Origin of the sequence: Leptothermofonsia sp. ETS-13 (assembly GCF_049200465.1) — a bacterium.
Classification (GTDB): domain Bacteria; phylum Cyanobacteriota; class Cyanobacteriia; order Leptolyngbyales; family Leptolyngbyaceae; genus Leptothermofonsia.
The window spans coordinates 344,548-402,218 of sequence record NZ_CP120836.1 but is presented as its reverse complement, the minus strand read 5'-3'; the positions used below and the strand labels follow the sequence as shown (position 1 = coordinate 402,218).

The following is a 57,671-nucleotide window of genomic DNA, read 5'->3' as shown; positions in this document are numbered from 1 at the left end:
ATCACCAGTCGAGAGCAACTGTATGAATCCAGTGTTGGGCTGGAGCGCTATGTTCTGGGAGGGCTGGATGAACAGGCATGGAGGGAGTTTTTCAGAAATCGGGGTCTAAATGCAGAGTCGCCCGCGATCGCAGAGATGTGTCTGGCCTATGGCGGCAATGCCAAAGCGATGAAAATCTTGAGCGGCGTCATTCTCAACGACTTTGATGGAGATATTGACGCCTACTGGCAGGAAAACCGGAACGATCTGCTGTTTGAACGCGAATTGAGAGATCTGGTCGCCAGTCAGTTCAATCGGCTTCAACAAATTGACCCAGAGGCTTATAAGCTTTTGTGTCGTTTGGGCTGCTACCGCTACCAGGACATCTCTCATATTTCAATTGAAGGGATTTCTTGCCTGCTCTGGGACTTGCCAGAAACTCAGCGAAAGTCTATTATTCGGGCCTTGCAGGATCGATCGTTGCTGGAAGCCCGTAAGGCAAAAGGAAAGTACTGGCTGCACCCGGTGATTCGGGCGGAAGCAAAAGCCCGCCTGCGAGCAGGATCTGAATGGGAGATCATCAACCGCAAAGCTGCGGAGTTTTGGATCAACAGCGTTCGGGTTGTCGAAAATATTGATGAGGCTCTGCGGGCACTGGAAGCCTATCACCATTATCTGGAAATTGGTGACTATGAGCGAGCCTGTGATGTCATTGTTGAAATTAAAGAAAACAAGTGGAGAGAGCCGCTGCCCCTGGGTTGGGTATTTTACCGATTGCGGTTGTTTCAGCAGATGATTTCGGCGATCGCTGAGATTGCCAACAGCCTCAAACCAGACTCTCGCCTCGGTAAGCTTTATAACCTGCTGGGCTACATTTACCGCTTGCAGGGACGAATCCAGGAGGCACTCGTCTGCCACCGGGAAGCCGAAACGATTGCAGACACTTTAGGCGCTACCCGGCTCAAGATCTCCGCCGTGTTTGATATGGGACTTTGTGAACGGGAACTGGGAGAATACGAATTAGCAATTCCTCGCTTCCATCAGGTTTTTGCTTTGTGTGAAGAAACCGGCGACTGTAACGAGTACAAAATCTATTCCCAGGGATGTTTAGCCTACCTGTATTCGTGCCTGGACGTGGAAGCTGAAGCGCTTCAACTTGCAGCACAGGTGTGTGAACAGATGTCGTTCTTCAATCTCACGGCCTGGGGAAAAGCCTATATCCTACTGTTTCTTGGGTCTACCTATCGAAACCTGGGAAGGCTGGAAAGGGCTTTTGAGCTTTATCAACAAACGCTTCAGGTTTCTGAGGAAAATGACTTCACTCAAATTCGGGCCAAGGCCATCAACGGGATTGCCCAGCTTCATCGGGAACAGCGAGAGTTTCAGCAAGCCCTAGACAAACATGCAATGGCGATCGAGTTACTGGATAAGATTATTGCTAAATGTGACTTAGCCGATGCCTACTACCAGTTGGGGCTAACTTATCAGAAAATGGGCGACAGTGAGCAAAGCCAGAAATCCTTTCAGGCAGCCATCCAACTTTTCAATGAGATGCAAGCACCCAAACAGGTTGAACGGGTTCAACAGGCAATGCGGGCATCACCATAGGATGGGAGCGGACAGCACGGAGTTGTACCTATGGCGTTAGTGCATGCAATTTTGGCCGTCCTGGTGGAAGAACCTTGCAGCGGATACGACCTGAGGAAGCGATTTGAAGGCTCAGTAGGTTTTTTCTGGAAGGCGAGCTTTCAGCAAATCTATCGAGAGTTGACCAAATTAGAAGAGCAGGGGTTGCTCAGTTCTCAGTCTATTCAACAGGAGAGCCGCCCGGATAAGAAAATCTATTCAGTGACGGAGGCAGGCAGGCAGTACTTAAGCGAGTGGATTGCCCAACCCTCAGAAGTCAACCCACCGAAGGACGACCTGTTAGTGAAGTTGTTTGCGGGTTATCTGGTGCCTCAAGAGACGATGTTGCAGGAGCTAGAGCACCACCGGCAGCAACACTTGAAACAGCTATCGATTTATCAAACCATTGAGAAAAGCTATTTCCAAAATTTGGAATCGCTTCCTTCGGAACGCAAATTTCAATACCTGACACTACGGCGCGGTATTCAGTATGAAACGGGATGGTTGGAGTGGTGTGAAGAGGCAATGTCTCTACTTCGCAATTAGTACGATCACACAGCGGCCATGGGCCTGATAGGATTCCTGCTGAACCGGGGGAGCGGTTTTGATGGTACAGAAATCCTCAGGACTGGGCAGGGCAGTGTCCACAATTCGATACCAGGTTTCGCCATGATCCAGTGGCGGTAGCTCAAAGGTCAGCGGTTCCCAGTAGGCATTGAGGATGATGTGTAACCGTTCATCAAACTTGGGATGCCTCAAGGTAAAAGCGATGCTGTGGGAGTTTTTGCCCCAGTCTGGTTCTCCCAGGGTGGTTCCGTGCCAGACAATGTGGGGCGCCTGATTGGCATAGGAGACGGCCAGAATGTGTTCCTGCTGAAAAATTTCCAGGGATTGTGTGAAGTCAATCAACCTTCTGGTAAAGCGGAGGAGATCGGCGTGTTTGTTAATGCAGTCCCAATCAAACCAGCTCAGTTCGCTGTCCTGGCAGTAAGCATTGTTGTTACCCTGTTGCGATCGCCGCACCTCATCGCCCATGAGCAGCATAGGTGTGCCCTGAGACATAAACAGAATCGTGAGAAAGTTTTTAATCTGCCGCTGCCGCAAGGCTTCCACTTCTGGATCGGAAGTTAATCCTTCAAAACCACAGTTCCAACTGTAGTTCTCATTCATACCATCCCGGTTATCTTCACCGTTTGCCTCGTTATGCTTTTCGTTGTAAGAAACCAGGTCATTCAGGGTAAAGCCATCATGACAGGTGATGAAATTTATGGTGTGGTCGGCTCTGCGTCCGGGTTTGGAGTAAATGTCAGGGCTTGCCATAATGCGGGCAGCCACGTTCTTGACTGTTCCGGTATCACTTTTGACGAAACGACGTACATCATCCCTGAAGGGACCGTTCCACTCAGCAAAGCGATCGCCCACAAAGGATCCAACCTGATACAATCCCCCCGCATCCCAGGCTTCCGCAATTATCTTGGTCCCTGCCAGAATCGGTTCTGTATCGATATCCCACAGCAACGGTGGATTTTTCAGGGGTATGCCATCGGAGTCACGAGACAGGGCAGAGGCCAGGTCAAACCGGAAGCCATCAACGTGCATCTCTGCAACCCAATAGTGCAGGCAATCCAAAATCAGACGGGAAGCGATCGAGTTGGTCTCGAAGGTGTTGCCACAACCACTGTAGTTGCGATACTTTGACGGATCATCTTCCAGCATGTAGTAATCCTGATTGCTCAACCCCCGGAAGGAGAGGGTGGGTCCATCTTCGTTGCCTTCCGCCGTATGGTTAAACACCACATCCAGAATCACTTCGATCCCTGCTTTGTGCAGGGCTTTGACCATGTCACGAAACTCATCAACCGGACCCAGTGGATCGCGGCGGGAACTGTAACCCACGTAGGGAGCAAAGAACGCGATCGTGCTGTAGCCCCAATAGTTCTTCAATCCAGGACGGGCATCGAATTCATCAAAATGGTGAATGGGCATCAGTTCAACAGCGGTAATGCCCAGTTCTTTGAGGTAGGGAATTTTCTCAATCAGCCCGGCAAAGGTACCCCGCTTTTCCGGGCTTACACCAGAGTTGGGATGGCGAGTAAAGCCAGCAACGTGCATCTCATAGATAACGGTGCGAGAGTAGGGAATTTTGAGGTGAACATCTTCTTCCCAATCATAGGTGCTGGTGTCTATAACGACTCCCCGCAACGCTTTGGGACAATTATCTCCGGGAAGCCTGGCGGCGTCGCGGCTGTAGTTTTCCCAATTGGCCACGGCTCGCGCATAGGGGTCAATCAAGACCTTTTCACCATCGCAACGCAATCCTTTTTCGGGAGCAAAGGGGCCGTACGCGCGGTAGGCGTAAACCTGCCCGGCGCCAATCCCTGGGACAAACACATGCCAGTACTGAGCCGTTTTATTTTGCTTCGGATCAAGGGGAATCACCTGGCTGGGTTTAGGCGCATCAGGCGCATCAAACAGTAGCAGCTCAATTTCTGTACATTCCCTTGAAAACAAACAAAAGTTTACGCCTTTGTCGCGCACGGTTGCGCCTAATGGGAAACTCTCACCCGGCGAGATGCTAGATTTCATGACAGCAGACTGGTTCTCAAATTGGTAGACCTAACAAGGTAATGATGAACGGCGCTAGCCACCATCATTAAAAATTCAAAAATCATTACGATTTGAGCACTCTCCTTAAATTTTACAGTTGTCGCCAGTTTGCTTAGGACATTGCTTTAAGGGGGTGTGGGGCTTCTCCCCCAGCCAGGGGTTCCACCCCTGCACCCCGTCCTAAGCCTGGTGGCTAAGCTATACAAGCGTACCGATAATGCTTGATTCAAAACGCCGACGACTCCTGGCTCCCCATTTTCCAATTAAACCCCGTCGATCTAGAAACCTGTAGTTTTTCCTAGGAAAATCTCCAGTTTTCAACCTGGATAAGGTTTAGAATCTCTGTGGCAGAACTACAGTCACCGTTGTTCCAACACCCACGTCACTCTCAAACAAGATCTCACCCTGATGAAGATCGACACAGGTCTTAACAAGAGCCAACCCTAAGCCGGTGCCTGAAATTCCTCTGGTGTTTTTTCCGCGGCTGAAGGGATCACAAAGTTTGGATTGATCCTCCCTGGAAATGCCAATTCCTTCATCTTTGACTTGAAACTTCACTAAATCAGATTCACAGATGAGAGAAAAGTAAATTGGTTTCTCAGGAGAAGAAATATTTAATTGCGTTGGATAGCAGGTTGCTGAGAATAGAGTAGAGCAATTTCTCATCACCCCGGGCATGGGTATGACTGCCCTGTTTGATAAATTGGCGTTGCTGAAACTGTAATGATTTAAGCTGGCAAAGGAACTGTCCAATCCTTCAAGGAGTGAAGCAGCAAACGAAGGGAACATTTCAGCATTGCGACAGACTTAGAGTAGCACAAGGTCTTGCGGTGCAACCGTGCCAAGTAGTGCCGCAGACGAGTGTTCTCCCCCTCCACGCGAGTCATGTAGGTTTTGCTCACAATCTGGTCGCCCTCTTCGATGAACATCGGGTAGACTTTCCATCCATCGGTGATATAGAAGAAGCATTGCCAGCATTTGACCATTGACCACAGCCACTTGAATGTTTCCGCACTGCGGTCACCAATCACCCATGCCAAGATTCCGGCTCTCTTATGATTAACCGCTGTCCAAATCCATAGCTTGTTGCGCGTATTGCCTATAAAGGTTTGCAGTTCGTCCAAATCAGTGTTCTCTGGAATCTCCTCTACTTCTGGCGCATCCCGCAATTGGTGTCCTGCCGCCCGAATCCAACGCAGAATCGTCGTGTGATGGATTTCGGTGACCCGTTCGATGCCTCGCAGTCCCATGCCGTTGAGGTACATCTTGATGCACAATTGCTTCACCTCATTCGAATAGCGCCAAGGATAGTAAGTTGCAAGAAATTGCCGACTACACTGCTTGCACTTGTAGCATTGTCTGCCTCGACGATGCCCGTTCTTTGCCGTTTCAGTTGAATTACATTGAGGACATTTCATCCTTCTATAATGCCGAACTGTGCATTACCCTTGCAGCAACGCCCTCGTTACTAGTGCAGATGATAGCATTGCAGGACTTTGGTTAGTCAAAGAGAAGTTGCCCGATCTAATTATTTCTGACCTTCATATGCCCTGTATGAGTGGATTTGAAGTTTTAAGGAAGTTGAAACAAAATCCCAGTTTGACTGATATACCCTTTATTTTTTGTACAAGCCCAACCAATCAGGATATCACTTGTTAGCGGAGAAACTGGGTGCTGATGCCTTTATCACAAAACCCTACGATCCGGCAATTATGATAAAAGCTGTACATATCTCCCTTGCTAAGCGAGATAATCAGAAAGTTCGAAAAACAACTTTTGAGGTCCTCAGACAAAGTTCTGGCTCTTTCGTCTGAGAAGATAACTACTTCCTCATTAGCAGATGTAAAGACGAGGGACAATTGGGTGGATGAGTAAATGGGTGATAGGGCGATAGCTTTTGACACAATACAGATGGAAAGAAAAGATGGAAAAGAAACAAAATTAATTCTTGAGGTAGTATTAGAGGCATGAGCACACTGCGTTTTAGCAACAGCAGCTTCCAATGCTTCTACTCTCTCTCCTCCTGTTCTGCTTTGCCTATGCTCTGGTTGGTTGGGTTTTAGCCGCCCACCACATTATCTGGTACATTGGAATCTTTGCTGCTGCTCTAGGAATTTTTACCGCCTGGGGCAGCAGTCGGTTTTTAGGAAGATGGTTTGGGTACACTCCCCAAGCCTTAATTATCACGATGATGGTCAGCATTCTGATCACTCTCATGCTGATGTCATCAACTTTTGTTGCAATTTTTACTATCCCTATTTTGACTGCAATTCTGGTCTGGGTAGAAATGCAATTTTTGGATCTCAAAGCAAATCAGGCTTTAGGAGTTTTGATTGTCCTGGCCGGATTAGGTTTAGCTCTGGGTGAATTTATTGACCTTGTTGTCTTACCAAGTGCTAGATATTAAAAGTTATTTAAGCCGTTTTGCACCGTAGATAAACTGGTATTGTCACAACCTGTGACGACAGATTCAATCAGAGTGGATGTTGCCTGCCTATTACTATGAGCTTAAACCCAAGTAAGCATTGCCCACATGACTGAGGAACTGCTTGAAAGTTTCTCGGGTTATGACTCAAAGAAATGTGGGGGCTAACTTATAAAGGGTTTCAGCCTTGTTAATCTTTTGTCTGAAAAGGTACGTCTAAATAAAGTTCAGCAACTGTTGCAGGTTTTCCCACATTTATTTAACGCACAACCGTTTCTCACTTGGTGCTGGGTAGATATTATTTTGGGGGCTGTAAGCTGCATTGTGCCGTTGCTTTTGAGATTTCTCCTCGATTTTCCCCCGATTTCCCCCCAACTTTTTGATTTATTAGGCTTACAGTTTGTCTAAGCGGTAGTTTTCAAGCTGAAGTGATAGCTCTACGCAAACGCGTTAGGGCATTAGGTTTAAGGAAGTAAAGGGAAGGGGCATCACCTCTTTACCCCCTTCCAACCACAGTAACTACCGCTATAGTACAAGGGGCTTTCTTTGTAGGGTTTTGTGGTTGAGTTAATTACCCTTCTAAGGGGTTAGGGACTGAGGGGATAGGAGCTATTGTCTGATGTAGAGTAGTCTGCGAAAAAGTTTTGAAGATGTAAACACGATTGGGAGATGAGATATGTTCAATATCGGAGACTATGCTCGACACCAATCAATGGGGTACCTGGGTACAGTATTTGGATATGGACGTTGGATAGATAATGGCACCTATCTATCGACACTTCGAGTGAGAATTCTTTCTAAGAACTCAGAGAAGAACTAGGTAGTTATTTTTGAAGATGTGACTACCGCCTGGGTGAAAGTGGAAGAACCTTCTTCTGTTTCTTAGCTGCAGTGCGTTAGCCATTGTTAGAGGAGGTAAGAGAAGGGTGTTTGATTGTATAGGGCAATCTTATGTTTCTCCTATCTTTTTTTAGTTTTTCCTTGATTTTTATTCCTCAGTACTTTTGTCAATGGGAGAAGCAGCATTTAGTAGCTAGTTACAAATGTCGTAAGCAGACGGGGAATTAGACCCGTATAGATTAAATTAAGGATAATTTTGAGCATGGAGGGGATGAACTCTCCTGTTTGGGGGGGCTCCCACTCCTCCTTGACAAATTAAGGATGTCTACCTACTTAGTAGGCACGGTATCACAAAGACTACGACAGATTGAGTTTTATGAAATTGCTGCTGTTCATTGCTTAAGCTTGGATTGGGGCGATCGCAGGACAGTTTTTGTTCGCCCTGAAAATCGCAGGACAGTTTTTGTTCGCCCTGAAAAAAGGTTTGGAACTGCTTCAAGACCCCCCTGGAACAGAATGGCAATGCAGTTTAACTTCGCAGTTTAACTTAATTTCACCAGTGGTTGCGCCTGTGGTTCCGTTGATCGTCATCCCAATACATACTGTAAATTAAACAAAAATTAATTCGCTGGTGTTTGAAGCAACAGATAATCTGGTTCTACCTAAGCGAGAAAATGAGTCGAACAGGGCATTCCAACCGTCTTGAAAGGCAGGTACAGTGGGTAATGCCTGGGAGGAGGATGCCAGTGTGGTTGCAATGACTGAACATAGAATTGTTCCAACTATTCATATAATTGTTCCAACTATTCATTGTTCCAACTATTCATAGCCATGCGTTTCTACTGTCTCTATCGTTAACCTGCTTTGAAATAACCACGCCTTTCTCAGGTAGGATGCTGGCGGACAATGAATCCCGATTTCATTGAGGAGGGAACCGTGCTATCAGCCTTGCGTAAGCGATTCAGCAACTTTCGCCAAATTGGAGCCGACTCCCTACGCCGGCAACAACTCCAGCAAGAACTGCTGGCCGAATCGACGCTTGACCCATCCTATCTGGTTTTAATTGTGGGTTCCTGTGCGATCGCAACCTTTGGCCTGCTAGCCAACAGTGCAGCAGTTATTATTGGCGCCATGATTATTGCCCCCCTGATGCTGCCCATTCGGGGACTAGCCTTTGGGGCATTAGAAGGGGATGTTGTTCTGGTTCGCCGGGGGGGGATTGCGATTGGGGTTGGAACCTTACTAGCAATCGTCATTGCCTGGGGGATCGGGAGACTGGTTGGGATCCCCGGCTTCGATACTGAAGTGCTGGCGCGGTCAGAACCAACACTACTGGACCTCGGCATTGCTGTTGCAGCGGGTGGAATTAGTGGCTACGCCAAGGTTCAACCGAAGGTTTCCGGTAGTTTGGCAGGAACTGCGATCGCCGTTGCGCTAATGCCTCCGATCTGTGTCATTGGGTTAGGGCTTTCCCAGGCGAATTGGTCCTTGAGTTTAGGAGCTACCTTGCTTTATTTAACTAACCTGCTGGGGATCACTCTGTCTTGTATGCTGACCTTCTTGTTGGCAGGTTATACATCATTTCGTCGAGCTCGCAAAGCCCTCACCTGGGCACTGGCATTCACATCGATTTTACTGATTCCCCTGGGGCTGAGTTTTGCCCGTTTGGTCAGGCAAGCCCAATTAGAAACAAGTCTGCAACAGGCGCTCCTCAATCGCACCATCACCTTCCAACGATTGGAGTTGCTAAGCAGTCAAACAAACTGGCTGACAGATCCACCCGAAGTTCGCCTCAACGTTCGAGCAAAGGAAGCAATTACACCCCGGCAGGTAGAACTGCTAGAGCAATTTATTCAACGGGAGATTGGACAACCCTTCACCCTGATTTTCCTGGTGGGCCAGGTACAGGAAATTCGACGAGATAGCCCTATGTCAGAAAATGAATGAGCTTTTTCAAACTTTTACTGAACAACAGTCGTTCCAATAGCGGCGGATGCTCTTTGAAATCCACCCCGCGGCTGAAGCGCCCAGCCGAGGAAAGAGAGAACAAGAATAAAGCCAATAATTGCAACGGCTGATTGAACGAAGAGAGAAAATTCAGAATGCCGGTCCACAACATGACCTCCTTGGTTGAGTAGCAACCCATTGGCTATGACGTTGAGTGAATGCCCTTGGGTTCCTATAGTTTTCATCATCTAAGGTTTCCCTCATTCCGGAGGTGATAAGTAAGTAAAAATCCGGTGAGTTCTGCCCTGGTTTTTCGTGAGTTGGATCCTTTTTGGATTTGATCTGCAAGTTTTTGGATTTGATCTGCAAGGGTAATAATCATGATTCCAATCACAGCCCAACCAAACCCAGGGCATTATTCATGGAAACCGACCTGGGCAACACTGTGAAATTGCGGAATTTATCGAGTGACAGCGTCCTGAAGTTCACCCGGTCTTACGGTCAAATCCTGAGTCTGGTTCCCTCGCTGCACAGTAATGTTCAAAGACTGACCGATTTTGCTCTTTTCAACCACATCCTGTAACTGCTCCGCTGTTTTAACGGTTCGTCCTCCAATGCGGGTAATCACGTCCCCCTGGCGTAAACCAGCAGCAGCAGCAGGACTGTTGGGGATCACCTGTACAATCAGCACACCCTCCGTGTCAGGAAGATTGGCTGGAGCGTTGGGATCGGCTTTCAGTTGTTCTGCCAGGTCAGGGGTGAGGGTCAGCATACGGATACCAAGGTAGGGATGCTGAACTTTTTCGCCCCTAACTAGAGTGTCTTTGATGGCTTTGGCTGTGTCAATTGGGATAGCAAAACCAATTCCCTGAGCATCGGGACGAATGGCGGTGTTAATCCCAATCACCTCACCGCGATCGCTCACCAGCGGCCCCCCAGAATTGCCCGGATTAATTGCCGCGTCGGTTTGAATAAAGTCCAGTCGCTTGTCGGGAATGCCCACCTGAGCACTGGAGCGGTTGAGCGTGCTAACAATGCCGAGCGTCACAGTATTGTCTAAACCCAGAGGGTTGCCAACGGCGATCGCCCAATCACCCACCTGCACATCACTAGAATTGCCCAATGGTGCTACCGGCAAATTCTTGCCGTCAATCTTGACAATGGCCAGGTCCGACGGTTCATCCATACCCCGCACCTTACCCTTGAACTTACGTCCATCCTTCAGGGTGACAGTCACCGTATCGGCTCCACTTACCACATGGGCATTGGTCACAATCACCCCATTAGGGTCAATGATGAACCCAGAGCCTTCACCCCGCTGACGAAACTCCCTCGGTTGACTGGGAAAGGGATCATAGCCAAAGAAGTCGCGGAAGAAGGGATCACTAAAGAAGGGAACCGGATTGGCTGAAATAGTTCGCTCCGTATCAATTCGTACAACGGCTGGACCCACCCGCCGAATTGCCGCTGCCACAAAACTGCTGGGAGAAGCCTGAACGGCTGTTTGAGCTGCTATCTCCTGTACCTGGTTAGATGCAGGCGGCAGGGCAGGCAACAATCCCGGAAAAATTCGTAGTGTCAGTAAAGTCAGGGCAATGCTGGAAAGGATTACAGCCAGGTAAGTACCCAATTGGCGCAGAGGCGAAACTCGTGGTTCAGAGTCAGAAAAAGACATGGCGATGTCTCCAGGTAGTCATTCAATCTTGGGTGCCATTAATCACTCATCTGCATATATCAAGCACCCAGCTCGTTTTTCATTCTAGAAATACTGTTGCAAAAGTGCTTTGCTTGCCAGTATTCGGAAAACCGTAACAAATCCCGTTACTAGAGTGATGACTTGACTGACAAAACTCTGAATCGGATATGCCTCACTCATGCTGCTCTCTCAGCACTGTGATTCTTGTTATTCCCACCGCTGAGGGAGTCTTTTTTATTTTTATCGACTTCTCAAACACCCTCTAATACTTCAGACTAAGGATAAAGACCGAATTGGCAGGATACGCTGCTAGCTATGTAGTAATCCTATCTGGCTGTAAAGGGCCTTATCATTAAGATCACTAATATTAGTATGATCACTAAGCTTAGGATAGGTGCAGGAGTGGAATTCCCGACCAGGAACGAGGCCTCTAAGCTTTCTTTAAACCCAATGTCCTAGACAACCTGACGATAGTTACATCCAGCATGAAAACCTTTCCCAACTCTCATTTCACAAAGGATTCAGGACTGCTATAGATGATTTATAGATGGTTTGTAGCCAGTTTGAGCAGAGGAGGTTACCAATGACTCTTTGGAAACAATGGTTAATTTTGTTTTTGTCGCTAGTAGGAATTTGGGTTCTCGCCAGTTGGTTGGTTTAATATCTTTTGCCTGCCACTATTGCCCATTCCCTATGCCTGCAAAAGAGAATCCTCGACGGGTTGGGCGCGTTTCGGCAGTTTGCACTTGAAACTGAACCTGATCGGTCTTGTTGCCGCTCTTGACCTGGAGGGTCCAACTGCCTGCCTGAGGAGCCCAAAAGACTGAACTGGACGTCTGGTTAGCAATTTTTTTTCCGTTTAAGCGCCATTCCACCGGATCAGTTCCTGGATTGACCAGCTTGAACTCCAACCGTTGGGAAGCCGTTTTTGATTGGACAGACTCTTTGTCTAGTAAGAAAAAATCTCCGTTGCGGGGCGACACAATCCTGAAGTCAAATCCTGAGTCGGTTGGCGGTTGCATCGCCATCCACTCATTATATTCTGCTGGCAACTTCAGTTGGTACTGGCGTTTTCCATTGGAACTGGTGGTGACGGAATAGAACGGGTCGGGTTGGCGATTATACTCATCCAAATCAGCCTGTGCAAAATACTCCTGAACCACGGAAGGACAACCAGGAGTCGGGCGGGCACCGGAGATGGCGCAAATGGGTCGCTTGACCATCCCGGACGGAGGTGAAAATGGTTGCGGTTCCTGGGTTTCATGTAAGTGCAGCATGATTCGATGCCACAGGGGAGCAGCACCGGTTACCCCAGACACTTGTTGCATTGGCGAACCATCAAAATTTCCAACCCACGTTGCCACGGTGTAATCCGTTGTAAAGCCGACAGTCCATGTGTCACGAAAGTCTGAAGATGTTCCAGTTTTCACTGCAGCAGGAAAGGGAAGACTCAGCAGAGATTCAACACCAAAGGCCCTGGCACGGGCATGGCGATCGCTCAGCATATCCGTAACCAGTGCCCAGGTCGAAGGCGAACGGATAGATGCAACATGGCTGAATCTGACCTCCGGGCTCCTGACCCCCTTCAACGTTATCCCCTGCCCCTGCTTTGCCATCATCAGGTATGCCCTTGCCAATTCCCACAGACTGACCTCACCACTGCCCAGAGCCAGGCCCAAACCATAATGATCAGGAGAATGGGTGAGATGCTCAAAGCCAAGTTGGTGCAAGCGCTCCAGAAAAACTTTGACGCCTACTCTTTCCAAAATCCTGACGGCTGGAACATTGAGAGAATTTGCCAGTGCAAGGCGCACACGCACCGGTCCCTGGAATGTTTCGCTGTAATCGGAGGGAGTATACAACTGTGCACCAGGGATAGCGTAACGAGTTGGGACATCGGCCAGGATGCTATTCGGACGAATCACCTGCTTTTCTAAAGCCAGTTGATAAAGGAACGGCTTGAGCGTTGAACCCGGTTGCCGCAATGCCTGAACCCCATCATTCCGTCCCATCTGGGCATCGGCAAAGTAGTCAGGAGATCCGACGTAGGCCAGTATCTCGCCTGTATGGTTGTCTAGCACTAAGGCCGCCGCATGCTGCACATTATTGGCCGCCAGAGTGCGAATCACCTGTTGCACCTGGGTTTCCACAAATTGCTGGAGGGGACGGTCAAGTGTGGTTTGTACCTGAGCGGGATGGTCTGCAAGCTGACCGGCTAGCCAAAATAGAAAGTGGGGAGCCGCCACAATCCCCTGTTGACGGGGCTGGAGAGAAACAGCTTCATTCGCCGCCCAATTTGCTTCGGACTGGGTGATATAGCCGTCTTTAATCATCCGGTTCAAAACATACGCCTGACGCTTCTTCAGGGCTTGCCAATGATTGTAAGGAGCGAGTTGGTTGGGGTCATTGGGAATGGCGGCCAGCAGACTGGCTTGAGACAGATTCAAATCTTTGGCGGGAACCCCAAAGTAGATGCGGGCAGCGGCTTCCACTCCGTAAATGTTGCCCCCCATGGGTAATCGGTTAATATACGCCTGAAGAATTTCATCTTTAGACATTCCAGCCGTCAGTCGCCAGGAAGTCCAAATTTCCTTGAATTTGCCGGGAAGGTCGCGGGGAGATGGATCAATCATGCGGGCCAGTTGCATAGTAATGGTGGAGGCACCACTCACCACTTGACGGGCTTGCATGGCTTCCAGCAAAGCGCGGGCGATCGCTTTTCCATCCAGTGCCCCATGCTGATAAAACCGCTGATCCTCAGCGGCAATGATGGCATGAATAAAGTGAGGAGAAATTTGCTCCAGGGACACCGACATCGTATGTTCCTGGTCGCGGGTTAGCACTGTACCCAACAACAACCCATTGCGATCAGTAAATTCGATCGCCATCTGTTCCTGCACCAGATCATTAGCTCGAATTGGAGCCAAATTGGGCAGCGATCGCCCCAGTAACAACACCAGAAAGACCAGCAGCAGTCCCTTTAGCCACCACCTACTGTTGCGCCAGCGAACTTGCAGCCTACGACAGAGTAAAGTCGATCGTTGTTTGAATAGCCCCCATTGCGATTGCCACCGATACTGCCCCATTTTGAACTTCTCAAAGTAGGTAGCCATCATTAATTGTAAATGGGGGAGTGGGGGCTGTGCCCCCACTCCCTCTCTAATTCCAATGTCTTAACGCACCCGCGTAGAGCTATAGATGAGTGGATGGGAGGATGGGGGGATTGCTTTTTACATCCAGGGCTCCATTACACCCCCACTCGCCTACTCCTGCCCCTCTCCCCTCCTGGCTCCTGACTCCTGGCTTCTCTTTCTTCTTTCTTCTTTCTTCTTTCTTCCTTCTTTCTGACCTTGCTGAATTTGGGTATGAAATAGGTACTGTATGCTCGAAACTTCGTTTCGATTCATACTGCTTTTCAGCAACGCATTTTGGATACTGTTGATAAGTAGCTTACGTATCAGCCAACAGTTAAAACGAAAAACCGTAAATCCATACGTCCCAATTCACTTGCTCCTTGAGAACTGCATACTGGCGATTTGTGTGTCTACTCCAAGGTATAGGAGGAGCCTGAAGCAGTTGTGTACATCAACGCAGTTGGAATCAAGGAGCGAAATCAAGTCCGCACTGGCACAGGGCATAAATTTTACCTGGCCCTCGCCCCTCTTCTCGTCGGGTTATCAACCTGATAAATTTGGGCAACCTAGAAAAAATTGTTCGCCGAAAAACGCTCACCTTTCACAATCCGGGGTTGCTACTTTGTTCTGTCACCTTGTGCCAAACGAATCTAATCTGCAATTTACACCTCCCACCCTGAGTGAAGGAAGCAATCACGCATTGCATTTGGAGTCTACGCTTCAAGATTTGCCCCTGTACCATTTTCAAATTGAGCTGAGCTGTCTGGGGTGCGAACTTGCCCAGGTGTTTGAGCAAAATCCTTTACTACCGGCTGCTGTTCTGGTGAATCGGGGAAAGTTTGTGGGAATGCTTTCTCGGCGGCGGTTGCTGGAGGCACTGATTCGTCCCCATGGGATTAAGTTCTTCTTGAAAGAGTCTTTGCAGGTTCTATATAGCTATGTGCGGAGTGAAATTTTGCAGTTACCGGGAACCACTCCAATCCTGGCGGCTGCTCATCAGGCATTACGGCGATCGCCCGAACTCCTGAGCGAACCTATCCTGGTAAAAATAAAGCCTCACTCTTACTACCTGCTGGATACTCATGCCCTCAATATCGCCTACTGGCAAATTCGCGGTATTGAAACCCAGGTCAGGTATGAACGAACTCAGGCACAGATGATCCAGAGCGACAAAATGGCAAACCTGGGGCGTCTGGTCGATGGGGTGGCTCACGAAATTTTGGACCCTGTTAGCTTCATTTGGGGCAATTTAAGCCATGTAATGGAATACAGCAAGAACTTACTGCAATTGCTGGATGCTTATGAGAAGCACTTGCCCAATCCACCCGTTGAACTCCGACATCTCAGAGAGGAGTTAGAAGTCGATTACCTGCGCCAGGATCTGCCGCAAACCATTGAAAGCATTCGTTCTGGGGCTGATCGCCTGTCAAAATTAGCAACCAGTCTGCAAAACTTTTGCCACATTGATGAGGTCTACCCCAAACCTGCAAATCTGCACGAATTGATTGACAGCATTGTTCTGTTGCTCAAAAGCCGCCTCACCAGTGAGATTCAAATTGTCAGAAACTATGGACATTTACCTCCAGTGCCCTGTTATGCGGGGCAGCTTAACCAGGTGTTTATGAACATTTTGAGCAATGCAATCAACGCTTTGCTGAATGAAGCGGTCAGCCAGCAGATTGATCTCGATTTCAAAACTATGCAAAATGGTGGCTCCCATGCTCCATCGTTCAAGCCCACAATCGCGATCACAACCCAGGTTCGTTTCTTAGAAGGTTCTGGCAGCGGAACTTCTCGCTGGGTCTCCATTTGTATCGCAGATAATGGACCTGGATTGTCACCCAAAGCCCAAAAGCAAATTCTAGACTCATTCTCTGTCAAGAAACGGGCAGAGAAGGAAACCAGCCTGGCAGTGAGTTACCAGATCGTGACAGCAAAACACGGAGGTAAGCTGGAGGTGCGATCGCGCCATGCCACCACATCAGGCACAGGCACAGAATTTGAGATTCTACTACCACTTCACTAGTACAGCACTTCACTAATACAGCACGGCGGGAATACGGATACCATTCTGGCTCCCTCCGACTCCCCACTCCCCAACCTAAGGGTTGCTGGACTGATGTCATCGTCCACCAGTTATAGCTGTCGCCAGGTTGCTTAGGACATTGGTTTTAAGGGGATACGGAGACTTCGCCCCCAACCAGGGGTTCCAGAGCCTGGTGGCGATCGCTATAATGGTGGCGAAGCTCGGCGGGGAATAAATTAACGAATTTGACCAACCAAATTAGGTTGCGTACCCCGATCGCAGTCGCAGCAAGCCCGACGATCAATACCAGCACCAGGGTCAGGCGATCAGTTTGCATGGATCAGGCAACCACAAAATTGACCAGCTTGCCGGGAACGACAATCACCTTTTTAATTACTTTCCCCTCAATGTACTTTTGAGCAATCTCCGACTCGCGGGCAAACTGCTCCAGCTCTTCCTGACTCAATTGGGCGGAGGCTTGCAGGGCTCCCCGGGTCTTGCCATTGATTTGAATGACGAGCGTAATTTCATCGGCAACCAGAGCTGCCGGGTCTACCTTTAACCAGGATTGGCTATGCACAGAGCCAACCTGACCCAAATTATGCCATAGTTCTTCGGCAATGTGGGGCGCAAACGGAGCCAGCAAGATCAACAGCACCTTAATGCCTTCCGCATAGACTGGCGAATCCTTACAGGGAGCATCGGTCAACGCATTACTCAGCTTCATCAGCTCCGATACGGCGGTGTTGAACTGGTAGTCACCATCCAGATCTTCAGTAACCGCTTTGATAGCCGTATGAATCGCCCGCCGCAAGTCTTTTTCTGGTTTACTCAGTTCTACTTTCTGACTCCCGCCTCCTGACTTCTGACTTCTGACTCCCGCCTCCTGACTCCTGGCTCCTGACTCCTGTCCTCCAAATTCGTTCACCAATCGCCAGACCCGGTTCAAGAACCGAAACTGCCCTTCCACATCGGCTTCATCCCATTCCAGATCCTTTTCAGGGGGAGCTTTGAACAAAATGAACATACGGGCCGTGTCAGCTCCATACTTGCTCACCACGTCCCCCGGAGCAACCCCGTTATATTTGGATTTAGACATTTTTTCGTAGACCACTTCCAGGCGTTCGCCTGTTTCGGGATCAACAGGATTGCTCAAATCAGCAATATTCATTGGCAACACATACTTTCCGGTGCGTGGATTCTTGTAAGTTTTGCCCTGCACCATTCCCTGAGTCAGCAACCGCTCAAAAGGTTCATCAAAGTTGAGCAAGCCGCGATCGCGCAGCACTTTGGTGAAAAAGCGTGAGTATAGCAGGTGCAAAATGGCATGTTCAATACCACCCACATACTGATCTACGGGCATCCAATCATTCGTTTTCTTTGGATCAAATGCCTGTTGTTCGTTCCTGGCATCGGGATAGCGCAAGAAATACCACGATGAGCAGATGAAGGTATCCATCGTGTCCGTTTCCCGCTTTGCGGGAGTGCCACAGGTCGGGCAGGGAACATTTATCCAGGAGTCTAACTTTGCCAACGGTGAAGGTCCCCGTCCAGAGAACTCAACTTCCTCTGGCAAGCGCACGGGCAAATCTTCATCAGGAACTGGCACCGCACCGCATTTGGGGCAGTGAATGATGGGAATTGGGGCTCCCCAGTAACGCTGGCGGGAAATCAACCAGTCACGCAGACGATAGTTGGCTGTTCCCTTGCCCTTACTGTTCTTTTCTAACCAGGCAACCGCCGCTTCAACGCTCTGCCCTTTTTCCTTTCCGGCAGGTACCCCGTCCAGAGGGCCAGAGTTAACCATCACCCCTTCTCCTGGATAGGCTTCTGTCATGGTAGCGGCATCCAGCGTTTGGTCTTTGGGTTGCACCACCACTTTGATCGGCAACTGGAATGTTCTGGCAAACTCAAAGTCACGCTGGTCATGGGCAGGTACGGCCATAATTGCGCCCGTACCATAGTCCATCAAAACGTAATCCGCAATCCAGATAGGAATCTTTTCATCATTTACTGGATTGATAGCATAGCTACCCGTCCAGACGCCGGTTTTTTCTCGCCCTTCGGCGGTGCGATCAATCTCGCTTTTGGCAGCCGCTTCTTTCTGATAGGTTTTGATGGCTTTTGCTTGTTTGGGTTTGGTCAGCTTTTCCACCAGGGGATGCTCTGGCGACAGCACCATGAAAGTCGCTCCCCAGAGTGTATCGGGACGGGTGGTAAAAACGAGCAGCTCATCACCAGTCTCCGTTTTGAAGGTGACTTGCGCTCCAGTGGACTTCCCAATCCAGTTTGCCTGCATCAAACGGACTTTTTCGGGCCAGCCGCTGAGCTTGTCCAAGTCGTTCAACAACTGCTCGGCGTAATCCGTAATCTTCAAGAACCACTGGCGCAACTGCTTGCGTTCAACTTTGGCACCAGATCGCCACGACCGGCCTTCACTATCCACCTGCTCATTGGCTAACACGGTCTGGTCGATCGGATCCCAGTTGACCGTCGCCTCCTTCTGATAGGCCAGACCCGCTTTGAAAAACTGGAGAAAGATCCACTGCGTCCACTTGTAGTAATCAGGCGCACAGGTGGTCACCTCCCGTTCCCAGTCGAAAGAGATGCCCAACTGGTCAAGCTGTTGCCGCATCTGGGCAATGTTCTGGTAGGTCCAATCTGCCGGGGGAATGCCCCTCTCAATGGCAGCGTTTTCGGCAGGCAAGCCAAAGGCATCCCAGCCCATTGGATTCAGCACCCGGTAGCCCTGCATCCGGCGCACTCGTGCAATCACATCCACAATCGTATAAACGCGGACGTGTCCCATGTGCAGGTTGCCCGATGGATAGGGAAACATGGACAGTGCATAAAACTTGGGTTTACCAGCATCTTCCAGGGTCTTGTATAAACCTTGCTCAGCCCAGGTCTTCTGCCACTTTTCCTCAATCTCAGCGGGGATATAACGGGATTCCACGAATCGAACTCCTGCAACGGGTTGCCTAACTTATTCTAAAAGGTGGATGGTAATCGGGTTTAGTTATGCCCATCTCATCTGGAAAGGGAGCATAGTACATATACTACAAGATGGATGCCGCCTTTCCTGATATCACGGGACTAGTACAGCACGGCGAGAATACGGATACCATTCTGGCTCCTTCCTACTCTCCCCACTTCCCAACCCAATGGTTACTGGACTTATGCTATCGTCCACCAGTGTTTGCAACACTAGGGGCTAGTAGTCTGCCAGGCAGATTTTGAAAAGTTTGCAACCCTTCAAAACCCCCTAAATTGGTTTTTCCGGGTTTAGATAATCAGGCAAAGTTCCTTTGGTGAACCATTAGCGGCTGAAGAGTGGTTTATGCATTTGAAACCGACTGTAACCAGCAGGCGATCGCAAACATGATGTACTCCAAAAAGAACAATTTCCAGATGAACTGATAGAAGCGGCTAATTGAACCTTTGTCTTTTAGATTGACCCAAAAACTACGCAACCAGAGGAGTGAAAGGACAATTAAATGAGTGGTGATCAGGAAGGGAATATGGACATCCGGTAGTCCCCTAATTCCAGCCAGAACCATGCCTGCATAACAAACGGTCAAGACCCAGCGGGATAAATCAAATACCGCTTTTTGTCCCAGTTTCAGGGTCAATGTAGAGATGTTGTACTGGCGATCGCCTTCCGCATCCGGCATGTCTTTGAAGATGGCGATCGCAAACGTAAACACCAACACAAACAACGTCAGTGCCCAGACATTGGGAGGAATCGCCTCTCCCTGGCTGAAGTGCAAAAACAACCCCAGGTTAACAATCACTCCCCGCACTGTGAAGATACACAGCGATGCCCAGAAAGGAAATCGTTTCAGGCGAATGGGGGGTAGAGAGTAAGCCGTTCCAATCAGCAGGCTGCTGCTGACCATTACCAGCAGGTAAGGTCCCTGAAGCAAGGAGAGGGCGATTGCCAGAACACCGGTCACCCAAACAATGAACTGCCCTTCCCAACGGGAAAACTCTCCTGAGGCTAACGGTAGATGGGGCTTATTGATCCGGTCGATCCCCACATCTTCTAGCTGATTCAGCCCGACGATGTAGATGTTGCCACACAAACAGGCAAAAAGAGTAATAAACAGTGAAGTTAAAGAAAGCGCACTGGAAGCAGTGGCATCAGAGAAAGTGCGAGCTAGAACAATGAAATACAGCCCAAATACGCTCAGGGTCGTGCCAATTACCGTATGGGCACGGGAGAATTTCCAAAAAGCGTAGAACCAGGGAAATCGACGTTGTAGCCAGGAGATTCGGACAGGTTTCGCTGAAAAACTGGCAGGTTTAGAAGCAATCCGGCTCATGGGCAAAAAATCAGACTCTAGCCCTGGACTTTACACTATTGTTCGTCATTGGCATATCTCCCCTGGGAGGAAAGATATAGCCTTGCATTTTGGTTAGGACAAGGGGGTGTGGGGGCACTGCCTTCATAGCAGGGGTGAAATTCCTGCCCGCATCACAATCCAAACGCTTACTGCTATCCATAGAAAGCTTTAGCGAGTGGCGCAGAGTAGACCAAATCGAATCAGCCCTCGCTGGTAGCCCCGCCGCATCAAACCCAGTGATAACGCCGCCTGAATCGTCATCCAGCCTGAGCGGAGCAGCCCAATCAAAGCCTTGGGCGTGAAGGCAGAGTCAATCACCACATCCCAAAATGGGGCAACTGCGGTAGACCAGTCAGCCGTGCGAATATTTTGGAAGCCACAGGAGCGAGCGATCGCCTCATACTGAGGTAAGGAAATCACGTAGGGTAAACAATACACCCGGTAGATGTCTTCCAGATGCTTGCGCTCATTTGCAGTCAGAGGTTGTTCATCCGTAGGGCGATGGCACCAGGTCACCAGCAAAAATGTGCCTCCCGGTTGCAAAACCCGATAGCACTCCTGAAGAAATTTCACTTTGTCGGGCATGTGTTCACCACTTTCCAGCGACCAGATCAGGTCGAAGGACTGGTCTGCAAAAGGCAGGTTGAGTGCATCAGCGACTTGAAATTGGGCGATCGCCCTTTTCTGAGGGCACTCAGGGGGAAAAGTTGTCCGGCAAGCTGACGAAACTCTGCCCCGATCTTCCCCCTCTTCTGAACGGCTCCTCTCCTCATCACTTCCAGCCATCCCTGCTGCCTGTGCCCGTTCCTGTGCCCGGTTTGCCTGCACAGGGCTGAGGGTAATTCCAGTTGCACAAGCTTTAAACTTATTTGCCAGGTAAAGAGTACTGCCCCCAATGCCACATCCAACATCCAAAATCTGGCTTGCTTCCTGAATCTTTGCCCAAGCCAGCAGTTCCTCGATCAGATCGATTTGTGCTTGACGACGGTCTTTCTTCTGCTTCCCATCGGCTCCATAGTAGCCGTGGTGCATATGCTCCCCCCAAATCTGCTCCCACAGCGCAGAAGACGCATCGTAAAATTGTTGAATCTGTCGGTTTAAGGTCAGGGTCATGGATAATGTCTTCGTCTACGGTACTTTGAAGCCAGGAGAAAGAAATTACTGGGTGTGTGCCAGGGATGTGGTGTCAGTGCGCCCGGCAATCGCTCCCGGTTATCTCTATGCCCTGCCCTTTGGCTACCCGGCAATGACCATTGGTTCAGGAACTGTCCGTGGCTTCCTGCTCTCTCTCGACAATCCACAATGTCTCACTCGACTGGATGAATTTGAACAGCATGACCCTAGCGAATTTCGTCGCTATAAACCTGATCTGATTTTCGCCGAGAATCAGTACGAACGCAAACAGATTGAAGTTATGGAGCTAAATCAAAACCGCCAGGTTTCCCATGACGGCTCTAATGAACAATTCAAGTTCCAAACCATCGGCTCAGGACGGGTTGATAGGGGCTCTCCCCATAAAAATCTGCACAGCACAACTCTTAGAACCGCCTGGGCCTATTTAATGACTACCGAGCAGGTGGTGCAGCTCGGAGGTGTTCCTTTGCCAGACGGAGAGTGGAATCCCCAAAAGCAAAAAGCGGCCTTTAGCGCACATTCTCAGAGCTAGGATTTCTATCAGTTCCATTCTCATTATCAGAAGATACAGGCTGCGCTACAGGAGCCTTGGGAATCGTGACTAGAGGACGATCAAGGGCAATTAGCAACGGTTCATTAGATGCCGTTGGCGACTGAGGAGCTTCAATCTGCTCAGGTGATTTTGCCACCTGTGGAATCAGCGGATTTTCGGTAGAGAAGAGGGTTGCCATTGCACCAACAAAGAGGGCTGCGATCGCCGCTCCACCCCATACCAGCGACAGCCTGGGGCGGCGCTCAACCTGAGCAAATACTCTTTCCACCGTTTCTTCTGCCGAGCACTTAGAGGCAGGAACGGGCATTGACTGGAAGGCCTGCCGCAGGTTGAGCAAACGGCTGTGAAGGCGCTGCATGCTGGAGTCGGTTGCCAGCCATTCTTCAACTTGCTTCCGCTCTGCTGCAGTCACTTCGCCATCCAGATAGGCACTCAGCAATTCAAAACGATCTCGCGGCATAGTATTCAGGGAACCAGAAGTATGCTGATTCATGGCAGAGGGCAGGTTGTTACTGTTGTGTGAGTTAAGGTTGTGAGTCATCTCATCATCACTTCCACGGATAGGGACTGCACCCGACATCTAAATTAACAAGCAAACCAGATTTGTAACGAGACCAGAAACTTTCTTAAGCAAGACTACAGACTATGTAGCATCAGAAACCCATAAGCTGTCAATCTGCCTTTCAAATCAAATATCGTATCAATGATCATCCAAATAAGTCTGTAGCTGAGACTGCAAGCGAAAGCGGGCTCTAGCAATTCTAGACTTTACTGTTCCCAGGGAAACCCCCGTTAGCTCAGCAATTTCTTCATAAGCCATCCCCTGAATTTCTCGCATGACAATGGTGGTTCGAAATACCTCCGGAAGATCCGCGATCGCCTCCCGCAGTTGGTCATAAAACTCTCGCGTTGCCATATCCTCATCAGGTCCTGGGGTAGTCGAAGCGATCTCCCAGTCCATCTCGCCATCATCCACCGAAAGGGGAGCATCCAGCGATAGGGGAGGAGCATTCCGCTTCCGCTTCCGCAGTTCGTCGTAAAACAAATTCGTTGCAATTCGGCTCAGCCAACCTCGAAACTTTTCCGGTTCATTCAAGCGTCGAATGTTCCGGTAAACCCGAATCCAAACCTCCTGTACCAGATCGGCGCGATCGGACCAGTCAGGAGCCAGGTGGTAAAGGACTTTTTCAACGTGAGGCTGGTGGCGTCGTACCAGTTCTGCAAACGCAGCTTTTTCTGGACGATGCGCAGCCTGACATCGCAACACAAGGTCGTAGTTCGAGAGCTTTTCGGCTTGCACGGGCACTTGGGCGGGGGTTGCCTCAACCGTTGACCAGGATACAGGAAGAGACTGGGTCATGGATGAATCTGCTCTAAAACACTCTTCCCCTCAAGACTCCAGTATCCAGACAAAAGTTCCCACGATTTGAGTCAAAAAGATTGATGGCAGTTTTCAAAATAAAAATTACCAGGTGATCGATGATTTCTGAATAAGGGCGAATGGCTGCTCGCCCGTACAGAGGTAAAGATTTTTTTAGAAATCCCCTCAGTTCTAAAACTGGAGGATAAAATAGCGAGCCTCCATCATAGCGCAGACAGCTCGTGTAGTTTTGAGGCGGCTTCAGGAGCTACGAGTACGAAATTACTTCTACCTCATCTGGAAAATAAACCCCTCGATTACCCTGACTCCCTGCTATCATTGGTGACACTGTACGCAGTTCATTGTGGCTACTTATCTGTCCAATACTCTCGCAACTTGGAGTGGAGCACCCAGCCAAAATTTAGTGAGTAACGGCTGATGTGCCGAGTTAGAACGCAGACCAACAAACAGACTCAACGAGAATGTGATTGCAGCAGCTAACAATAACTTCTCTAACATTACAACTACTCCCAATCTTAATTCCAATCCAGGACTCTACTCAGTCAGAATCTAAATGCCTTGATTTAAGATGAAAGTTTCTTTAGGATTATTTGGCAGAAGCACCCTTCCCAGATCTAATTACAGAGCACCATCTGGCAATTCCAGATTTAGATTTCGGAATTCCAACCCATTTTTTGATCGCTGAGGCATTCTGAAGCTGCCCAATAGCATTGAGAAAATGATCAGGGTTAAATTAAGGTTTTGGTAATTGCTCAGCTAGGTTGACAAGTTTGAAACTCTTGCAGAGTAGGGATTTCAGTAGTAGTCAAATACACCTAGTTCTAGACAGTTAACGAAGAAATAGGGGCTTCAGCCCCTTCTCTAACGCTTCAATTCTCAATAGACTCACATATTGGGAATTCCTAAATAACCTTCTAGATAATGGTTTTGAGCGACTAGATAACGGTTTTGAGCGAGGAAGAGGGTGGTTGAGCAATACTACTTAAGATTTGCAGCTAGGTGAATGATTTAGAGTATTGCTCCAATTAATCCACCCCCCTTTGTGAGCTTAAAGTTTAACCTTAAAAGATGGCTAAATACCTTTTATAGCGGTAGTCATTGTGGTTAGGGCGGGGTGCAGGGGTTCCACCCCTGGCTGGGGGCGAAGCCCCCACTCCCTCTCTAATTCCAATGTCCTAACGCAACTGTGTAGAGCCATAACAGATTAATATTGATAAGATGGGTTTGCCTTTTTAAGATTGCCTGTTTAATTTAGTTAATCTGCAATGGCAGCAATAGTAAGAGATGAAACTATACCTCGTAGCTTGATGTTCCTGTTTCTAGGAGCCTCTTTAGTGCTGCTAGTTATTCAGTGGCGTGCAGGAGCTGAGAATTCTAGGTATAGAGCAGAAGATGGCCTGACTCGTAAATCAGTTAATGAACAGTTGGTTCGCCAAAAGGTTGCTGCCGTTAAAATTACTGAGCCACTAAAGGTTCCTGATGCCCAGAGTGTAACCGCGAGATCTCAACTCCCAGCGGACAAAGTTCAGGCAGTGAATTCTACGGATGGTGTGGAAGAGGGGCCTAATCTGGTGGTCGACCTGAGCGATCGCCGCGTCTATCTTTATCAAGGCAAAAAGCTGAAAACAAGCTATCCCCTGGCCATTGGACAGGAGGGTTGGGAGACACCTACTGGCTCCTTTGAAGTGATAGAGATGCAGAAAGACCCGAAGTGGCTGCATCCAATTACCAAAGAGGTGGTGCTTCCCGGAGCAAATAATCCTCTTGGTAAACGCTGGATCGGCTTCTGGTCAGATGGAAAAACTCACCTTGGCTTTCACGGCACTAACCAGGAAGATTTGATTGGTCAGGCCGTCTCCCATGGCTGTTTGCGGATGCGCAATAAGGACGTGATTGCACTGTACGATCAGGTGTCGGAAGGAACGCCTGTGAAAGTACGGCAGTAGTGAAATAGCAGAGAGGAAGAAGGTGAGAGGAGCGAGGCAAAAACTCAAAACTCCCGGCCTTCCCGCTCCCTCGCTCCCCTACTCCCTCACCCATCCACTCATTCCACCCTTACCTGTCTAACTAGCTGGCCCTGCCTGAGCTTCAAAGCTGGGGGCATAAGCCTGTAGCAGAGCGCTGATCTGGGTAAGAATTTCGTCTCCAGAATTTTTGCCGAGAGCCTGACGTTCAGGGAAGAATTCGGGACGATCCAGGTTACGGGCGATCGCTTCGCCTACCTGTTGGGCGATCAGCCCTTGTAATTCTTCCTTTGCGCGCTGACGTTGATAATTAGCTCCTTCCTCCGTGGTGGCATAGAGAGGGGGGAGGCGGTTGAGTGCATAGGCTGCGATATCGCCCAGATCTAAGGTGCGATCACTGGTAGCTTCAATCTCAGCGACACGGTTGATCGCCTCCGTTAATACCAACTCTTCCATTACATTAATAAATTGCTTGCGGGGAATTGCCACCACCTCGCCAGTTAGCAAAGCTCCCATCAATCGATCCAGAGCCATGTACTCTTCCATGGAAAGCTCTGAAGCTGTATCGCAAATCCGCCCCACCTCTGCTTCCATCGCTGGAGTCAGGTAGCCATCCTGTAAAGCCTGCTCCACGATTTTCTCAATACTCATAGTGCCTCCATACTCCACAGCCATTTGTTTGGATGGGTCGCCTTGATTAATGTTGCCCTAGATTAAACTCGCTGCAACACCTTAACAAAAAGCTTACACAAAACATTATTCAACCCCCTTCGTCCGCCAGGGGGCAGGGTCTACAGAAAGACCATTGACGTATAATCCCCAGTGGAGATGGGGTCCGGTTGCCGCTCCGGTTGCTCCAACGGCGCCAATGACCTGTCCCGCCTTTACAAAATCCCCCTGCTTGACTGTAATCCGGCTGAGATGGAGATAGGCGCTGGTGACACCGTGGCCATGGTCAAGCCCTACGATATTTCCGTTCACCCGAAAGCCATCCTTCTCATACCCCACTAGGACAACCCGTCCCGCCGCTGGCGCAATCACCGGAGAACCATATGCCCCGGCGTAATCTACCCCACGGTGGTAGTAGTCGTTGGCAAATATCCCGTTGTAGTAGCGGCGAATGCCATAGACCCCCGTGATCGGCCCCTGGTTAGGTTGCAGGAAGGGACCATTCCAGAATTTTTGGGGAGTAATCAATTGCTTAAACGCATTCACCCGGTTGTACTCCGCATCCGAAATGTCGCCATCTTTGCCGGGGGGAAGCCAGATGGATTGAGTTGGAAAGCTGCGCCCCTTCAGCTGTACTTTCATGTTGCTAACCTCCCCCCCCCCTTCAATGCGGATCAGCATAATTCCTGGCTTATCCAGTGGAGTCGTGGCGATCAGTGCCCGAAACCGATTGGGACCGATGAGGAAGGTCTGGTAGGTGCGATCGCCCATCCTCACCACCGGAGTCATGTTTGTCTCCAGGTTGTCGTATTGGGCAATGATTGAGAGAGTATCGCCCAGGCGGGGAGCGGAGGGGGTGATTTTGACCTGCAATGCTTTTGCCACATTTGCTAACGCCCATATCCAGGCAGTGGCAGACAAACCCATTGGGGTGGCGATCGTCACAATGGAGCGAATCGCAGAGATCAAATTCAGTTCCATCCAGGGATTGTGATTGGTTTGAGCTGGAGTAGCCATAGGTATCTGTTCCTGTTTCTGGCAGTACAGGATAGCGCCAGATCACTCCAGTTTTCATGTTCTTTACTAAATCCTCGACGAAGTGACCAAAGATTCTGACCCAAAGCCCCCGGAAGCCGCGAAAAGTTTGTATTCTGAAGTTTATAGAGAGTAATACTTCTTTAATTTTTATACTCCTGTGCAAGAAGATTTCAGGTTAATTGTTGATTTAGTGTCTGTACTCGCCGCTGCCGCTGCCGGAGGGCTTCTGGCAGCCTTATTGCGACAGCCTATCTTACTGGGGTACCTGCTAGCGGGTATGGTTGTCGGTCCAACCGGGCTGGGGTTAATCAAAGAGCTCATTCAGGTCGAAACATTGGCCCAGTTTGGGGTCGCGTTTTTACTGTTTGCCCTGGGGGTAGAGTTTTCGTTTTCCGAACTCAAGAAAGTTAAGAGGATTAGCCTGGGTGGGGGTGGACTACAGATTGCTCTAACGATTTTGGTGACAACGCTGGCATCCCTGGGGATGGGGTGGGTGACTTCTCCCGCGCAGGGAGTGTTTCTGGGAGCCATTTTGTCGCTTTCGTCTACGGCAGTTGTGCTCAAATGCTTGATGGAGCGGAATGAGACTGACACTCCCCATGGACAGGTGATGCTGGGAATGCTGGTTGTGCAAGACCTGGCATTGGGGCTGATGCTGGCAGTACTACCGGCCTTAGACAAGCCGCCGGAGGAGATTGGCCTGGCGGTGGGTTGGGCACTTTTGCAGACTGGGTTGTTTGCCCTGGGAGCGGTAGCGGCTGGAATTTGGTTGATTCCGCCCTTGTTGCGCATGCTGGCAAGAACAGAAAGCCGAGAACTCTTTTTGCTGGGAGTGGTAGCGCTCTGTCTGGGAATTGCGCTGCTGACGGAGCACATGGGGCTTTCGATTGAAATGGGGGCGTTTGTAGCCGGGTTGATGATCTCGGAGGTGGAGTATTCTGACCAGACACTCACCTACGTAGAACCGCTGCGAGACATTTTTGCATCCCTGTTTTTTGCGGCGATCGGGATGCTGATTGACCCGGTGTTTCTCTGGAATAACCTGGAGCTAATTCTGGGGCTGGTGGCACTGGTATTTATCGGTAAGTTTTTGATTGTCACCCCTCTGGTCATGCTGTTCCGCTATCCGTTGAGAACTGCCCTGGTTGCAGGTTTAGGGTTAGCTCAGATCGGTGAATTTTCGTTTGTCCTGGCCAGCGAAGGGCAGTTTTTGGGGTTGGTTTCCCGGCGAGTCTATTTACTTATTCTGGGTACCACTGCTGTCACACTGGTGCTGACTCCATTTGTTTTGCGGTTGATCCCCCAGTTATTTGCCTGGGCGGAGTCCCTTCCCTGGTTGAAATCCTATCTGGATCGAAGTGATAAACCGTTAGAGGCGGCTGAAGAGTTGCCTTCTCAAAACCATGTGGTTGTTTGTGGTTACGGGCGAGTGGGTCAAAATATTGTACGGCTTTTGCGGGATCACAACTATCCCGTGATTGTAATTGACCAATCAGAGCGCCGCGTTCAAGAGTTGCGGGAAGCGGGAATTCCTTACATCTATGGAAATGCGGCTAGTCTTCATGTTCTGGAGAAAGCTGGAGTGAAGACGGCGCAGGGGATGGCGATCGCCCTGCCGGATTCCATGAGTACCCGCCTTTGCCTCAAACGTTCTCTGGAACTGACTCCTGACCTGGACGTAGTGGTAAGGGCAAACCAGGATAAGGATATTGAGTTGCTTTACCAATTGGGTGCCAAAGAAGTAGTACAACCTGAATTTGAAGCCAGTCTGGAGCTTTCATCCCACCTGCTGACCGGAATTGGTCTACCGTTACCAGTGATTCAACGGGAGGTGCAGCAAATTCGCAGTTCCCACTATTCGGAATTGCGGGCTGAGCGGCCTTCCTATCAGGTATCGCGGGAGTTGAAGGTAGCGAGCCAGGAAATGAATAGCCGGTGGTATTCACTGCCGGAAAACTCGCCCATGGTTGGGATGACGCTGGAGGAAACGAACCTGCGCCGTCTGACGGGGGTCAGTTTGATGGCAATCCGGCGAGAAAACGGAGAAGAGGTAGACTATCCCAACGGCAAAACGGTGCTGGAAAAGGGTGATCGCCTTCTATTAATCGGCGCATCGGATGAACTGACGGCCTTTGATGAACTTGCCAAAGGAGAGGCCGCAGTCCCGACGGAAAACGCTTCCTGTCAGTGGTTGCTGGTGCCGGAAAATAGCCCCGTAGTTGGCAAAACTCTGGCCGAGCTGCACATTCGGCGGCAGTTTGGTGTACTGGTACAGGCGATTCGGCGAGAGGGCAAATTCATCAGTTATCCCGATGGCAAGAGTGAGCTACAGGCGGGCGATCGCTTGCTGCTCTGCGGCGGCTTTTACTCCCTCAGCCAGGCAAGTCGCTGGATTGCTCCCGATCCTCAACCTTCAACCGTTCTTCCGCTTCCAATTACGACCGTAAGTGTAAGCGAAGCTTTACGGGACTATTTGCCAACGGATAAACCGTTGGAATTTTAGAAAAGGATGGGAATCTGGGCATTGAGTAATCTTTACCCCTGCTTGCTTGCTCAGGCACTAAAGTCTGGGCTTCAGATATACAATAGCCTGCCGCCAGACGATAGTAGGCTGGTCATACTGGTCCGTCAGGGAAATACAATGGGGATCTTGCCAGCGGATTTTGCCCGCCAGCAAATCACCAGTCGTTAGCTTCAGCTCAACTTCTTGCTCTTCCCGAATCAGGGTTTGAATTTGGCGGACACTGGGTAGTCCGGTTTCTAGTTCAACGGTCATTGCTGGCGTCCCCAAAAAACAACTAAGCTCGACAACATGTCACACACCCTATTGCAACACATCTATGGCGATTGAGTTCACCAAATATCACGGATTAGGAAACGACTTTATCCTGGTTGATAATCGGGAATCTGCGGAACCCCTGCTGACGCCAGAACAGGCAGTCCGATGGTGCGATCGCCACTTTGGCATTGGCGCAGATGGGGTCATCTTTGCCCTGCCTGGCCAAAATGGGACCGACTATACGATGCGAATCTATAACTCTGACGGTTCTGAGCCAGAAATGTGTGGCAACGGAATTCGCTGTTTTGCTCGCTTTGTTGCAGAACTGGAAGGAACGACGGAAGCACGCTCCTATCGAATTCATACCCTGGCTGGTGTGATGGTACCCAAACTTGAAGCAGAGGGTCTTGTCACAGTTGACATGGGGGAGCCGCGGTTGCTCGCCGCCGAAATTCCCACAACGGTAAGCAATCCTGATCAGAAAGTAGTGGATTACCCACTCAAGGTTGCGGGGCAGGTCTGGAAGGTTACCTGTGTCAGCATGGGCAATCCCCATTGCATTACCTTTGTGGATGAGGTGGCAGCCATTCCTCTGGAAATCCTCGGTCCCCAGTTTGAGGGCCATGCTGTGTTTCCCAAGAAAACCAATACCGAATTTATCCAGGTTGTTCGTCCCGATTACTTAAAAATGCGCGTATGGGAGCGGGGTGCGGGAATGACCCTGGCCTGCGGGACGGGTGCCTGTGCATCACTGGCAGCAGGGGTTTTGACTGGAAAATGCGATCGCCGCGCGACGGTTGAACTACCCGGTGGTCCTCTGCACATCGAATGGTCTGAACCAGATAACCACCTTTACATGACGGGTCCAGCCGAAAAGGTGTTTACAGGCAAAGCTGTAATCCATTAGTCTCATCGAAAAAATTAAGGGTACGTGGGGGATACGTACCCTTAACTGGCGTGCAAAATATTTTCCGGGATTTTCTTCAGCAGGCTAGCTGAGATAGTTTGCTTCTGCCTCTAGCATGCGAATAAGCTGTTCGTCACCTTTAGCTCTGGCGACTTCTAGACGGCGTTGCAGATTCTTTTGCAGATTTGCGCGATGGGCTTCGGCGGTTTTGGTACGGATTTCTTGACGATTTCTGTTCATAATGAGCACTGCTTCAAATCAACTTAGAATTGTAGCTGTCGCCAGCTTGCTCAGGACATTGGCTTCAAAGGGGGTGGATGGGCTTCCGCCCCCAGCCACGGGTGGAACCTCTGCACCCTGTCCTAAGCCAATGATAACGATAAAATCACTGTCTGTAGTTTAAGATACTGTTTCCTATTTTAATTGTCAGGAAATCCTGTCATGGAGATTTGAGGCGACTTTTCCAAAAAGGAGATATATTCTACTTTCTGCCAGGAGCTTGGGGCTAGGGGCTAAAGTGGGGTTCAGGTGTTTGAGTATGGCTGTAATCATCAGGATGGCGGGAATGGCTGATGACTCAAGGTGGCTTTTTGGTGCTTCTTACGGACTTTGGCTTGAGTGATGGGTATGTCGGAGTGATGAAAGGGGTGATTGCACAGGTCAATCCCCATGTCACCGTGATTGACCTGACTCACCAGATTCCGCCTCAAAATATTGCCCTTGCTCGTTTTGCGCTAATGACTGCCTACCCTTACTTTCCCTCAGGAACGGTTCATGTAGCAGTGGTTGATCCGGGTGTTGGCGGCAGCAGGCGGGCGATCGCTCTGGCTGTAGGCACCGACTCTGCCCATCCCTCTGGCTTCCTGGTCGGTCCAGACAATGGGCTGTTTAGCGGGGTTCTGAGCCAACGTCCGCTCATTGCGGCGGTTGAGCTGACCAATTCTCAGTATTGGCGTACGCCTGAACCGAGCTTCACTTTTCATGGACGAGATATTTTTGCCCCGGTGGGTGCTTACCTCGCCAGTGGAGTGCCGTTGGAGGCATTGGGGGAGGCGATCGCACCAGAAACACTGGTTCAGCTAGCCATTCCTTCCATCCGCATCGAAAAGTTGGATGGGCGCACCTCCCGAATCATTGGATGCATTCAGGCAGCGGATCACTTTGGCAACCTGATTACCAATATTCCCGGAGCGCAGGTAGGAGGAAAGAAATGGATGGTAACTGTCTCTAACCTGACCATCCCTGGCAAACAGACCTACAGTGAAAGCCCCAGCGGGGATTGGGTTGCCCTGGTTGGCAGCCACGGTTGGGTAGAAATCGCCATCAATGGTGGCAATGCCCAGGCAAAGCTTAAACTAGACTGGGGACAGGAGGTTGAGGTAAGGGTGGATGAGTCGATGGGTGGATGAGTTTTGAGTTGAGTTGTGATTGTCGGGGTGGGTTGATTAGCCATATTTGTAGAAAAACAAATAATAAACAAATAATTGTGAGAACTTGCCCCTAAAGGCAGCAATAAGACATCAATCTGGAGAGACGTGACTGGAGGGATAGTTTATGCAAGCGGAACCTGTTGTTTATCAGGGACATTTTGGTGAATTTATAATCACGGATGAAGACCGCCGGGGGGTTGTGGTTTACCGGGGTGGTCTGGCAGTGGCGGCACTCTGCTTCGCGATTGGAGCCGGATTGGTGCTGTGGCAGGGAGACAATTCCACAGTTTTACACCTACTCACTCCGTTGTATTCAGTGTTCTGCGTGGCGTTGGGTATCAGTTTGTTGACAATTCACATTTACATGAAGCCGTTGCACCGGGCATTGCAGGTGTTTTGGGCGATCGGTTGTCTGGCATCGTTGGCGATCGCGCATTTCAACCCAGAACCGTTTGCATTGACAGTTTACAACCAGCCCTTGTCCCTTTTGGGTGTTGGTTTTGTATTTGCGGCTCTAACCGGGATCTTTTTTAAGGAAGCGTTTTGCTTTAATCGGATAGAAACTAAGTTTTTAACCCCTCTGGTTCCTGTACTGTTGTTGAGCCATCTGGTAGGCTTATTACCACTAGAGATAGAACGGGTGCTGCTACTACTTTGGGTTATTCTTTTTCTAGTGTTCGCTTTGCGAAAAGTGATTCAACCCATTCCACCAGACATTGGTGACAAAAGCGTTTTTGATTACCTCGAAAAGCAACGATTGACCAGAACTGACGCTTCTCGTTAGTAGCAATCACCGTTTAACATGACAGAACCTCAATTCCCTAGCCTGATTAAGCGTTATTTGTGGGTTGTGCTGCCATTATTGGGGGGTCTTTCCCTTGGAGCAATTGTTCTAAACCAACCGCAAAAGCAAGCCGCTTCGTCCCAGAACGAAATTGCAGTTGCATCTCCTCTACCCAAGGTTCCTGTTGCCGTTACACCCTCGCCCTCGCCCTTGGCAAAACCTTCCCCCAGGGCTCGCAAATCCCTACCGGCTAAGGTTCCGCCCAAACCCGTTAATCCTGCTACCTATACTGAACAGGAGAAGGCAATCAACCAAGAAGCCAAGTTGAAATTTCTGGCATCTGCTGCAACGGTTGATTCTTTGATTGAAATTCGGGTGGCGATCGCAGAAGGAATTCCCTCAACTACAATTGGCGCTTCCAGCGACGCCATTCTGATGGATAAGGATGGACGCCGCCTACAACAGCTTTCTCCTGGAACATCTTACCCGGTCCAACCGAATGGGGATTCGATTCGGTTGGGTTCCTGGCAACTTCCTTCAATCGTGATTCTGGATCCGGGGATTGGTCAGGTGTTTCAGTTGGGCGATCGCATTTATCGGGGACGGTTGTTGCTAGTTTCCGACCAGGGCAACCTCTGGGGCATTAACTACGTCAATTTGAGGCAGTACCTGCATAGCGTTGTTGGCAGCGAGGTTTCCCCCAGTTGGCCGATGGAGGCATTGAAAGCCCAGGCGGTCGCAGCCCGTTCCTACGCTCTCACTTACTACTTCAAACCAGCTCACTCCCTCTATAACTTGGGGGCAACGGAGTATTACCAGGTCTACACGGGCATCGAGCGAGAAGCCGACCCTACCCGCAAAGCCGTGGATAATACGGCTGGGGAGTTTGTCAGCTATCGGGGGGGAATTGTGGAATCGCTGTACGCCGCCTCCGACGATATCGTTGCTGAAGCCTTTCGAGGCCATGGGATGAGTCAGTTAGGTGCCCTCGACCTGGCCGAAAAGGGCTATAACTACAAACAGATTCTGAGCAACTACTATCCAGGAACGGGCGTGGGGCGGGTTGAGGAAGATTACAACTAGGGACGATGGCATCAGTCCAGTAACCATTGGGTTGGGGAGTGGGGAGTCGGAGGGAATCAGAATGGTACCCGTATTCCCGCCATGCTGTACTAGTGGTCTGTCAAGACTGTTTTGATGGGTTGAAAACCCTCAAAACACCTGAGAATTGGGTTTTGTAGATTTGAGTTATTCCTCAAATGAGTTAAGTTGTCTGTCGTCAGCCATCGCGATCGCGCTGCATGAAATCGTGAAACCCAATGGTTCCTACGGAGTCTACATCTTCCTACAGAGTCTACATCATTGGTACTAAAACAACTTATGACGACAGATAAGTGTACCGACTCAAGCTACGTTCGTAATTTTGCAGCAACAGTTGGGACTCTTGCAGGGTAATGCGTTTTTCCTGCATGGCCTGCTCTGTTTGCTGGCGGATGCTTTCAACCAGATCTTCAGAGTCATACTGGACATAGCCAAGAACTTCGGTCATGGTATCGCCTTTAACCACATGGTCAATTTGGTAGCCCTTGGGGGTAAGGGTGATGTGAACCGCATTGGTGTCGCCAAACAGGTTGTGCAGATTACCCATAATTTCCTGGTAAGCACCGTTAAGGAACATGCCCAGATAGTAGGGTTCGTATTCCTGGGGGATGGAAGAGTTCTGAGTTTTGGGTTCTGTCCCCTGTGCTTTGGGAATCAGGGGGTGAAGTTCCAGTACGTGTTTGACATCACGCAGGTCGATGAACTGGTCAATTTTGCCGTCACTGTCGCAGGTTAGGTCGGCCAGGGTGGCGCGTTTAGTGGGTTCTTCGTCAAGGCGGTGGATGGGCATAATGGGGAAAAGTTGGTCGATCGCCCAGCTATCTGGAGCTGATTGAAAAACGGACAGGTTAATGTAGTAGATCGAGGCCATGATCTTTTCCAGATCTTCCAGATCGTCGGGGACGTATTCCTGCTGGCGAGCGATGCCCAGAATCTTTTCACAGCAAGCCCAGTAGAGCCGTTCTGCTCGCGCCCGTTCAGGCAGGCTGAGGTAACCAAAGTTAAACAGGCTAATGGCTTCTTCCTTAAACTGGGTAGCATCGTGAAAAGCTTCCTGATAGTTCTCTTCGTTAATGGATTCATAGGTTTCGTAGAGGTTCCGAATAATCAGGTGTTCTTTTTCCTGAATTGGCTCTGGAGTGCCGTGGGGTACATCACTGGTACTCAGAACGTTGAACACCAAGACGGATTGGTGGGAGGCGATCGCCCGTCCACTTTCGCTAACCAGGGTAGGGACGGGCAAATTTCGCTCGGCGCAGGCTTCCTTCACTTCTGCCACAATGTCGTTGGCGTAGTTCTGGATGTTGTAGTTTTTGGAGGCGTAGAAGTTGGTTTTGGAACCGTCATAGTCCACTCCCAGGCCACCTCCCACATCTAGGTACTTCATATCGGCACCCAGTTTGGCAAGTTCAACGTAGATCTGGCTGGCTTCCCGGATGGCATCTTTGATGACGGCAATGGAGGAAATTTGGGAGCCGATGTGGTAATGCAGGAGTTGAAGCGAGTCCAGCATGTTAGCCGCCCGGAGTTGCTCAACGGTTTGCAGAATTTCAGGGATAGTAAGCCCAAATTTGGCGCGATCGCCTGCTGAAGTTCCCCAGCGTCCGATTCCCTTACTACTCAACTTGGCCCGCACACCCACAATTGGGCGAATTCCTAGCTTGCGTCCGGCTTCAATTACAAGCGGGACTTCCTCAATCTGCTCCAGCACGATAATGGCGTCCTTGCCTAACTGCTGGGCCAGGATTGCCATTTCAATGTATTCCCGGTCCTTGTAGCCATTACAGATCAGCAAGGCTCCCGGCGTTTTCAGCATAGCCAGGGCAATCATCAGTTCCGGCTTAGACCCCGCTTCCAGACCAAACTGGTGGGGTTTACCAAATTTCACCAGTGCCTCAACCAAATGGCGTTGCTGGTTGCACTTGACTGGGAAAACCCCCCGGTAGTCGCCATCGTAGCCATAGCGAGCGATCGCCTTGGAAAAGGCCGCATTCAGTCGTTCAATCCGGTCTTCCAGAATGTCGGAAAAGCGAATGAGGAGGGGCAGGCTGAGGTTACGCAATCTCAGGGCATTGACCAGCTCATAAAGGTCGAGGGAACCGCCGCGATCGCCCAGGGGAGAAACGGTTACATGTCCAGCCGCATTAATTGAGAAGTAAGGCTCTCCCCAGCCCGTAATCCGGTACAGTTCTTCGCTGTCCTCAATCGTCCAGGCTTTTTTCAACAAATTTGATTGCGATGAACCAGTTGCAGTCTCGCTGGCAGAGTTCTTCGCTGACTGCTCTTCATGAGAACTTGCTGGTTTTTTCTCATCCTCAACTTTCGGTGCAACGGATTTTCCCACCATTTTCCCCCGACCTCGCAATACCTACAGAAATGCCAGTCTATCGCATTATCAGTCAGTTGAAGGTAAGACAGCAGACCCCCTTAGGCGGCACTCCCCAGACAAATGCTCAAATCGATATGAATTTGCACAAATTTACTTTACTCAATAAAGCTTTTTCTGCAAGCGCCAGCTACCCCTGGCTGGAATTGTTTTCACTGATCACCAGCACGGCTGCCCCCTGAATCTTACCACTGCGGAGAGCGGCCAGAGCCCCGTTCGCCGCACTTAAGGGAAAAGGTTCTACCTGAGTGTGAATGGGAATTTGGGGAGCCAGGGTCAAAAACTCCTCTCCGTCACGGCGGGTTAGATTGGCAACCGAACGCAGTACCCGTTCGCCCCATAGAATTTCGTAGGGGAAGGAGGGAATGGCACTCATGTGGATTCCAGCACAGACGACGGTACCTCCTTTGGCGATCGCTCTTAACGCCGCCGGAACCAGAGCCCCTACTGGAGCAAAAATAATTGCTGCATCCAGTTGTTCCGGTGGAGATTCATCCGAACCCCCTGCCCAGATAGCTCCCAGATCCCGTGCAAATTGCTGTCCGGCGCTGTCTCCAGGGCGGGTAAAGCCAAACACCTGCCGCCCCTGATGACGGGCGGTTTGAATGACAATATGGGCTGTGGCTCCAAAGCCATAGAGTCCTATCCGTTCAGCGTCGCCTGTCATCATGAGGGAGCGATAGCCAATTAACCCGGCACAGAGCAGGGGAGCCGCTTGCAGATCGGGGTAGCCCTGTGGAATTGGGAAACAGAAGCGCTCATCGGCAACGGTATATTCCGCATAGCCGCCATCGATTTGGTAGCCAGTAAACTGCGCAGAATCACACAGGTTTTCGCGCTGGGTCAGGCAATATCGGCAGTGATTGCAGGTGTACCCCAGCCAGGGAATTCCAACGCGATCGCCCATCCCAAACCGTTCAACCCCTTCGCCGACCTGCACAACCGTTCCCACAATTTGGTGGCCAGGAACCAGCGGCAACTTTGGCTGGGGCAGCTCTCCATCTACTATATGCAAATCAGTACGGCATACTCCACAGGTATGCACTCGAATTAATACCTGCCCAACACCTGGATTGGGAACTGGTAAATCAGCTTCCTGCAATGGTTGGCCAGGGGTTGTTAGAATCATGGCTCGCATATAACGATCCTACCTGGAATGGAAAAGGACTGAACGCGGTTTCTGACTGCCAGACACTGTTTTGTTGCAACCACTCTTGCACACTGACCTGGTAAAGAATTAAGGAAAGCGTGAACTGTTTTGCGAACGGACTCAGGAACCAGTATTGTTTGGAAAGGGCGAATGCAGAGATTCCCATTTTTTTCCTTGCAGAACAGAGCGGAGCGAAGAATCTCCATGTCACAAGTCACGATTGAATCTATTCTTCAAGAAAAACGTTTATTTCATCCGTCTCCAGAGTTTTCCCAAAAAGCGCGTATTAAAAGTCTGGACGAATATCGGCAACTCTACGAAAAAGCGAAAGCTGACCCCCAAACCTTCTGGGCAGAACTGGCAGAAAAAGAACTGCACTGGTTTCAGAAGTGGGATACTGTTCTCGATTGGCAGCCTCCCTTTGCCAGGTGGTTTGTCAACGGCAAGATTAACATTTCCTATAACTGCCTCGATCGCCACCTCGCAACCTGGCGGCGCAACAAGGCAGCTTTGATCTGGGAGGGAGAACCGGGCGACTCACGCACCCTCACCTATGCCCAACTGCACCGGGAAGTATGCCAGTTTGCTAACGTTTTGAAGCAATTGGGGGTGCAGAAGGGCGATCGCGTCGGTATCTACATGCCCATGATTCCGGAAGCTGCCATTGCCATGCTGGCCTGTGCTCGCATTGGTGCCCCCCACTCAGTGGTGTTTGGTGGGTTTAGCGCTGAGGCACTGCGCGATCGCCTGATTGATGCCGAGGCAAAACTGGTAGTTACTGCGGATGGTGGCTGGCGGAAGGATGCGATCGTCCCGCTCAAGGACCAGGTGGACAAAGCCCTGTCCAATAACACCGTTCCCAGCGTGCAAAACGTGCTGGTAATTAAACGGACTGGGCAAACCATCTCCATGCAGCCAGGACGCGACCACTGGTGGCACGACCTGCAGGCGGGCGCTTCTGCCCATTGCCCTGCCGAACCGATGGACAGCGAAGACATGCTGTTCATCCTCTACACCTCCGGCAGCACAGGCAAACCCAAGGGTGTCGTTCATACCACGGGCGGCTACAACCTCTATACTCACATGACAACGCAGTGGATCTTTGACCTGCGGGATGATGACGTGTACTGGTGTACGGCGGACGTGGGCTGGATCACGGGCCACAGCTACATCGTCTACGGTCCCCTCTCGAATGGGGCAACCACCTTGATGTATGAAGGAGCGCCGCGCCCCTCCAACCCCGGCTGCTTCTGGGATGTGATTGAAAAGTACGGCGTCAACATTTTTTACACCGCTCCCACAGCCATTCGCGCCTTCATCAAAATGGGAGAACATTTGCCCAGAGCACGAGATCTCTCTTCCCTGCGCTTACTGGGAACAGTGGGTGAACCGATTAACCCAGAAGCCTGGATGTGGTACTACAAGGTGATTGGGGGTGAGCGCTGCCCGATTGTGGATACCTGGTGGCAAACGGAGACGGGCGGCATCATGATTACACCCCTGCCGGGCGCAATTCCCACTAAGCCAGGTTCAGCTACCTTACCCTTTCCCGGCATCCTGGCAGATGTGGTCGATCTGGAAGGGAATTCGGTTGGCACAAATGAAGGTGGCTACCTGGCCGTACAGCATCCCTGGCCTGGCATGATGCGTACCGTTTACGGCGACCCGGATCGCTTCCGCCGTACCTATTGGGAACACATTCCACCCAGGGATGGGCATTATACCTATTTTGCCGGAGATGGAGCCCGGCGAGATGAGGATGGTTATTTCTGGGTGATGGGTCGGGTGGACGATGTGATCAACGTTGCCGGGCATCGTTTGGGAACGATGGAAATTGAGTCGGCGCTGGTATCTCACCCAGCCGTGGCCGAAGCGGCAGTCGTCGGTAAACCCGACGAACTGAAAGGCCAGGATATTGTGGCGTTTGTGACCCTGGAGGGCAACCACAGTCCCAGTGATGCCCTGCTGAAGGAGCTGAAGGAACACGTGGTTCAGGAAATTGGAGCGATCGCCCGTCCGGGGGAAATCCGCTTTGCTGATGCCCTACCCAAGACGCGATCCGGTAAAATCATGCGGCGGTTGTTGCGTTCCCTCGCTGCAGGCGAAGAAGTCTCTGGCGATGTTTCTACCCTGGAAGACCGCAGTGTATTAGAAAAACTGCGCCAGGGAGGAGCTTAAGCCGGAAAGGCGAAATGACCCGCTATCCTTCTTTCCCGGAATCTGGCCTGCTTGGCTGGATGATAACTGGTTGGGCGTTGCTCCTGTTGATCGCCAGTAGTGCGCGACACATTCTGTTTCAATCGGGGGCGTTTGACCTGGGCTATTTTGATCAGGCGATTTACCTCATCAGCCAGGGGCAGGCTCCGGTTGTGTCTTTCTGGGGCTTTCACTTTCTGGGGGGACATGCTGATTGGATGGTGTACCCGCTGGCGTTGTTTTACAAGATTTATCCCAGCGTTTACTGGCTATTTGCGGTGCAGGCGATCTCCCTAGCCCTGGGTGCTTTGCCCACCTATCACCTCGCTCGCCAGGCTGGTCTGCAAGGATCTCTGGCAATAACGCTGGCGGCGGTTTACCTGCTCTATCCGTTAATTTTCAACCTCAATCTGTTTGATTTTCATCCAGAGGTGATGGCCCTGCCCTTAATTCTGACCGCTGTTTGGACCGCGCGGCAGGACAAAGTTTGGGGATTTGCCATTTGCACGATCATCATTCTGGGTTGTCGGGATGCGCTGTCATTGACTGTTGCGGCGATGGGGTTCTGGTTGCTGGTGTTTGAGAAAAAGCGGGTGTGCGGAGCGATCGCCCTCATTACTGGAGTTGCCTGGTTTCTCATTGCTACCCAGGTGGTCATTCCAGCCTTTCGACCCGCGGGCGTTGAAGCCACCCTGCGCTATGCCTATCTGGGTGACTCAGTTCTGGAAATTGCCAAAAACCTGTTTTTTAAGCCCGATTTGGTGCTGGGCAAAGTGTTTTCTCTGGCGACGTTAGAATACGGGCTGCTTCTCATCGCCCCATTGATTTGGGGATTGTCTATTCACTGTTTGGCCCCTCTCACTGCCGCACTTCCCTTACTGGTTATGAATATCCTCTCTGACGCACCCAGCCAGAGGGATCTGGTGCATCAATATTCATTACCTGTCCTACCGTTTTTGTTAGTGGCAGTGATAGCAGCCCTTACGGCTCAAAAGACCTGGTTCAGAAACCGCTGGAAGATCCTTCTCTGGTCGCTGATTGCATTTCTGGTTCTGGCAAAGTATGGCTACTTTGGTTCGCTTTACCTCAATTCGCTCGATACCTGGAGTGCTACACGAGCAGCAGTAGCCCAGGTGCAGAGTAAAGGCAGCGTCCTTACCACTCATAACATTGTGCCCCACCTCACCCATCGCCCCCACATCCGGTTTACGATCGCCAGTGCCCCCTCTCCTGACCTGGCAAAGTTTGACTATATACTGCTCAACACCCGCCATCCTGGCTGGATGAGTACTCCAGAATTTGCTTTGGAGCTCGTAAATCAGCTTCAAAAAGCGCCCAATTTCAAGCTTCGCTATCACCAGGATGGTGTTTATCTCTTTGTTATGCCGCCTCAACTAATCTGTCAGGGCGCAACCGAAAGATCATCTGTCGGGCTTCAAAGCCAAGTTGATGCAGGGAGTTGAAGAAGTACTGCTTTGAGGTCAGCGGCGATATGATAGACGTTACTGACTAGCTTGTATGTAGTATGATTCAGCCTGAATTCAAGCCTTTATTTAATCGTAATCTTAAGCGACAAAATTTTCAGGATTCCCGAATACCAGCGCCACTACAGTTGGCAGCCAAGGCAGAGGCATGAATTATTTGAAGATATTAAAAAGCTGGAATTGGCTAGGGAGAAATACGATGAAAGAATTCATTTTATGGCAACCATCGTTTGCCTGAAAACTAAGGATAAGGAGCAAGTTGGTTCTAAAACCTTCTATATTTATGATGTTGTTGATGGGCAACAACGATTAACAACGCTAGTTATTCTTTTAAAGTCTATAAGTCTTAAGCTTAAATCTGACCAACAGCTTGATGAAGCAAAAGAGTTAGATAAGTTGCTAGTCAAAGATGACGGAAGGCTTATCATTCTACAGAATAATCATGATAATCGACTTATCCTTAGAAATTATCTAGAGCATGGGAAAAGCCAGACCCACGTTCTATAAAAACTACTGCCGACAAAAACATATCACAAGCAATTAAAGATTGTGATAAATTTGTAGACGATCATTCTAATGCAGTCAAACTTCTCGCTCTTGTAAAAAACCGTCTCTACTTTATCTTTCAATCGTTAGAAGATAAAGGTGCGGTATATACCATTTTTGAAGTCTTAAATAGTCGAGGACTTGATGTTGACTGGCTTGATAAATGTAAAAGCTTGTTAATGGGACTATTGTACGAATATGCAAGTAGCCCAGAGAGTAATGATCTTTTCAGTGAACACTTAAATGAGCTTCATGGCTACTGGTCTGATATATACAGAGAAATTGGACTTCAGAATATCCCAGGGCATGAAATAATACGATTTGCCGCGACTTTAAAGGAGGAAAGCGGAGCGGGAAGACTTCTCAGTGCAGAAGATACGCTTGAATTCTTCAAAAATGATTGTATAAAGCTATCTGGCAATGATTTGATCATCAATAAAATCATTGAGAATACGGTTTGGCTTCAGGAAATCACATCTTGTTTATCCAGACTATATGCTGATAAAAGAAGAAATGCCGTCACTGATATTACTCAAGCAAGATTGCTGGCAGTGGCAATTATGCTTCGGAAAGACTTGACAGAAGAAGAGCGAGATAAGCTACTTGAGCAGTGGGAACGGACTTCTTTCAAGATATTTGGTCTTTTTAGAAAAGATGCACGTACTAAAGTTGGTGAATATGTGCGTGCGGCAAGGAAGATCCACAAGGATAAAAATGCAAATGTTGATGATCTACTGAATTTTATTTCAGGGATAGGTAGTGATTTTCCCATCGAAACAGCGGTTGAAGAATTGAATAAGCATGATTTTTATAGTGACTGGCAAAAAGAATTGCGATACTTCTTCTTTAGGTATGAAGAGTATTTATCAAAGATGAATGGTACTCAACTTAATCAAACTCTCTGGAATGTGATATGGGAATCGAATCCGAATGAGACAATAGAACATATTTTGCCTCAAGATAAACCTCAAGATAAAAGTGATTCTAGTTGGAACCATATTGCTGAAACTAAGTATAAAGAGCTTTTGCACTCCATCGGGAATTTATGTTTACTTTCGCCAAGCCTCAATTCAGAGGCAAGTAATAAGGGTTTTGAAGCCAAAAAGGAGATTTATAAGAAGGCTAATCTTATGCACTTGAAAGAGATTGTTTTCAACAATGATGTTGAGCGTAATGTATGGGATGAGGATGCAATTAACAATAGAAGAGAACGCTTGATTCAGTTCGCTATAAATCAGTGGCAGGATCTGTAACAGTAAAATCATTTATAGACTAAATAATTGCTATGGAAACTAAAACGATCACAATCCGTGTGAATGCTGAGGTTGCCCGTATTTTTGAGGCAGCATCTGAAGAGCAGCGTCGCAAATTAGAAGCATTACTCAGCCTAAAGCTTGGGGATGCAACTCGACACAAAAGACCTCTAGAGGAAGTGATGAGTGATATTAGTCGGAATGCTCAAGCGCGAGGGTTAACCCCAGAAATTTTGAACTCAATTTTGGATGAAGAATGAAGTGCGCTATGTTTTTGATACAAATGCTCTTATTAGTGCGCTTCTGTTTGAAAACAGCAAACCTGCTCAAGCACTTCGATATGCTTTGGCAAATGGAGAAGTATTACTGTCACTTGACCTTTTGGAAGAGTTAAATGAGGTTCTTGGGCGCGAAAGATTTAATCGGTATTTAACCACTGAAGAGCGAGAGGAATTTTTAGAAGCTTTTGATAGAGCGGGCAGTTTTGGTTGAAATAACTGAGAATGTGCAAGAGTACCGTGATCCAAAAGATGACAAGGTGTTGGAGTTGGCATTGAATGGAGAAGCGCAGTACATTATCAGTGGCGATAGGGACTTGCTCGTATTGCATCCATTCCGTGATGTGTTGGTGATTACAGCAGATGAGTTTCTGAAGACAGTTGAGGCTAGGTAGCGGCGGCGGCATAACAACCCGCTTTCACCCGACCGTTGAGAGGTTGTCTATTGGAATCGAGGGTTGTCTGCGGCAGGTGAAGCGGAACGATAAGTAGCTGGACACAATTAAATATTAAGGATGATTTTGGGGGTGGAGGGGGTGAAACCCCCTGCTTGGGGGCACAGCCCCCACACCCCCTTTTCACGGTTAATAGCAATTTGATTGTTAAATGCGACAAATCAAGGATTTGAGAAGCCAGAAGCCAGGAGCCAGATTTATTCTGACTCCTGACTCCTGGCTCCCGGCTTCTTCCACTTTCAGAGTGCTTCTATTACTTCTGCTTGCCTTCATTGTTCTGCGGCTGGTGTTCTGGTTCAATACCTTTCCCAATCCAGATGAGGCTTATTACTGGCTGTGGGGACAACATCCAGGATGGTCTTACTATGACCACCCACCCTTGCAGGCCTGGATTCAGGGGCTGTTTACAGCCGGGTTTGGACGGTCAAATTTTGTTCTGCGATTGCCTAACCTGGTCAGTAATGCCGTCTTTTTTTACACGTATTACCGCATTACTCGCTATTTGTATGGGCAGAATGCTCACTACCATTTCTGGGTTTTAGTGCTGCTGGTGCTGGCTTCGCCGCTGTACTTTCTATTCCTGGCTCTGGCCTGGCATGACCACCTGTTAATTACTTTTTCGTTGATCTCGGCCTATCTGTTCATCCGGTTTTTAGATGGATATCTGGCAGATGGCAGGGGGGAAAGTTGGCGGTTATACGCTGCGGCAGGGGCGATCGCTCTGGCTGGACTGTGCAAGTACAGTGCCATTTTTGTGGGACTGGGTTTTGTGGCTGCGATGGTAGCAGATCGGCGATTACGTCCACTGTGGTACGATCGCCGAGTTTGGATAGCAGGGGCGATCGCGGCGATAGCTTTGATTCCTATTTCGCTCTGGAACATCTCCAATGACTTTCAATCTTTCCGCTACTACGCCAACCGCAGCGTGAATACTGGAGATTTCAGTTTCAAGATCGGTCCATTTCTAAACTTTGTGCTGTTTTCGTTCTTGACTGTCTCTCCTGTAAACTGGCTGGGGTTTGTTCACGGGTTCAGAATGTTTTTCAAGTCAAGCAGCCACAGGAATGGGGAATGGGAAACGGGGAGTGGGAATGAAATTCATTGTAAGCAGATAGCTTCACCTGTGGTATCGAAATCGGTTTATCCCGTGATTGCCTTTTGGGTATTTATCGTTTCCACCATTACCCTGACTGCCATTTCGCTGGTATCTGCAGCCCTTTATTACTGGAATATCACGGCCTATCTGCTGCTCTTTCCCCTGGCTTCAAGTTTTTTCTTGAAGGGTCAGCAGTGGAAGGAACAAGCTACCAGGGTGCAAGGTACAAACAATGCTCCATCGGTTGCCGATTCCAGGTCGCATCTTGCACATAAGCGTCTATTTTGGGGCGGGCAGTTTTTTGGATTGTTATTTGCAGGGTTGCTCGTTATCCACTATAGTTTCTTGCCACTATCTGCCCTGGTTAGTAAGACTGAAGACCCGGACTCGCGCATGCTGTTTGGCTGGAATCAGGTAGCGGAAGCTGTCAAAGCAGAGGTGGCAAGTCTGGGAGACAATCCTTTTCTGGTTGCCACGGATTACCGAACCGCCTCCGCTCTGGCCTACCAACTAAATGACAAAAACGTGCTGGCTGTTTCAGACCGGGTTGATCAGTTCGACTTCTGGTACACGGATGATGCATCCTTTTCCTTTAAAGGCAAAAACGCTGTCATCCTTTCGGATAGCTGGCATCCCGTACAGTCCGAGTTGTTATCTCAGTTTGAGCGAGTGTCAGTTGCCACGGCTATTCCGGTGGTTCGTTTTGGAGTGTGGATTAAGAACTACTACGTAACGAACGGCTATGGGTTCAAGAAGATGGCGATGGAGGTTTACCTCCAGTATTACGGACATTAACAACCTTGCTTAACAGATCAAACCAGAACGGGGCACCCATGGCGATCGCAATACCCGTTACCAGCCAACCCATCAACCGCCGAAAAGACTCCATGGGTTTGGCAATAATGAGTTGGGCAACCACTGGAACATTGGTGGCTGCTTCGGGCCCCAGACAAGCCTGACGAAGGTCGGTACGCTCCTCGGCTCTGGTCTGTATTAGGGCTGAATCGCCGGTTTCTGGTGGAGAGCCTTTACCCAACTCGCATCTAAATTGGCGAATCAGATTGGGAGGGTCCCACCCAACTGGCAGCGTCAGATCACGAAGCGCAAGTTCAGCCTCATCCTTCAGTTGCTCAAGGCGCTCAGCGTTTAAGGCAGCGTTGTTGCCTAAAGGTACCTGAGTTGCCCGATCTGTCACAACTTTGCGGAGATTCTCATCACTCGAAAGCCGATCTGCAATGTAGAACGAATCGGCATTGGCAATGATTGCCAGCAGCATACCCAGGATAATCGCGACCCCCTTTGCATTTCGCTTATAAACCCCAGAGGCGCGGGACATGGAGCGATCGAACCAGATTGCAATTTCTTCCCGAAATTGATTGACGTAGTTGTCAGTGCGTTCTACTTTAGCATGGGCCCATCCTGCCAAGCTTTCGAGGGTTTCCCGGAGGGGTTTAGGAACTTTGCTCAAAAGTTGCTTGATTTCCTGATAGGTTTCGTAGTTTTCGTAGGTTTTCCGATCTTGATCGCTGAGTTCACCCAATTCAATCAATTTCGTGAGAGCCTGGCTGATATAAAGGCGGCGTTGCTCATTGTTGAGGTCTCGAATCGTAAGGGGCTTATCCAAACCCTGATTGTATTCTTCTAGCAACGCTTGAAGCTGAGCATCCACTTTTTCCGCGATCTCCTCTGCTTTGGTTTTCAGCTGTTCATAGGCAGTGGCAATTTCTCGATGGGTTTTACTTGCCTGATTTACCATTTCGGCGACTTCGTAGGCATTGGGCTGGAGCCCACCCGACAAAATTGCCCGCTCATTATTTTCACCGAAGAGCCCCAGTTTAAAGAGCTTCAAGCGCCGAATAAAATATTCTTTGGTTTTTGGTTCAAGGTTAAATTCTTCCGGGGGGACATCTGCACACGCATCAATATAGCCATTAAGACTGTGACCCATCCGTTCAATGCAAGTCGTTAAGGCAGCCTGTCCAGTTTGATAATCTTTCAAGATATCGTCATAATCTTCAACCAGAATTCTGAACCTTTCATCAGAATTCAAATTCCGAATTCCAACCTTCTCTGCAATAACTCGAACTCCACCTTTCTCCCAATTGTCTATTAAAGAATCATCTTCAGGAATTTCTATAGTGCCATCTTCACGATTAGAAAACTTGCCTGTAACGCGATTAACAAACTTGCCTAACCGAACTTCAGTTAACTTGTCTGCCAAAATCGAAATTCCCAAACTGTCCATCAGCGAAGTGGCAAATGTTTCAGGGGGAATGTACGAAGGTCCTGTCGATTGATTTCTACCAAAAGCACCTTTACGGTTGCCCGGTATAAACCAGCGGGTGATGGCTCTCAAGCTCCGAGCAATCAACCCTTTGGCTTCCTGATTGACGGTCCTTAAAAGCGGATTATTGTAAAGGCGATCAACCAGATCTTTAACTTGCTCTTCTTCTTTGGTATCCGTACCACCTGCTAAAAGGACTTCAATTGAATCTTTTAAATGCCTGGCTCGCCATTGCAAAAGAGTGGTCAATAGTTCCTGAAGCTCAGATGCAAGCAAGCTCAGAATTAAGTAGATGAAAAGTAAACCGATCGCAATATCAAGAATGAACGGAAGGTTCATAGCCACTGCCCTGATACCAACAAGCTCCCAGTAAGCACCAGTACTATACAGGGTTGCTTCCACTCCGCTTTGACTCCTTAACCAAAATTAGCGAGGATCCTTAATTCCCTGGTGATAGCTGTGAAGTGTGAAGGGGAGTGAGAGTGAAAGGGTAGATGGATGGATGGGTGAATAGATAGGTAAGTTTTGAGTTCTGCTCAAGAGTGGTAGATTCCACGGAGTCTTTGCGATCTAAACCACGAATTTGTTGTGAGAACAATCAGCGGTAATTCGTTGCCCAGGTCGCTTAATTGAGCCCTATCAAATGATTTTTCTTTGTGTATGTCTTAGATTTTCTCTGCAAAATCACGTAAAGTAGAAGTGTTTTCTTTAAAGAACCCATGAAGAAAGAACCCATGAAGATCTGACCGTTCATCCTGACTCGTATGGTCTGTAGTTGAAGATAAAAACCACAATTGTGCCATTTTTGGGCATAGACCCTCGTTCAATGAAAGGTGCAGGCCATGTCAGGGATTTTGGAATTGCCAGGCCACTCTAAAAGCTGGAGTGACGCGGACTTCTACTCTTCTCATTGCTTGACAAAATTTTTCTCAAAAAGCTCTGGTTTAATGGAGTGCGCTGGATGGGGCAATGCAGTGCAAGAGTCATTTCGGAACCATGCCAGTGCAGCCTCATTGGATTCTTCCTTCCGTAAAGCCCGGTTCAACCGTCGCTCCTCCCAGCCATCGGTATCGCCTCAGCCGGGAATGCCTTCAAAAACCACCTTTGACACCCTTGTCACTCAGGCTGAACCAACTTTGGCGATCGATGCTGGCAACACCCTGGCCACCGCTCGTGATCTGGGTATTCTCAGCGGCTCCCAAACCATCTATGAATCTGTTGGTTCCACGGATCCAAATGACTACTTTCGTTTTAGTCTGAATCAGATCAATGGTTTCAGCCTTTCCCTCACTGACCTGACTACGGATGCAGATGTTCAACTCCTCGATAGTACTGGCAGCCTGATCGCCAGTTCCCTTACCAGTGGCACCAGTCCAGAAGTCATTACCCGTACACTGGCCGCAGGCACCTATTACATTCGGGTTTATCCCTACAGTGGCAGCACCAACTATACCCTGAACCTGTCGGCAAGTTTAGTCAGTCAGTCGGCGAACTACAGTACCCAATATGGGTATGGGTTGGTTGATGCAGCGGCTGCCGTTGCCTCCGCCCTGAGACAGCCACTTTTTCCTGCCGTTCCCAATTCAGGTGGCATTAATTGGGGTCTAGACCAGGTGAATGCTCCAGAGGTTTGGGCAAGGGGTTACACCGGCCAGGGAATCACTGTGGCTGTAGTCGATAGCGGTGTGGACTATACTCACCCAGACCTGAACGATAATATCTGGATTAATGTCCGCGAAATTGCCGGAAATGGAATTGATGATGACGGCAATGGCTATATTGATGATGTACTGGGGTGGGATTTTGTTGATAATGACAACACCCCGCTGGATCTGGATGGGCATGGTACCCATATTGCGGGGGCGATCGCCGCTGAAAACAACGGAATTGGCGTTACTGGAGTTGCCCACGGAGCCAGGATTATGCCAGTGCGGGTTCTGGATGCGGATGGATTTGGTACCTATCCCGGTATTGCAGCAGGTATTCGTTACGCCGCCAACAATGGCGCACGGGTGATTAACTTGAGTCTGGGAGGAGGGGGTTCCTCGGAGGAAGTGTCCGCCGCAATTCAATATGCCACCCAACTGGGTGCAGTTGTGGTGATATCGGCAGGTAATGAGGGCGCTAATCAGCCAACTTTCCCAGCAAACTTGACCAATCAGTGGGGAATTGCCGTCGGTGCTGTGGATATCAACAATCAAATCGCCAGGTTTTCTAACGATGCAGGAGCTGTTGTGGTGAACTATGTTGTGGCACCGGGCGTTCGTACCTACTCCACAACTCCCAATAACACTTATCAGTACTACAGCGGCACTTCAATGGCAGCACCCTATGTGGCTGGAACAGCAGCATTGATTCTGAGCGCAAACCCTACGCTGACTTCCGCTCAGGTGGTTAGCCTGCTAACCAGTACTGCAAATCCAGGTGGAATTACGGTTTAGCCTGAATTATTCACATTTTCCAACCAGGCTTGGCTAAAAATAAATGGTGGGATACAGATCGCTACTAAAACCTGGAAAATCGGTGTAATCGCGATCGCCGTCAATTGCAGGCTGAACCTCTTCAGTCACCATCTGTCTCCCTGCAAATGCAGGGGGGGAAGCAGAGTTTTTGGGAACAGCCATTTCACCAACGTCTATAGCCTGTGCTGTTTCTTCGTTCCAAGCTAGATGAATGTAGGCAAGGTCTTCCATAGTTCTTTGCTCCTTAGACTGCATAGCTATAGCCACCAGGCTTAGGACGGGGTGCAGGGATGGGAACCCCTGGCTGGGGACACAGCCCCCCTTAAAACCAATGTTTTAAGCAACCTGGCGACAACTATAACGCTCCGAAAGCAACAAGTGTCTTGATGCTTAACTCGGGCGGTATGAACCACTTATTCAACAGTCTGCTTACTAAATCCGGCAAACAGCATTTTCCGGGAGCTATAAGAACTTCGACGGTAGACAGTTGGAAAAGTGCCCCTTCTGGCTTCTGATAGCAATTTGATTTGAAAACAGTGCAAATCCGACCCCTCCTAACCTCCTCTTGGCAAGGGGGCATTGCTGAATCTGGGGATGAAAAAGGTGCTAGATGCTCGAAACTTCGTTTCAATTCATCCCACTCTTCAGCAACACTGGCAAGGGGACATGTCGCAAGCAGTGGGGTGATGTGCGAGGTGCATCATTTATAAATCGGGATGACTTCTCCCTTTGCCACTGCTCAAACTGGTTGCGCAATCTGATAGGGACTGGTTAGTTTATTCAGTTGTTGCACCAGCAGGCTAAGGAACAGGCCCACATCGGTCACAACGCCGACTGATTCAATAGAACCGCGATCGCTCAGTTTTGTCACCACGGCGGGATTAATATCTACGCAGACCATCTTCACTCCAGCAGGTGTCATGTTGCCGACCCCAATTGAGTGAAGCATGGAAGACAGCATCAAGATCAGATCGGCTCCTTGAATCAACCGGGCGTACTCTTCCTGGGCCTTGATCAAATCCATTTGAGTATCAGGCAAGGGACCGTCATCACGAATGGAGCCTGCCAGAGCAAACGGTACCCGATGGCGGACACATTCATAGAAGATACCGCTGGTTAAAACCCCCTGTTCCACCGCATTGGCGATACTGCCACAGCGACGGATGGTGTTAATCACCTTCAGGTGATGGCGATGGCCACCCCGGACTGAAACGCCCCGCTTCATATCGACCCCAAGGGAAGTGCCCAGAAGGGCCTGTTCGATGTCATGCACAGCGATCGCATTGCCGCCTAACAGAGCCTGCACATACCCCTCTCGAATTAGCTTTGACAGGTGTTCCCCCCCACCAGTGTGGATCACGACCGGACCTGCTGTGACAACTACTTTGCCACGCTGGTCGCGAATTTGGCGAAGTTCCCAGGCGATCTGCTCAACCACCAGTTCTACCCGGCGTTCGCTAGAAACACCTGCTCCCATAAAACTGAACTCCTGAGTGTTCCGCTGCTCACGGGATTCTGTCTTGCGAATAGTGCGGATGCCTTCGACCCCCACGACCACGCGATCGCCCGGCTTCAGGTCACGCAAGAGTTTGCACTGGGCCGTCATGGTTTCCTCATCCACGACAATCGCCGCGTCCATGCGCTGGTTTTGCACCCTGACCCAGGTACACTTCACCCGCACTTCAGTAGGGTAGATCGTTGTGACATAGAAATCATCTGGAGCAACTCCAGCCTGAGTGACGACTTCATAATTGATATCGCAAACTTCCTGAGGTGGTGGTAGTGCTCCTAAATCAATCAATTGGCTCATCAAAGTTTCCATCACATCGTGGGAAGGAGCTGTGACCTTCACCTCGGCCGAGGATGTACTCTGCCGCTGTTCACCCAGGTTAAAGCTCAGCACCTGGAAGCTGCCTCCCCCTTCTACAATCAGGTCGAGGGCCTGATTAATTAGTCCCGCATCCAGCAGGTGACCTTCCATCCGAATCACTCGGCTTTCAACGGCTGCTCCAGCATGGACTTCTTCCCGAATGGGCTCTGTCACCCGCAGTGTCAAACACTTAGCCGCCCCACCAGCTTTCATAAACTCAGTCAGGGGTGTTTCAATCAACTGGAAACCCACAGCACCGAGCTGTTGCTTCAACTCATCACTGGCCTTATTAAGAATGATGATGTGATCAATATTGACGGCATTGCAAGCAAAATTAACTGCATCCTCTTCCTTAATTGCAATTCGCTTCTCATTGGGCACCCGTAACTCAATTAACCGATTCGAGTAGGAGTCAAAGGCTCCAGGGTAGTAGAGCAGATAGCCATCACTCAATGGGCAGAAACAGGTATCCAGATGGTAAAACCGTTCATCCATTAACCGCAGAGACAGCACCTCAATGTCCAACCAACGGGCAATCATGGGGTGGGTTTCCAGTTCAGAACGAAAGCCATAACCTGCCCACAACCAGCGCCCTTCCCGATCAAACAGGGCATCTCCAGCCCCTTCAAAAGGCAAATCTTTTGGCAATTCGTAAACTCTGTAGCCCTGCTCTTCAAACCACTGCTTGAAGAAGGGTTCCTCTCCCTGACGTTCCTTGTGGTAGAAGCGGCTGAGAACCACATTGTTTCCCAAAACCAGACCTGCATTTGCCGTAAATACCATATCTGGAACGCCCGGCTGGGGCTTGACCAGATCAACGATCGCATGCTCCTTAATAATGTGAAATAGTTGATGCCATTGCTCAACGGCGCGATCGCGTGATGACTTATGAACATTCCCCTCCATCCAGGGGTTAATCACATAGTCCACGTCATAGTAATCGGGCGGACACATCAAGAAGCGAATGGTGGAAGACATAGAGAATGAACCCCAGTAGGTTGAGATGTAGACGCTGAATGCCTAAGAAGCCAATCGTTTATTGTATTACGAATACTTATCTACGTATTAGAGCCATCTTATATAAGTTATGGAGTCCTGACTTTCTCCGTCAGAGCTTCACAGGTCTGGTTTGGGTATATAAGTAGGTAGCCATAATTAATCATAGAGGGGGGAGTGGGGGCTGTGCCCAGGCAGGGGTTTCACCACCCTTGAAATTATCTTTTCTTTTAACACTTCGGATCTTTTCTTCACTTCATGACCGATTTGCTTTACCAATACCCGGTGCTTTACCCAGGCATTTTGCTTAAGCGTTACAAGCGTTTTTTTGCAGATGTGGAACTAACGACAGGGGTAGTTGTCACCGCTCACTGTCCCAATACAGGCCCAATGACTGGTGTTTGTACTCCTGGTAGCCGGGTTCAGGTTTCCCACAGCGACAACCCTACTCGCAAGCTTCAGTACACGCTGGAAATGATTGAAGTGCACGATAACGGGCCTACCTGGGTGGGAGTCAACACCAGTCTACCGAATCGAATTGTCAATCTTGCACTGACGCACAGAGTCATTCCCCGGTTGGAAGATTACACTACTATTCGTTGCGAAGTGCCCTATGGAACTGACCGCAAAAGTCGGATTGATTTTTTGCTGACAGGTGATTCGTGCAAGCCAATTTACATTGAGGTGAAAAACACAACCTGGGTACAGGGTGAGGTCGCTCTGTTTCCTGACACCGTAACCACCCGTGGACAAAAGCATTTGCGGGAATTGATGGCGTTATTATCAGAAGCTACGGCGGTGATGCTCTATTTCATCAATCGCGGAGATTGCCCCTATTTCGCACCGGGCGATCGCGCTGATCCCGTTTATGGGGAGTTATTTCGAGAGGCGATCGCCCTTGGGATCAAGGTCTTACCCTGCCGCTTTGAAGTTTCTCCCCAAGGCGTCCGCTATCTGGGACTAGCAGAACTCAAACTGTGAAGAAAGAGGAAAGAAGAAAGAAAACTGTAGAGGGGGTTGGCCTGCTAAACTTCTCTTGACACTCCTCACAAAAAAAGAAATTCAAGCGACACAACCTGGGTTAACATACACCGAGTAGCTTTGCTGAGTTGCCGACATCTAACCCTGGTTAGATGTTTCTATTGGGATTTTCCAAAAGTATCCGGACTTCTGAAGCAATAGCTGAAACAACAAAAAGTAATGTAACAAAAGTTGATCAGTATCTCATAGCTGCTCGTGTATAGCATCAAACAGTCCCCCCTGAAACTCTTTGATAAGCAGTTAAGGAGTGATGCAATGGCCCAATGGTCAAGCTTTTCGCTAAGACGCAGTCTGGCTTTTACAGGATGTCTTTTCCTGGCAACCGGAATCAGTCTGTTTCCGGTTGGGACCGAACAAGCTGGAGTTAGGGCCCTGGAAGCAAATTCTAGTGTGGCAGTAGGGGGAACGTGGCGAGGAGCCTCTTTCCCGGTCGAAAATTTCCAGGGCTATACTTCCCCCTTTGGCTATCGGCGTTCTCCAGATGGTTCCTCTAATCAGGAATTTCACCGTGGGCTGGATATGGCGGCTCCTCAAGGTAGCTACATTCGCAACTGGTGGACCGGAAAAATTGTTGAGGTCTCTGATAACACAGCCTGTGGAACGTCTGTTGTGATCAAATCAGGCGCGTGGGAGCACATCTACTGTCACATGGAAGGGTATGTGGAAACAAAGGACGGCAAGAAATATCTGAGCGATCGCAGCGGCGGAGTGCAACTGGCCGAAGGGCAAATCATTCCTGCGGGTGCCCGCATTGGGCGCGTCGGCATGACCGGGCGTACTACGGGGCCCCACTTGCACTGGGGGTTAAAGTACTCTGGACAGTATGTTGATCCTGCCCTGGTATTAAGGGCAATGTATGCAGAGCAGGTAAAGTATAGTTTGGTACCAAACGGCGCGCAGTAACATTCCCCAAAAATGAATGGAAGCAAGAGTGCGGCGGCATCGAGTGTCCCATGCCAACCATTTTCATTACTCCCTATCTGGAAAGCCAATGCTGCCGCGGATACTATTTCTGCATGGTTTCTTGGGTAGTGGTAGGGATTTTAATGGAGCGATCGCCCACCTGACTGACCAGTTTTGCTGTATCACGATAGATTTGCCCGGTCATGGTCAAACCAGGGTGGAAGGTGGAGATGAGCAATACACAATGGCAAACACGGCCAGGGCTTTAATCCACTGGTTAGACGAGCTCCGCATTCCTCGCTGTTTTTTGGCGGGCTATTCGATGGGTGGGCGATTAGCTCTATACCTGGCGCTTCATTTCCCGCAATGGTTTCCTACAGTAGTGCTGGAGTCCGCTTCTCCTGGACTGAAGACGGAGCAAGAACGACAGGAGCGATTGCAGCGAGATCGCCAGCTGGCAGACCAACTTGAAATCGATTTCTCCTCTTTTTTAATTCACTGGTATCAACAACCACTGTTTTACTCATTGCAGCAGCATCCAGAGTTTGAGCAAATGATGCAACGGCGATCTCAAAATCGCTCCTCCGAAATTGCCAAATCTCTCCGTTACTTGAGTACTGGACGACAGCCCTCCCTCTGGAATTTATTGGCAACCCATCGCCAGCCGTTGCTATTGCTGGTGGGAGGGCGCGATCGCAAATTTTGCCAGATTAATCAAGAAATGGCTGAATGCTGCCCTGCTGCTCGCTTAGAGATTGTTCCCGAATGCGGACATCCAATTCATCTGGAACAACCTACCATATTTGCTAACTGGGTGCGGACTGCATGCACAATGGATTTAGATCAGGTTGTCTCTGCCAGGAAAAACCCCTCAATTTGGTAGTAAGAGGCACAGAGAATGGTATGAAAAAAGTACAGAAATCCTCTAGCTGCCAAACTTCAGGAGGACCTGGGCTTTGCTTCCCGCTTCTACCGCGCCCTGGCAATGGTTCTCGCGTACCACCGTCAATCAGCTTAGTTTGGGTACAGGCCCCTCCAGCACCCCAACCCAACCTCAAGACGACAACCACCTGGCGCTGGCACAAACCCGCTTAGACAGCCTCCTTTAGCGGCTAAAAGGCGGGTAGCCTCTAAGGTAATTGAAATGATGGAATGCGGAGCCTTTACTGGATTACGCGATAGTGCAAAAATACCTCTTGTTCAAAAGCTTTTGCTTCCAGCAGTTCCAGTCGAGGTGCATTGGTTTGTAGAAAGCCTGCACCTTCTACAGGTGTAGGAGCGTCGGTTCCACCCAGAATCAGGGGACAAACAGTCAGCCAGAGCTCATTTACCAGTCCCTCTGCCAGTAGCGATGCGACCAGTTCTCCCCCACCCAAAATTGCCAGGTGTTCCATGCCGAGCTGTTTGAATTGTTGAAATGCACGCCACCAGTCGATCTCACCTGCTGTTGTTTCGGCAACCACAACTCGCTCAAAGGCGGTTTCTGCTTGCCAGCGATCGCTCCCGGCCTCAGTCGTTAACAACCAGCGTGGAACAGGTTGACGAAAAAATGGGGATTGCCAATCAATTTCTCCGGATTGGGAACAGAGAATTTGTATCGGTTGTGGTGACTTTCCCTGTTCCTGTCGCTGGTGCAGTAACCCTGACTGCATCACTCTCATGGTAGTGCCATAGGCTCTTAAAGTTCCTGCCCCAAATAAAACGCCATCTACCTGAGCCACCTGTTGCTCCAGATGGGTTTTGTCATTCAACGAACCAAATCGTGCCGCAGAACGACTGACATCAGCAATCTTGCCATCTGCACTCATGGCTAAAACGACCGTTGTGAATGGACAACTTTCTAAACGTTTTTTTCATGCAGATTCATTACTTAAATGACGAGTGCCTGGAATATTCGGGACAACGTTAGTAATAATTATTATGAATAGTGTTTATTTCGTTATGAATAGTGTTTATTTCGGCATTTCATGGACGAGTCATCGGTGGGATAAGATTAGTAGTCGCACGCCAGGATGACACACTGGTTAGCCAGGAACGGATTGGGCACAGGGGCGGATCGATCTGGCTCAGGATAGTTGCTATTGGAGTTTTCAACTCAGTTTAGAGAGTTCCTATGGCCAAGCCGCGTCAGTCTTCCTTTCGTCGTGTTCTCTTTACCCGAATTCTGCTGCTGAGCATTCCTGTATTGATTGCTGGAGAATATGTCGCATATCGCAAAGCGCGTTCCGGGCTTTTGGAGACCGCTCGCCAGAACCTGACAGAAAGTGCCGTTCGCAAAGGAGAAACCATTCGAGATTTAACGGAGGCGCTGCGATCAAACCTGGTCACTGCCAGTGAAGCACTTTCAAACCAACTGGATCAACCCCAGGAAACTCAAGAATTTGTTCATCGGATGGCTCGGTGGTTACCTAAGGGCGTGCAGTGTGTTCAGTTAACCAATATGCAAACCGGCCAGCTTGAAGCCAGTACCTGTGGTCAGCAATTCATTACTCAAGGGCTGGATAGCCTCTGGCCCAATCAGAATCAAGTAATTCTGGATCCGCAATCGAGTGTGCGAATTTCGCCAGTCAATCCAGAAACTCTGGCAAAACTTGCAACTCCCCTGCGCCAGCTTGATCTGGTACTGAATGCACCCCTGTATGACTCGTTTGGGCAACTTCGCTATGCCCTGAGTGCTCAGGTAGCCCTGCACCGACAGGAAATTAGCCAACCGGGATCACTTTCGGGTTATACTGTAATTCTTGATCAGGATGGAACCATTCTTGCCCACCCCAGAGAGGATCGCATTGGGCGCAGTATTAATCAGGAAGAAGATGGACCTGTACTCCAGCAGATTCTGACTAATGCGATCGCCGGAGAGCAGAATTTTGAGCATCTCTTTTCCTTTGAACCCAATGGAGAAGAA

48 protein-coding genes and 1 pseudogene (2 of these 49 only partly in view) are annotated in these 57,671 nt (G+C 49.5%); 27 read left to right on the top strand and 22 right to left on the bottom strand.

The genetic code is table 11. The features are described 5' to 3' along the window. Positions 1 to 1,587 carry the 3' portion of a tetratricopeptide repeat protein gene (locus P4D80_RS01950; RefSeq protein ID WP_421657173.1) on the top strand. 804 nt of this gene lie to the left of the window's left edge, so 1,587 of the gene's 2,391 nt are visible here — the last part of the coding sequence; the start codon falls outside the window, past its left edge; its stop codon occupies positions 1,585 to 1,587. 30 nt (positions 1,588 to 1,617) lie between these two features. Beyond that, entirely contained in the window at positions 1,618 to 2,151 is a 534-nt protein-coding gene (locus tag P4D80_RS01945; protein ID WP_421657172.1) for a PadR family transcriptional regulator, read from the top strand. Here the strand turns inward: P4D80_RS01945 and glgX are convergent. The 3 genes from glgX to P4D80_RS01930 all read right to left on the bottom strand — a co-directional run bounded on the left by glgX (position 2,137) and on the right by P4D80_RS01930 (position 5,630). Then, positions 2,137 to 4,191, bottom strand: coding sequence for a glycogen debranching protein GlgX (gene glgX, locus P4D80_RS01940; RefSeq protein WP_421657171.1), 2,055 nt, complete (start codon positions 4,189 to 4,191; stop codon positions 2,137 to 2,139). The two genes, P4D80_RS01945 and glgX, sit on opposite strands and share 15 nt — an antisense overlap. Positions 4,192 to 4,545: 354 nt before the next feature. Further along, on the bottom strand, positions 4,546 to 4,878 hold the full coding sequence (locus tag P4D80_RS01935; RefSeq protein ID WP_421659612.1) for a sensor histidine kinase: 333 nt from the start codon (positions 4,876 to 4,878) through the stop codon (positions 4,546 to 4,548). A gap of 62 nt (positions 4,879 to 4,940) precedes the next feature. Further along, positions 4,941 to 5,630 (bottom strand): IS1 family transposase, encoded by a 690-nt coding sequence (locus P4D80_RS01930; RefSeq protein WP_421657170.1) that lies wholly within the window; start codon positions 5,628 to 5,630, stop codon positions 4,941 to 4,943. A 19-nt stretch (positions 5,631 to 5,649) separates the two neighbouring features. Here P4D80_RS01930 and P4D80_RS01925 point away from each other — a divergent pair, with 19 nt between their 5' ends. The 3 genes from P4D80_RS01925 to P4D80_RS01915 all read left to right on the top strand — a co-directional run bounded on the left by P4D80_RS01925 (position 5,650) and on the right by P4D80_RS01915 (position 9,424). After that, positions 5,650 to 5,871: a response regulator gene (locus tag P4D80_RS01925; protein ID WP_421657169.1), complete on the top strand. Its 222-nt coding sequence runs from the start codon at positions 5,650 to 5,652 to the stop codon at positions 5,869 to 5,871. Positions 5,872 to 6,214: 343 nt separating this feature from the next. Next, positions 6,215 to 6,619 (top strand): hypothetical protein, encoded by a 405-nt coding sequence (locus P4D80_RS01920; RefSeq protein WP_421657168.1) that lies wholly within the window; start codon positions 6,215 to 6,217, stop codon positions 6,617 to 6,619. Positions 6,620 to 8,413: 1,794 nt separating this feature from the next. Next, positions 8,414 to 9,424 carry a DUF389 domain-containing protein gene (locus P4D80_RS01915; RefSeq protein WP_421657167.1) on the top strand — a complete coding sequence of 337 codons (1,011 nt, stop codon included), beginning with the start codon at positions 8,414 to 8,416 and terminating at the stop codon, positions 9,422 to 9,424. Positions 9,425 to 9,438: 14 nt separating this feature from the next. Here P4D80_RS01915 and P4D80_RS01910 read toward each other — a convergent pair whose 3' ends face one another. The 3 genes from P4D80_RS01910 to pbpC all read right to left on the bottom strand — a co-directional run bounded on the left by P4D80_RS01910 (position 9,439) and on the right by pbpC (position 14,236). Further along, positions 9,439 to 9,591 carry a hypothetical protein gene (locus tag P4D80_RS01910; protein WP_421657166.1) on the bottom strand — a complete coding sequence of 51 codons (153 nt, stop codon included), beginning with the start codon at positions 9,589 to 9,591 and terminating at the stop codon, positions 9,439 to 9,441. A gap of 293 nt (positions 9,592 to 9,884) precedes the next feature. Further along, positions 9,885 to 11,099, bottom strand: a complete 1,215-nt coding sequence (locus P4D80_RS01905) for an HhoA/HhoB/HtrA family serine endopeptidase (RefSeq protein WP_421657165.1) — start codon at positions 11,097 to 11,099, stop codon at positions 9,885 to 9,887. 698 nt (positions 11,100 to 11,797) lie between these two features. After that, positions 11,798 to 14,236, bottom strand: a complete 2,439-nt coding sequence (pbpC, locus tag P4D80_RS01900; protein WP_421657164.1) for a penicillin-binding protein 1C — start codon at positions 14,234 to 14,236, stop codon at positions 11,798 to 11,800. Positions 14,237 to 14,891: 655 nt separating this feature from the next. Here pbpC and P4D80_RS01895 point away from each other — a divergent pair. Beyond that, complete coding sequence (locus tag P4D80_RS01895; protein WP_421657163.1) at positions 14,892 to 16,280, top strand: sensor histidine kinase; 1,389 nt, start codon at positions 14,892 to 14,894, stop codon at positions 16,278 to 16,280. Positions 16,281 to 16,425: 145 nt separating this feature from the next. Here the strand turns inward: P4D80_RS01895 and P4D80_RS01890 are convergent, their stop codons facing one another. From P4D80_RS01890 to P4D80_RS01875, 4 genes are all read right to left on the bottom strand, one after another. Next, positions 16,426 to 16,617: a hypothetical protein gene (locus P4D80_RS01890; protein WP_421657162.1), complete on the bottom strand. Its 192-nt coding sequence runs from the start codon at positions 16,615 to 16,617 to the stop codon at positions 16,426 to 16,428. 3 nt (positions 16,618 to 16,620) lie between these two features. Further along, on the bottom strand, positions 16,621 to 19,236 hold the full coding sequence (leuS, locus tag P4D80_RS01885) for a leucine--tRNA ligase (RefSeq protein ID WP_421657161.1): 2,616 nt from the start codon (positions 19,234 to 19,236) through the stop codon (positions 16,621 to 16,623). A 382-nt stretch (positions 19,237 to 19,618) separates the two neighbouring features. After that, positions 19,619 to 20,605 carry a homogentisate phytyltransferase gene (locus P4D80_RS01880; protein WP_421657160.1) on the bottom strand — a complete coding sequence of 329 codons (987 nt, stop codon included), beginning with the start codon at positions 20,603 to 20,605 and terminating at the stop codon, positions 19,619 to 19,621. Between the two features lie 189 nt (positions 20,606 to 20,794). After that, a complete protein-coding gene (locus P4D80_RS01875; RefSeq protein ID WP_421657159.1) occupies positions 20,795 to 21,739 on the bottom strand; it encodes a methyltransferase domain-containing protein in 945 nt (314 codons plus the stop codon). Here P4D80_RS01875 and P4D80_RS01870 point away from each other — a divergent pair. Continuing rightward, complete coding sequence (locus tag P4D80_RS01870) at positions 21,738 to 22,292, top strand: gamma-glutamylcyclotransferase family protein (RefSeq protein WP_421657158.1); 555 nt, start codon at positions 21,738 to 21,740, stop codon at positions 22,290 to 22,292. The two genes, P4D80_RS01875 and P4D80_RS01870, sit on opposite strands and share 2 nt — an antisense overlap. Here the strand turns inward: P4D80_RS01870 and P4D80_RS01865 are convergent. Together P4D80_RS01865 and P4D80_RS01860 are read right to left on the bottom strand one after the other, a co-directional pair. Further along, complete coding sequence (locus tag P4D80_RS01865; RefSeq protein ID WP_421657157.1) at positions 22,270 to 22,773, bottom strand: anti-sigma factor family protein; 504 nt, start codon at positions 22,771 to 22,773, stop codon at positions 22,270 to 22,272. The two genes, P4D80_RS01870 and P4D80_RS01865, sit on opposite strands and share 23 nt — an antisense overlap. A gap of 240 nt (positions 22,774 to 23,013) precedes the next feature. After that, positions 23,014 to 23,673 (bottom strand): sigma-70 family RNA polymerase sigma factor, encoded by a 660-nt coding sequence (locus tag P4D80_RS01860; RefSeq protein ID WP_421657156.1) that lies wholly within the window; start codon positions 23,671 to 23,673, stop codon positions 23,014 to 23,016. A gap of 1,355 nt (positions 23,674 to 25,028) precedes the next feature. Between P4D80_RS01860 and P4D80_RS01855 the strand changes: the two genes are divergently transcribed. After that, on the top strand, positions 25,029 to 25,640 hold the full coding sequence (locus tag P4D80_RS01855) for a L,D-transpeptidase (RefSeq protein ID WP_421657155.1): 612 nt from the start codon (positions 25,029 to 25,031) through the stop codon (positions 25,638 to 25,640). 117 nt (positions 25,641 to 25,757) lie between these two features. Here P4D80_RS01855 and P4D80_RS01850 read toward each other — a convergent pair whose 3' ends face one another. Next, positions 25,758 to 26,309, bottom strand: a complete 552-nt coding sequence (locus P4D80_RS01850) for a late competence development ComFB family protein (protein ID WP_421657154.1) — start codon at positions 26,307 to 26,309, stop codon at positions 25,758 to 25,760. Between the two features lie 105 nt (positions 26,310 to 26,414). After that, positions 26,415 to 27,344 carry a M23 family metallopeptidase gene (locus tag P4D80_RS01845; protein ID WP_421657153.1) on the bottom strand — a complete coding sequence of 310 codons (930 nt, stop codon included), beginning with the start codon at positions 27,342 to 27,344 and terminating at the stop codon, positions 26,415 to 26,417. 178 nt (positions 27,345 to 27,522) lie between these two features. On the opposite strand from P4D80_RS01845, the gene P4D80_RS01840 reads away from it, so the two are divergent. Further along, a complete protein-coding gene (locus P4D80_RS01840; protein WP_421657152.1) occupies positions 27,523 to 29,868 on the top strand; it encodes a cation:proton antiporter in 2,346 nt (781 codons plus the stop codon). 57 nt (positions 29,869 to 29,925) lie between these two features. On the opposite strand, the gene P4D80_RS01835 is transcribed toward P4D80_RS01840, so the two are convergent. Further along, positions 29,926 to 30,141, bottom strand: coding sequence for an Hfq-related RNA-binding protein (locus P4D80_RS01835; RefSeq protein WP_421657151.1), 216 nt, complete (start codon positions 30,139 to 30,141; stop codon positions 29,926 to 29,928). A gap of 64 nt (positions 30,142 to 30,205) precedes the next feature. Here P4D80_RS01835 and dapF point away from each other — a divergent pair, with 64 nt between their 5' ends. After that, the gene (gene dapF, locus P4D80_RS01830; protein ID WP_421657150.1) at positions 30,206 to 31,051 is read left to right on the top strand and encodes a diaminopimelate epimerase; all 846 of its coding nucleotides are present in this window, start codon (positions 30,206 to 30,208) and stop codon (positions 31,049 to 31,051) included. A gap of 84 nt (positions 31,052 to 31,135) precedes the next feature. Here the strand turns inward: dapF and P4D80_RS01825 are convergent, their stop codons facing one another. Further along, a complete protein-coding gene (locus P4D80_RS01825) occupies positions 31,136 to 31,291 on the bottom strand; it encodes a hypothetical protein (RefSeq protein ID WP_421657149.1) in 156 nt (51 codons plus the stop codon). 332 nt (positions 31,292 to 31,623) lie between these two features. Here P4D80_RS01825 and P4D80_RS01820 point away from each other — a divergent pair, with 332 nt between their 5' ends. From P4D80_RS01820 to P4D80_RS01810, 3 genes are all read left to right on the top strand, one after another. Further along, positions 31,624 to 32,460 carry an SAM hydrolase/SAM-dependent halogenase family protein gene (locus P4D80_RS01820; protein ID WP_421657148.1) on the top strand — a complete coding sequence of 279 codons (837 nt, stop codon included), beginning with the start codon at positions 31,624 to 31,626 and terminating at the stop codon, positions 32,458 to 32,460. A gap of 145 nt (positions 32,461 to 32,605) precedes the next feature. Then, the gene (locus P4D80_RS01815) at positions 32,606 to 33,265 is read left to right on the top strand and encodes a DUF2301 domain-containing membrane protein (protein ID WP_421657147.1); all 660 of its coding nucleotides are present in this window, start codon (positions 32,606 to 32,608) and stop codon (positions 33,263 to 33,265) included. Between the two features lie 18 nt (positions 33,266 to 33,283). Beyond that, positions 33,284 to 34,348 carry a SpoIID/LytB domain-containing protein gene (locus P4D80_RS01810; RefSeq protein ID WP_421657146.1) on the top strand — a complete coding sequence of 355 codons (1,065 nt, stop codon included), beginning with the start codon at positions 33,284 to 33,286 and terminating at the stop codon, positions 34,346 to 34,348. Between the two features lie 295 nt (positions 34,349 to 34,643). Here P4D80_RS01810 and speA read toward each other — a convergent pair whose 3' ends face one another. Further along, complete coding sequence (gene speA / locus P4D80_RS01805; protein ID WP_421657145.1) at positions 34,644 to 36,713, bottom strand: biosynthetic arginine decarboxylase; 2,070 nt, start codon at positions 36,711 to 36,713, stop codon at positions 34,644 to 34,646. A 169-nt stretch (positions 36,714 to 36,882) separates the two neighbouring features. Beyond that, positions 36,883 to 37,881, bottom strand: coding sequence for a zinc-dependent alcohol dehydrogenase family protein (locus tag P4D80_RS01800; RefSeq protein ID WP_421657144.1), 999 nt, complete (start codon positions 37,879 to 37,881; stop codon positions 36,883 to 36,885). Between the two features lie 225 nt (positions 37,882 to 38,106). On the opposite strand from P4D80_RS01800, the gene acs reads away from it, so the two are divergent. The 8 genes from acs to P4D80_RS01760 all read left to right on the top strand — a co-directional run bounded on the left by acs (position 38,107) and on the right by P4D80_RS01760 (position 46,005). Continuing rightward, complete coding sequence (gene acs / locus P4D80_RS01795) at positions 38,107 to 40,080, top strand: acetate--CoA ligase (protein ID WP_421657143.1); 1,974 nt, start codon at positions 38,107 to 38,109, stop codon at positions 40,078 to 40,080. A gap of 14 nt (positions 40,081 to 40,094) precedes the next feature. After that, complete coding sequence (locus P4D80_RS01790) at positions 40,095 to 41,561, top strand: DUF2079 domain-containing protein (RefSeq protein WP_421657142.1); 1,467 nt, start codon at positions 40,095 to 40,097, stop codon at positions 41,559 to 41,561. A 72-nt stretch (positions 41,562 to 41,633) separates the two neighbouring features. Beyond that, positions 41,634 to 42,089, top strand: a complete 456-nt coding sequence (locus P4D80_RS01785; RefSeq protein ID WP_421659611.1) for a DUF262 domain-containing protein — start codon at positions 41,634 to 41,636, stop codon at positions 42,087 to 42,089. 218 nt (positions 42,090 to 42,307) lie between these two features. Then, the gene (locus P4D80_RS01780; protein ID WP_421657141.1) at positions 42,308 to 43,381 is read left to right on the top strand and encodes an HNH endonuclease family protein; all 1,074 of its coding nucleotides are present in this window, start codon (positions 42,308 to 42,310) and stop codon (positions 43,379 to 43,381) included. A gap of 32 nt (positions 43,382 to 43,413) precedes the next feature. After that, positions 43,414 to 43,641 carry a hypothetical protein gene (locus P4D80_RS01775; protein WP_272066266.1) on the top strand — a complete coding sequence of 76 codons (228 nt, stop codon included), beginning with the start codon at positions 43,414 to 43,416 and terminating at the stop codon, positions 43,639 to 43,641. Beyond that, positions 43,631 to 43,873: a PIN domain-containing protein gene (locus P4D80_RS01770; RefSeq protein ID WP_421657140.1), complete on the top strand. Its 243-nt coding sequence runs from the start codon at positions 43,631 to 43,633 to the stop codon at positions 43,871 to 43,873. Before P4D80_RS01775 ends, P4D80_RS01770 begins: the two co-directional genes overlap by 11 nt. Further along, positions 43,866 to 44,054, top strand: a complete 189-nt coding sequence (locus tag P4D80_RS01765; protein WP_421657139.1) for a putative toxin-antitoxin system toxin component, PIN family — start codon at positions 43,866 to 43,868, stop codon at positions 44,052 to 44,054. Before P4D80_RS01770 ends, P4D80_RS01765 begins: the two co-directional genes overlap by 8 nt. Positions 44,055 to 44,265: 211 nt before the next feature. Further along, positions 44,266 to 46,005, top strand: coding sequence for an ArnT family glycosyltransferase (locus tag P4D80_RS01760; protein ID WP_421657138.1), 1,740 nt, complete (start codon positions 44,266 to 44,268; stop codon positions 46,003 to 46,005). Here P4D80_RS01760 and P4D80_RS01755 read toward each other — a convergent pair. After that, positions 45,959 to 47,833: a hypothetical protein gene (locus P4D80_RS01755; RefSeq protein ID WP_421657137.1), complete on the bottom strand. Its 1,875-nt coding sequence runs from the start codon at positions 47,831 to 47,833 to the stop codon at positions 45,959 to 45,961. The two genes, P4D80_RS01760 and P4D80_RS01755, sit on opposite strands and share 47 nt — an antisense overlap. A gap of 635 nt (positions 47,834 to 48,468) precedes the next feature. On the opposite strand from P4D80_RS01755, the gene P4D80_RS01750 reads away from it, so the two are divergent. Further along, positions 48,469 to 49,935 carry a S8 family serine peptidase gene (locus P4D80_RS01750; protein ID WP_421657136.1) on the top strand — a complete coding sequence of 489 codons (1,467 nt, stop codon included), beginning with the start codon at positions 48,469 to 48,471 and terminating at the stop codon, positions 49,933 to 49,935. A 33-nt stretch (positions 49,936 to 49,968) separates the two neighbouring features. Here P4D80_RS01750 and P4D80_RS01745 read toward each other — a convergent pair whose 3' ends face one another. Both P4D80_RS01745 and P4D80_RS01740 read right to left on the bottom strand, forming a co-directional pair. Further along, positions 49,969 to 50,187, bottom strand: coding sequence for a hypothetical protein (locus P4D80_RS01745; protein WP_421657135.1), 219 nt, complete (start codon positions 50,185 to 50,187; stop codon positions 49,969 to 49,971). A gap of 508 nt (positions 50,188 to 50,695) precedes the next feature. Further along, positions 50,696 to 52,804: a TIGR00300 family protein gene (locus tag P4D80_RS01740; RefSeq protein ID WP_421657134.1), complete on the bottom strand. Its 2,109-nt coding sequence runs from the start codon at positions 52,802 to 52,804 to the stop codon at positions 50,696 to 50,698. A gap of 276 nt (positions 52,805 to 53,080) precedes the next feature. Here P4D80_RS01740 and sfsA point away from each other — a divergent pair, with 276 nt between their 5' ends. The 4 genes from sfsA to P4D80_RS01720 all read left to right on the top strand — a co-directional run bounded on the left by sfsA (position 53,081) and on the right by P4D80_RS01720 (position 55,875). Further along, on the top strand, positions 53,081 to 53,803 hold the full coding sequence (gene sfsA, locus P4D80_RS01735) for a DNA/RNA nuclease SfsA (RefSeq protein ID WP_421657133.1): 723 nt from the start codon (positions 53,081 to 53,083) through the stop codon (positions 53,801 to 53,803). A gap of 315 nt (positions 53,804 to 54,118) precedes the next feature. After that, positions 54,119 to 54,766 carry a M23 family metallopeptidase gene (locus tag P4D80_RS01730; protein WP_421657132.1) on the top strand — a complete coding sequence of 216 codons (648 nt, stop codon included), beginning with the start codon at positions 54,119 to 54,121 and terminating at the stop codon, positions 54,764 to 54,766. A gap of 16 nt (positions 54,767 to 54,782) precedes the next feature. Beyond that, the gene (gene menH / locus P4D80_RS01725; protein ID WP_421657131.1) at positions 54,783 to 55,649 is read left to right on the top strand and encodes a 2-succinyl-6-hydroxy-2,4-cyclohexadiene-1-carboxylate synthase; all 867 of its coding nucleotides are present in this window, start codon (positions 54,783 to 54,785) and stop codon (positions 55,647 to 55,649) included. A 73-nt stretch (positions 55,650 to 55,722) separates the two neighbouring features. Then, the gene (locus P4D80_RS01720; RefSeq protein ID WP_421657130.1) at positions 55,723 to 55,875 is read left to right on the top strand and encodes a hypothetical protein; all 153 of its coding nucleotides are present in this window, start codon (positions 55,723 to 55,725) and stop codon (positions 55,873 to 55,875) included. Positions 55,876 to 55,929: 54 nt separating this feature from the next. Here P4D80_RS01720 and P4D80_RS01715 read toward each other — a convergent pair. Beyond that, positions 55,930 to 56,586 (bottom strand): annotated as a pseudogene (locus P4D80_RS01715) (RibD family protein); the annotation flags it as partial. A gap of 293 nt (positions 56,587 to 56,879) precedes the next feature. Between P4D80_RS01715 and P4D80_RS01710 the strand changes: the two are divergent. Then, positions 56,880 to 57,671: the 5' end (the start) of an ATP-binding protein gene (locus P4D80_RS01710; protein WP_421657129.1), read on the top strand. Its footprint extends 1,128 nt past the window's final position; only the first 792 of its 1,920 coding nucleotides appear in the window; it begins with the start codon at positions 56,880 to 56,882; its stop codon lies beyond the right edge, outside the window.

Bases quoted from the DNA above. Each gene is read 5' to 3' on its own strand.
- P4D80_RS01775 (WP_272066266.1), top strand. From the start codon at position 43,414: ATGGAAACTAAAACGATCACAATCCGTGTGAATGCTGAGGTTGCCCGT.
- P4D80_RS01945 (WP_421657172.1), top strand. From the start codon at position 1,618: ATGGCGTTAGTGCATGCAATTTTGGCCGTCCTGGTGGAAGAACCTTGC.
- P4D80_RS01810 (WP_421657146.1), top strand. From the start codon at position 33,284: ATGACAGAACCTCAATTCCCTAGCCTGATTAAGCGTTATTTGTGGGTT.
- speA (WP_421657145.1), bottom strand. From the start codon at position 36,713: ATGGTGGGAAAATCCGTTGCACCGAAAGTTGAGGATGAGAAAAAACCA.
- P4D80_RS01845 (WP_421657153.1), bottom strand. From the start codon at position 27,344: ATGGCTACTCCAGCTCAAACCAATCACAATCCCTGGATGGAACTGAAT.
- P4D80_RS01930 (WP_421657170.1), bottom strand. From the start codon at position 5,630: ATGAAATGTCCTCAATGTAATTCAACTGAAACGGCAAAGAACGGGCAT.
- P4D80_RS01755 (WP_421657137.1), bottom strand. From the start codon at position 47,833: ATGAACCTTCCGTTCATTCTTGATATTGCGATCGGTTTACTTTTCATC.
- P4D80_RS01815 (WP_421657147.1), top strand. From the start codon at position 32,606: ATGCAAGCGGAACCTGTTGTTTATCAGGGACATTTTGGTGAATTTATA.
- P4D80_RS01870 (WP_421657158.1), top strand. From the start codon at position 21,738: ATGGATAATGTCTTCGTCTACGGTACTTTGAAGCCAGGAGAAAGAAAT.
- P4D80_RS01780 (WP_421657141.1), top strand. From the start codon at position 42,308: ATGGGACTATTGTACGAATATGCAAGTAGCCCAGAGAGTAATGATCTT.
- P4D80_RS01730 (WP_421657132.1), top strand. From the start codon at position 54,119: ATGGCCCAATGGTCAAGCTTTTCGCTAAGACGCAGTCTGGCTTTTACA.
- P4D80_RS01745 (WP_421657135.1), bottom strand. From the start codon at position 50,187: ATGGAAGACCTTGCCTACATTCATCTAGCTTGGAACGAAGAAACAGCA.
- P4D80_RS01835 (WP_421657151.1), bottom strand. From the start codon at position 30,141: ATGACCGTTGAACTAGAAACCGGACTACCCAGTGTCCGCCAAATTCAA.
- P4D80_RS01825 (WP_421657149.1), bottom strand. From the start codon at position 31,291: ATGAACAGAAATCGTCAAGAAATCCGTACCAAAACCGCCGAAGCCCAT.
- P4D80_RS01820 (WP_421657148.1), top strand. From the start codon at position 31,624: ATGACTCAAGGTGGCTTTTTGGTGCTTCTTACGGACTTTGGCTTGAGT.
- P4D80_RS01920 (WP_421657168.1), top strand. From the start codon at position 6,215: ATGCTTCTACTCTCTCTCCTCCTGTTCTGCTTTGCCTATGCTCTGGTT.
- sfsA (WP_421657133.1), top strand. From the start codon at position 53,081: ATGACCGATTTGCTTTACCAATACCCGGTGCTTTACCCAGGCATTTTG.
- P4D80_RS01850 (WP_421657154.1), bottom strand. From the start codon at position 26,309: ATGAGTATTGAGAAAATCGTGGAGCAGGCTTTACAGGATGGCTACCTG.
- glgX (WP_421657171.1), bottom strand. From the start codon at position 4,191: ATGAAATCTAGCATCTCGCCGGGTGAGAGTTTCCCATTAGGCGCAACC.
- dapF (WP_421657150.1), top strand. From the start codon at position 30,206: ATGGCGATTGAGTTCACCAAATATCACGGATTAGGAAACGACTTTATC.
- acs (WP_421657143.1), top strand. From the start codon at position 38,107: ATGTCACAAGTCACGATTGAATCTATTCTTCAAGAAAAACGTTTATTT.
- P4D80_RS01880 (WP_421657160.1), bottom strand. From the start codon at position 20,605: ATGAGCCGGATTGCTTCTAAACCTGCCAGTTTTTCAGCGAAACCTGTC.
- P4D80_RS01865 (WP_421657157.1), bottom strand. From the start codon at position 22,773: ATGCCGCGAGATCGTTTTGAATTGCTGAGTGCCTATCTGGATGGCGAA.
- P4D80_RS01860 (WP_421657156.1), bottom strand. From the start codon at position 23,673: ATGACCCAGTCTCTTCCTGTATCCTGGTCAACGGTTGAGGCAACCCCC.
- P4D80_RS01790 (WP_421657142.1), top strand. From the start codon at position 40,095: ATGACCCGCTATCCTTCTTTCCCGGAATCTGGCCTGCTTGGCTGGATG.
- P4D80_RS01800 (WP_421657144.1), bottom strand. From the start codon at position 37,881: ATGATTCTAACAACCCCTGGCCAACCATTGCAGGAAGCTGATTTACCA.
- P4D80_RS01890 (WP_421657162.1), bottom strand. From the start codon at position 16,617: ATGCAAACTGATCGCCTGACCCTGGTGCTGGTATTGATCGTCGGGCTT.
- P4D80_RS01905 (WP_421657165.1), bottom strand. From the start codon at position 11,099: ATGTCTTTTTCTGACTCTGAACCACGAGTTTCGCCTCTGCGCCAATTG.
- P4D80_RS01740 (WP_421657134.1), bottom strand. From the start codon at position 52,804: ATGTCTTCCACCATTCGCTTCTTGATGTGTCCGCCCGATTACTATGAC.
- menH (WP_421657131.1), top strand. From the start codon at position 54,783: ATGGAAGCAAGAGTGCGGCGGCATCGAGTGTCCCATGCCAACCATTTT.
- P4D80_RS01770 (WP_421657140.1), top strand. From the start codon at position 43,631: ATGAAGAATGAAGTGCGCTATGTTTTTGATACAAATGCTCTTATTAGT.
- pbpC (WP_421657164.1), bottom strand. From the start codon at position 14,236: ATGATGGCTACCTACTTTGAGAAGTTCAAAATGGGGCAGTATCGGTGG.
- P4D80_RS01760 (WP_421657138.1), top strand. From the start codon at position 44,266: ATGCGACAAATCAAGGATTTGAGAAGCCAGAAGCCAGGAGCCAGATTT.
- P4D80_RS01935 (WP_421659612.1), bottom strand. From the start codon at position 4,878: ATGAGAAATTGCTCTACTCTATTCTCAGCAACCTGCTATCCAACGCAA.
- P4D80_RS01875 (WP_421657159.1), bottom strand. From the start codon at position 21,739: ATGACCCTGACCTTAAACCGACAGATTCAACAATTTTACGATGCGTCT.